Origin of the sequence: Massilia aurea, assembly GCF_014200505.1 — a bacterium.
In the GTDB taxonomy this organism is placed as follows: Bacteria; Pseudomonadota; Gammaproteobacteria; order Burkholderiales; family Burkholderiaceae_D; genus Telluria; species Telluria aurea_B.
This window is the reverse complement of record NZ_JACHBX010000002.1, coordinates 628,008-685,678: the sequence shown is the minus strand read 5'-3', so window position 1 is coordinate 685,678 and position 57,671 is coordinate 628,008. Positions and strand designations below refer to the sequence as shown.

The 57,671-nt window shown below is 63.3% G+C and carries 52 protein-coding genes and 1 tRNA gene (2 of these 53 cut by a window edge); 28 read left to right on the top strand and 25 right to left on the bottom strand.

The window, feature by feature from the left end:
• The 9 genes from HD842_RS12390 to HD842_RS12350 form a co-directional block, all read left to right on the top strand.
• Positions 1-1,028, top strand: partial view of an aminopeptidase P family protein gene (locus tag HD842_RS12390; RefSeq protein ID WP_183554815.1) — the 3' portion only. The gene continues 814 nt to the left of window position 1, outside the view; only the last 1,028 of its 1,842 coding nucleotides appear in the window; its start codon lies beyond the left edge, outside the window; it ends in the stop codon at positions 1,026-1,028.
• A gap of 1 nt (position 1,029) precedes the next feature.
• Positions 1,030-1,296, top strand: a complete 267-nt coding sequence (locus HD842_RS12385; RefSeq protein WP_183554813.1) for a hypothetical protein — start codon at positions 1,030-1,032, stop codon at positions 1,294-1,296.
• Positions 1,297-1,320: 24 nt separating this feature from the next.
• Positions 1,321-2,061, top strand: a complete 741-nt coding sequence (locus tag HD842_RS12380) for an MgtC/SapB family protein (protein WP_183554811.1) — start codon at positions 1,321-1,323, stop codon at positions 2,059-2,061.
• Positions 2,062-2,121: 60 nt separating this feature from the next.
• Positions 2,122-2,700, top strand: coding sequence for a DUF924 family protein (locus tag HD842_RS12375; RefSeq protein WP_183554809.1), 579 nt, complete (start codon positions 2,122-2,124; stop codon positions 2,698-2,700).
• Between the two features lie 10 nt (positions 2,701-2,710).
• Positions 2,711-3,544, top strand: a complete 834-nt coding sequence (locus HD842_RS12370; RefSeq protein ID WP_370660830.1) for a Rossmann-like and DUF2520 domain-containing protein — start codon at positions 2,711-2,713, stop codon at positions 3,542-3,544.
• Between the two features lie 40 nt (positions 3,545-3,584).
• Positions 3,585-3,962 carry an MAPEG family protein gene (locus HD842_RS12365; protein ID WP_183554807.1) on the top strand — a complete coding sequence of 126 codons (378 nt, stop codon included), beginning with the start codon at positions 3,585-3,587 and terminating at the stop codon, positions 3,960-3,962.
• Between the two features lie 122 nt (positions 3,963-4,084).
• Positions 4,085-4,447 (top strand): hypothetical protein, encoded by a 363-nt coding sequence (locus tag HD842_RS12360; protein WP_183554805.1) that lies wholly within the window; start codon positions 4,085-4,087, stop codon positions 4,445-4,447.
• A 53-nt stretch (positions 4,448-4,500) separates the two neighbouring features.
• Positions 4,501-5,097, top strand: coding sequence for an alpha-ketoglutarate-dependent dioxygenase AlkB family protein (locus tag HD842_RS12355; protein WP_183554803.1), 597 nt, complete (start codon positions 4,501-4,503; stop codon positions 5,095-5,097).
• A gap of 178 nt (positions 5,098-5,275) precedes the next feature.
• Positions 5,276-5,848, top strand: a complete 573-nt coding sequence (locus HD842_RS12350; RefSeq protein WP_183554801.1) for a porin family protein — start codon at positions 5,276-5,278, stop codon at positions 5,846-5,848.
• Between the two features lie 124 nt (positions 5,849-5,972).
• On the opposite strand, the gene HD842_RS12345 is transcribed toward HD842_RS12350, so the two are convergent.
• Positions 5,973-7,202 (bottom strand): hypothetical protein, encoded by a 1,230-nt coding sequence (locus HD842_RS12345; RefSeq protein WP_183554799.1) that lies wholly within the window; start codon positions 7,200-7,202, stop codon positions 5,973-5,975.
• Positions 7,203-7,496: 294 nt separating this feature from the next.
• Here HD842_RS12345 and HD842_RS12340 point away from each other — a divergent pair, with 294 nt between their 5' ends.
• Positions 7,497-8,432 (top strand): glycosyltransferase family 2 protein, encoded by a 936-nt coding sequence (locus tag HD842_RS12340; RefSeq protein ID WP_183554797.1) that lies wholly within the window; start codon positions 7,497-7,499, stop codon positions 8,430-8,432.
• Between the two features lie 151 nt (positions 8,433-8,583).
• Here HD842_RS12340 and ettA read toward each other — a convergent pair whose 3' ends face one another.
• A complete protein-coding gene (gene ettA, locus HD842_RS12335; protein ID WP_183554795.1) occupies positions 8,584-10,251 on the bottom strand; it encodes an energy-dependent translational throttle protein EttA in 1,668 nt (555 codons plus the stop codon).
• A gap of 105 nt (positions 10,252-10,356) precedes the next feature.
• The gene (gene rarD / locus HD842_RS12330) at positions 10,357-11,238 is read right to left on the bottom strand and encodes an EamA family transporter RarD (protein ID WP_183554793.1); all 882 of its coding nucleotides are present in this window, start codon (positions 11,236-11,238) and stop codon (positions 10,357-10,359) included.
• 167 nt (positions 11,239-11,405) lie between these two features.
• Between rarD and HD842_RS12325 the strand changes: the two genes are divergently transcribed.
• The 3 genes from HD842_RS12325 (at position 11,406) to HD842_RS12315 (ending at position 14,237) form a co-directional block, all read left to right on the top strand.
• Positions 11,406-13,283, top strand: coding sequence for a potassium transporter Kup (locus HD842_RS12325; protein WP_183554791.1), 1,878 nt, complete (start codon positions 11,406-11,408; stop codon positions 13,281-13,283).
• A 137-nt stretch (positions 13,284-13,420) separates the two neighbouring features.
• A complete protein-coding gene (locus HD842_RS12320) occupies positions 13,421-13,852 on the top strand; it encodes an FKBP-type peptidyl-prolyl cis-trans isomerase (protein ID WP_221290476.1) in 432 nt (143 codons plus the stop codon).
• A 181-nt stretch (positions 13,853-14,033) separates the two neighbouring features.
• Positions 14,034-14,237, top strand: coding sequence for a hypothetical protein (locus HD842_RS12315; RefSeq protein WP_183554789.1), 204 nt, complete (start codon positions 14,034-14,036; stop codon positions 14,235-14,237).
• Positions 14,238-14,252: 15 nt separating this feature from the next.
• Here HD842_RS12315 and HD842_RS12310 read toward each other — a convergent pair whose 3' ends face one another.
• The 9 genes from HD842_RS12310 to HD842_RS12270 all read right to left on the bottom strand — a co-directional run bounded on the left by HD842_RS12310 (position 14,253) and on the right by HD842_RS12270 (position 24,395).
• Positions 14,253-14,720: a GNAT family N-acetyltransferase gene (locus HD842_RS12310; protein ID WP_183554787.1), complete on the bottom strand. Its 468-nt coding sequence runs from the start codon at positions 14,718-14,720 to the stop codon at positions 14,253-14,255.
• 40 nt (positions 14,721-14,760) lie between these two features.
• Complete coding sequence (locus HD842_RS12305) at positions 14,761-15,807, bottom strand: histone deacetylase family protein (protein WP_183554785.1); 1,047 nt, start codon at positions 15,805-15,807, stop codon at positions 14,761-14,763.
• A gap of 43 nt (positions 15,808-15,850) precedes the next feature.
• Entirely contained in the window at positions 15,851-17,446 is a 1,596-nt protein-coding gene (gshA, locus tag HD842_RS12300) for a glutamate--cysteine ligase (RefSeq protein WP_183554783.1), read from the bottom strand.
• A gap of 78 nt (positions 17,447-17,524) precedes the next feature.
• Positions 17,525-19,570 carry a DUF885 domain-containing protein gene (locus HD842_RS12295; protein WP_229424735.1) on the bottom strand — a complete coding sequence of 682 codons (2,046 nt, stop codon included), beginning with the start codon at positions 19,568-19,570 and terminating at the stop codon, positions 17,525-17,527.
• Between the two features lie 31 nt (positions 19,571-19,601).
• On the bottom strand, positions 19,602-20,423 hold the full coding sequence (gene prmC / locus HD842_RS12290; protein WP_183554781.1) for a peptide chain release factor N(5)-glutamine methyltransferase: 822 nt from the start codon (positions 20,421-20,423) through the stop codon (positions 19,602-19,604).
• On the bottom strand, positions 20,420-20,905 hold the full coding sequence (locus HD842_RS12285; RefSeq protein WP_183554779.1) for a disulfide bond formation protein B: 486 nt from the start codon (positions 20,903-20,905) through the stop codon (positions 20,420-20,422). The genes prmC and HD842_RS12285 overlap by 4 nt, the downstream gene beginning before the upstream one ends.
• 269 nt (positions 20,906-21,174) lie before the next feature.
• Positions 21,175-22,251, bottom strand: a complete 1,077-nt coding sequence (gene prfA / locus HD842_RS12280) for a peptide chain release factor 1 (RefSeq protein ID WP_183554777.1) — start codon at positions 22,249-22,251, stop codon at positions 21,175-21,177.
• Between the two features lie 109 nt (positions 22,252-22,360).
• Positions 22,361-23,635, bottom strand: a complete 1,275-nt coding sequence (gene hemA, locus HD842_RS12275; RefSeq protein WP_183554775.1) for a glutamyl-tRNA reductase — start codon at positions 23,633-23,635, stop codon at positions 22,361-22,363.
• Between the two features lie 70 nt (positions 23,636-23,705).
• Positions 23,706-24,395 (bottom strand): response regulator transcription factor, encoded by a 690-nt coding sequence (locus HD842_RS12270; protein WP_183554773.1) that lies wholly within the window; start codon positions 24,393-24,395, stop codon positions 23,706-23,708.
• A gap of 208 nt (positions 24,396-24,603) precedes the next feature.
• On the opposite strand from HD842_RS12270, the gene HD842_RS12265 reads away from it, so the two are divergent.
• Positions 24,604-25,188 carry a hypothetical protein gene (locus tag HD842_RS12265; RefSeq protein WP_183554771.1) on the top strand — a complete coding sequence of 195 codons (585 nt, stop codon included), beginning with the start codon at positions 24,604-24,606 and terminating at the stop codon, positions 25,186-25,188.
• A 277-nt stretch (positions 25,189-25,465) separates the two neighbouring features.
• On the opposite strand, the gene minE is transcribed toward HD842_RS12265, so the two are convergent.
• From minE to minC, 3 genes are read right to left on the bottom strand one after another with little or no spacing between them, the layout of a single operon-like run.
• Complete coding sequence (gene minE, locus HD842_RS12260; protein WP_183554769.1) at positions 25,466-25,717, bottom strand: cell division topological specificity factor MinE; 252 nt, start codon at positions 25,715-25,717, stop codon at positions 25,466-25,468.
• Position 25,718: 1 nt separating this feature from the next.
• Positions 25,719-26,534 (bottom strand): septum site-determining protein MinD, encoded by an 816-nt coding sequence (minD, locus tag HD842_RS12255; protein ID WP_183554767.1) that lies wholly within the window; start codon positions 26,532-26,534, stop codon positions 25,719-25,721.
• Between the two features lie 37 nt (positions 26,535-26,571).
• Complete coding sequence (minC, locus tag HD842_RS12250) at positions 26,572-27,384, bottom strand: septum site-determining protein MinC (protein ID WP_183554765.1); 813 nt, start codon at positions 27,382-27,384, stop codon at positions 26,572-26,574.
• A gap of 363 nt (positions 27,385-27,747) precedes the next feature.
• Here minC and HD842_RS12245 point away from each other — a divergent pair, with 363 nt between their 5' ends.
• The 7 genes from HD842_RS12245 (at position 27,748) to HD842_RS12215 (ending at position 34,936) form a co-directional block, all read left to right on the top strand.
• The gene (locus HD842_RS12245) at positions 27,748-28,926 is read left to right on the top strand and encodes an acetyl-CoA C-acetyltransferase (RefSeq protein ID WP_183554764.1); all 1,179 of its coding nucleotides are present in this window, start codon (positions 27,748-27,750) and stop codon (positions 28,924-28,926) included.
• A gap of 102 nt (positions 28,927-29,028) precedes the next feature.
• The gene (gene phbB, locus HD842_RS12240; RefSeq protein WP_183554761.1) at positions 29,029-29,769 is read left to right on the top strand and encodes an acetoacetyl-CoA reductase; all 741 of its coding nucleotides are present in this window, start codon (positions 29,029-29,031) and stop codon (positions 29,767-29,769) included.
• Between the two features lie 58 nt (positions 29,770-29,827).
• Positions 29,828-30,790 (top strand): DUF429 domain-containing protein, encoded by a 963-nt coding sequence (locus HD842_RS12235; protein WP_221290475.1) that lies wholly within the window; start codon positions 29,828-29,830, stop codon positions 30,788-30,790.
• 76 nt (positions 30,791-30,866) lie between these two features.
• Positions 30,867-31,823 (top strand): prolyl aminopeptidase, encoded by a 957-nt coding sequence (pip, locus tag HD842_RS12230; protein ID WP_183554760.1) that lies wholly within the window; start codon positions 30,867-30,869, stop codon positions 31,821-31,823.
• A 53-nt stretch (positions 31,824-31,876) separates the two neighbouring features.
• The gene (locus HD842_RS12225) at positions 31,877-32,338 is read left to right on the top strand and encodes a DUF2721 domain-containing protein (RefSeq protein WP_183554758.1); all 462 of its coding nucleotides are present in this window, start codon (positions 31,877-31,879) and stop codon (positions 32,336-32,338) included.
• 25 nt (positions 32,339-32,363) lie between these two features.
• The gene (locus HD842_RS12220) at positions 32,364-32,819 is read left to right on the top strand and encodes a hypothetical protein (RefSeq protein WP_183554756.1); all 456 of its coding nucleotides are present in this window, start codon (positions 32,364-32,366) and stop codon (positions 32,817-32,819) included.
• Positions 32,820-32,875: 56 nt separating this feature from the next.
• A complete protein-coding gene (locus HD842_RS12215) occupies positions 32,876-34,936 on the top strand; it encodes an NADPH-dependent 2,4-dienoyl-CoA reductase (protein ID WP_183554754.1) in 2,061 nt (686 codons plus the stop codon).
• A gap of 164 nt (positions 34,937-35,100) precedes the next feature.
• Here HD842_RS12215 and HD842_RS12210 read toward each other — a convergent pair whose 3' ends face one another.
• The 3 genes from HD842_RS12210 to HD842_RS12200 all read right to left on the bottom strand — a co-directional run bounded on the left by HD842_RS12210 (position 35,101) and on the right by HD842_RS12200 (position 39,080).
• Complete coding sequence (locus HD842_RS12210; protein ID WP_183554753.1) at positions 35,101-36,222, bottom strand: beta-ketoacyl-ACP synthase III; 1,122 nt, start codon at positions 36,220-36,222, stop codon at positions 35,101-35,103.
• 124 nt (positions 36,223-36,346) lie between these two features.
• The gene (locus HD842_RS12205) at positions 36,347-37,771 is read right to left on the bottom strand and encodes a S41 family peptidase (protein ID WP_183554752.1); all 1,425 of its coding nucleotides are present in this window, start codon (positions 37,769-37,771) and stop codon (positions 36,347-36,349) included.
• Positions 37,772-38,111: 340 nt separating this feature from the next.
• Positions 38,112-39,080, bottom strand: a complete 969-nt coding sequence (locus HD842_RS12200) for an IS1595 family transposase (protein WP_183554751.1) — start codon at positions 39,078-39,080, stop codon at positions 38,112-38,114.
• Positions 39,081-39,374: 294 nt separating this feature from the next.
• Here HD842_RS12200 and HD842_RS12195 point away from each other — a divergent pair, with 294 nt between their 5' ends.
• Both HD842_RS12195 and HD842_RS12190 read left to right on the top strand, forming a co-directional pair.
• Positions 39,375-41,459, top strand: coding sequence for a M13 family metallopeptidase (locus tag HD842_RS12195; RefSeq protein ID WP_370660829.1), 2,085 nt, complete (start codon positions 39,375-39,377; stop codon positions 41,457-41,459).
• Positions 41,460-41,535: 76 nt separating this feature from the next.
• Positions 41,536-43,602, top strand: a complete 2,067-nt coding sequence (locus tag HD842_RS12190) for a M13 family metallopeptidase (RefSeq protein ID WP_183554750.1) — start codon at positions 41,536-41,538, stop codon at positions 43,600-43,602.
• Between the two features lie 78 nt (positions 43,603-43,680).
• Here HD842_RS12190 and HD842_RS24095 read toward each other — a convergent pair whose 3' ends face one another.
• Positions 43,681-45,330, bottom strand: a complete 1,650-nt coding sequence (locus HD842_RS24095; protein ID WP_229424734.1) for a right-handed parallel beta-helix repeat-containing protein — start codon at positions 45,328-45,330, stop codon at positions 43,681-43,683.
• Positions 45,331-45,616: 286 nt separating this feature from the next.
• Complete coding sequence (locus HD842_RS12180; RefSeq protein ID WP_183554749.1) at positions 45,617-46,546, bottom strand: c-type cytochrome; 930 nt, start codon at positions 46,544-46,546, stop codon at positions 45,617-45,619.
• A gap of 177 nt (positions 46,547-46,723) precedes the next feature.
• On the opposite strand from HD842_RS12180, the gene HD842_RS12175 reads away from it, so the two are divergent.
• From HD842_RS12175 to HD842_RS12155, 5 genes are all read left to right on the top strand, one after another.
• Positions 46,724-46,799: transfer RNA gene (locus tag HD842_RS12175), tRNA-Arg, on the top strand.
• A 693-nt stretch (positions 46,800-47,492) separates the two neighbouring features.
• On the top strand, positions 47,493-48,896 hold the full coding sequence (locus HD842_RS12170; protein ID WP_183554747.1) for a TIGR03013 family XrtA/PEP-CTERM system glycosyltransferase: 1,404 nt from the start codon (positions 47,493-47,495) through the stop codon (positions 48,894-48,896).
• A 97-nt stretch (positions 48,897-48,993) separates the two neighbouring features.
• A complete protein-coding gene (gene prsK / locus HD842_RS12165; protein ID WP_183554745.1) occupies positions 48,994-51,066 on the top strand; it encodes an XrtA/PEP-CTERM system histidine kinase PrsK in 2,073 nt (690 codons plus the stop codon).
• A gap of 13 nt (positions 51,067-51,079) precedes the next feature.
• Positions 51,080-52,444, top strand: coding sequence for a PEP-CTERM-box response regulator transcription factor (prsR, locus tag HD842_RS12160; protein ID WP_183554742.1), 1,365 nt, complete (start codon positions 51,080-51,082; stop codon positions 52,442-52,444).
• Positions 52,441-53,883, top strand: a complete 1,443-nt coding sequence (locus HD842_RS12155; protein WP_183554741.1) for a right-handed parallel beta-helix repeat-containing protein — start codon at positions 52,441-52,443, stop codon at positions 53,881-53,883. The genes prsR and HD842_RS12155 overlap by 4 nt, the downstream gene beginning before the upstream one ends.
• A gap of 7 nt (positions 53,884-53,890) precedes the next feature.
• On the opposite strand, the gene HD842_RS12150 is transcribed toward HD842_RS12155, so the two are convergent.
• The 5 genes in view from HD842_RS12150 to HD842_RS12130 are tightly spaced (at most 57 nt apart) and all read right to left on the bottom strand, a layout consistent with a single transcriptional unit that may run on beyond the window.
• Positions 53,891-54,784, bottom strand: a complete 894-nt coding sequence (locus HD842_RS12150) for a hydrolase 1, exosortase A system-associated (RefSeq protein ID WP_183554739.1) — start codon at positions 54,782-54,784, stop codon at positions 53,891-53,893.
• Positions 54,774-55,631 carry a hydrolase 2, exosortase A system-associated gene (locus HD842_RS12145; RefSeq protein WP_183554737.1) on the bottom strand — a complete coding sequence of 286 codons (858 nt, stop codon included), beginning with the start codon at positions 55,629-55,631 and terminating at the stop codon, positions 54,774-54,776. Before HD842_RS12145 ends, HD842_RS12150 begins: the two co-directional genes overlap by 11 nt.
• On the bottom strand, positions 55,628-55,876 hold the full coding sequence (locus HD842_RS12140) for a phosphopantetheine-binding protein (RefSeq protein ID WP_183554735.1): 249 nt from the start codon (positions 55,874-55,876) through the stop codon (positions 55,628-55,630). The genes HD842_RS12145 and HD842_RS12140 overlap by 4 nt, the downstream gene beginning before the upstream one ends.
• Positions 55,877-55,927: 51 nt before the next feature.
• Positions 55,928-57,388 carry an oligosaccharide flippase family protein gene (locus HD842_RS12135; protein ID WP_183554733.1) on the bottom strand — a complete coding sequence of 487 codons (1,461 nt, stop codon included), beginning with the start codon at positions 57,386-57,388 and terminating at the stop codon, positions 55,928-55,930.
• A gap of 57 nt (positions 57,389-57,445) precedes the next feature.
• On the bottom strand, positions 57,446-57,671 hold the 3' portion of the coding sequence (locus HD842_RS12130; protein ID WP_183554731.1) for a glycosyltransferase family 4 protein. 920 nt of this gene lie beyond the right edge of the window; the window shows 226 of its 1,146 coding nt (coding positions 921-1,146); its start codon lies beyond the right edge, outside the window; it ends in the stop codon at positions 57,446-57,448.

Sequence of the window (57,671 nt, the reverse complement as noted above, 5' to 3'; positions counted from 1 at the left end):
ATGCGCTCGAAGCGCTGCCGGAAGGCGCGACGCTGCTGCTCGATCCGCGCCGCGTCACGGCCGGCATGCGCGCGAGCGTGGCCAGTGGCGTGAACGTGGTCGAGGCGATCAACCCCACCACGTTCGCCAAGTCGCGCAAGCTCGATAGCGAGGCCGTCAACGTGCGCGCCACGATGGAGCAGGACGGCGCCGCGCTGTGCGAATTCTTCGCCGCGCTCGAGCCGCTGCTGGCGGACGCAAACCGTAGTGCAATCAACGAAGTCGACATCGACACGCGCATCACCGCTGCCCGCGCGCGCCGCCCGAACTTCGTCAGCGCGAGTTTCTCGACCATCGCGGGCTTCAACAGCAATGGCGCGATCATGCATTACCGCGCTGAAGCCGCCACCTGCGCCACGATCGAAGGCGACGGCCTGCTGCTGATCGACTCGGGAGGCCAGTACCTGGGCGGCACCACCGACATCACGCGCGTGATCCCGGTCGGCACGCCAAGCGCCGACCAGCGGCGCGACTACACGCTGGTGCTGAAAGGCCTGATCGCGCTGTCGAGCGCCCACTTCCCGCGCGGCACCCGCGCACCGCTGCTCGACGCGATCGCACGCGCCCCGATCTGGGCCGCCGGCATCGACTACGGCCACGGCACCGGCCATGGCGTCGGCTACTTCCTGAACGTGCACGAAGGTCCGCAGACGATTTCGCCGGCCGTGCCGCCGGACCAGCATACCGCGATGGAGCCGGGCATGATCACGTCGATCGAGCCAGGCATCTATCGCCCGGGCCGCTGGGGCATCCGTATCGAAAACCTGGTGCTCAATGTCGCCGCGAACAAGACCGAATTCGGCGAATACCTGGCCTTCGAGACGCTCACCCTGTGCCCGATCGACACCCGCTGCCTCGATCGTTCGCTGCTGCGCCCTGACGAAATCGTCTGGCTCAACGACTACCACGCCACCGTGCGTGCGCGCCTGACGCCCCACGTCGAAGGCGCCGCGTTCGAGTGGCTCATGCTGCGCACGGAGGCAATCTGACATGGCAAGTTCCCGTTCCACACGCGCCAGCAGCGCGGTCGACCGTCTCAAGCAGCGCACCGGTAATCCGCTGTACTCGATGGCGCGCACCGGCGATGGCCACTTCTACCTGTCCGAAGCGCCCGGCAGCCCGCCGCTGTGCGCACCGATGGAGCTCGACGACTTCGTCACCTTCGTCAAGGGCCTGGGGCCGCAGGAGCAACCGCGCATGAGCAAGAACGACATCGCGTTCGAAAAGCAGCTGGTGCGCAAGAAGCCGCCGGCCTGAGCGCGCCCACACGCTGACACGCGCATGACGGAACGCGACCTGCTCTCGGCCTACTGGTCCGGCCGGGAATTGTTCACCAATGGCCTGATCCTGCTGCATCTGCTCGGGGCCTTGCTGCTCGGGCTCCTGGTCGGCTACGAGCGCGCCTACCATGGGCGCGCGGCCGGGATGCGCACGTATGGCCTCGTGTGCATGGCGTCGGCAGCGCTGACGATCCTCGCGGGCTACCCCGAGATCTGGTACGGCGGCCATGCGGGCATGGTCGCCGTCGATCCGACCCGGATCATCCAGGGCGTGGTCACCGGCATCGGCTTTCTCGGCGCCGGCGTCATCATGCGCGAAGGCTTCAATATCAGCGGCCTGACGACGGCCGCGTCGATCTGGACCTCGTCGGTCATCGGCATCCTGGTCGGCATCGGCTTTTATCTGGCCGCGATGGGGCTGGCCTTTCTGGCGTCGATGATCATGATTTACCTGAACCGCCTGGAGACGCTGCTGCCGTCGCGCCACGCGGTGGCGGTGCGGATGCGTTTTCGGCCTGAGTTCCTGCCGCGCGAAGCGGCGATCCGCGAACTGGCGCTGTCGCGTGGCTATGAAATCGCCGGCAGTTCGCTCACCATCAGCAGTGACGATGGGCGCCAGGAATGGCGCTTCGTGGCGCTGGCGCTGTCACGCAAGACCGGCGCACCGTTGTCGGAACTGGCGCGCGAACTGGGCGCCACCGAGGGCGTCGAAGCGTTCCAGCTGTCGCACGCACGCAATTGATAACGCTGTAGTGCATAAAAATCTACTGCATCACCATAACAATACCAACGGGGTTTATTCATGGACGCACAAGAAGTTCTCGATTTCTGGTTCCTGCCAGCTTCCCATCCTGACCATGGCAAGGCGCGCGCCGAGTGGTACCGCAAGGATCCCGCGTTTGACGCCGTCATCCGCGAACGCTTCGGCACGACGATCACGCACGCGATTGCGGGCGGCTTGCGCGAGTGGGACGAGCAGGGTGCGCGCGGCGTGCTGGCGCGCATCCTGGTGCTCGACCAGTTCACACGCAATGTGTATCGCGGCGCGCCGGAATCGTTCGCCGGCGATGTGCTGGCATTGAGCGCAGCGCGCCAGATGGTCGACGCCGGCGAGCACATGGCGCTGGCACCCATCGAGCGCCAGTTCGTCTACATGCCGTTCGAGCATGCGGAAGACGCCGGCATGCAGCAGCTCGCCGTCGACCAGTTCACCGCGCTGGCCGCCGACCACGAGGGCTTCGACGAAGTGCTCGACTACGCGCACCGCCACCGCGGCGTGATTGCGCGCTTCGGCCGCTTCCCGCACCGTAATCCGATCCTGGGGCGCGCCTCGACACCCGAAGAACTCGACTACCTGAGCCAGCCCGGCGCCGGTTTCTGACGTGATATCGATGCTGACCCCGACGCTGAACCTGGTCGGCGCAGGCCATGTCGGCCGCGTGCTGGGGCGCCTGTTCGCCGCCAGCGGCGCGTTCGCGCTGCAGGATGTGCTGACCCGTTCGCCCGCCAGCGCGCAGGCGGCGGTGGCGTTCATCGGCGCTGGCCACGCCTGCACCGATGTTGCGCAGCTGCGCCCGGCGCAAGTCTGGTTGCTGGCGGTGAGCGACGATCAGATCGAGCCGGTCGCTGCGCAGCTGGCGCAGACGCACGACCTGACTGGCGCGGTGATGTTCCACTGCAGCGGCGCGAAAGCATCGACTGCGCTGCAGGCGGCGCGTGCAGGCGGCGCACTGGTGGCCAGCGTGCATCCGATCCGCAGCTTTGCCGATCCACAGCAGGTGGCGCGCGAATTCGCCGGCACCTTCTGCGGCATTGAGGGTGATGCAGCAGCGCTGGCGTTGCTCGGACCCGCATTCGAGACCATCGGCGCGCGCCTCGTGCCGATCGACGGGGCGGCCAAGACGGTCTATCACGCGGCGGCCGTGTTTGCGTCGAACTACCTGACCACGGTGCTCGACGCGGCGCTGCGCGCCTACCAGGCCGCCGGGATTCCCGAAGCGGTGGCGCGCGAACTGGCGCAACCGCTGGCTACCGAGACGCTGGCCAATGTGTTTCGCCTCGGGCCTGCCGCAGCGCTCAGCGGCCCCATTGCGCGTGGCGACCTTGCCACCGTGGCGCGGCAGGAACAGGCATTGCTGGACTGGGACGAGGCCACGGGCCGCCTGTACGGCGCGCTGGTGCCGCCCACGACCGACCTGGCGCGGCGCAAGCACGGCGCCACCTGATCACCACAACGTTTCACGACGCTCATCGCAAAGGAACACCATGATCTTCACCGCCTGGACCACGCTGGCCATTCTTGCTGTCTATTTCTGGACTTGGGGCAATGCTGCGCGCGCCCGCATCCAGTTCAAGGTGCCGGCCCCGTCAATGGATGGTCCCGAAGGCTTTTTGCGCGCCCATCGTGTCCAGATGAATACGCTCGAATTGCTGCCGTTGGTGCTCGTGCCCCTGTGGCTGTGCGCCATGTTCCTGGGTGACATGTGGGCGACTGCCGGGGGCCTGCTGTGGTGTGTGGGCCGGATTTTGTATGCGCTGAGTTACTACCGCGATCCGGCCAAGCGCGAAATCGGCTTCATCGTGAGCATGCTGGCCAGCGCCGCGTTGATTGGCGCCACAGTTTTCGGCCTGGTCATGCGGTAAACCGGATAAAGCGAAAACTTCGGTCGACAAAGTTCCCATATGGAAATATGCTGGCAGGCTGATTAACTGAAAAGCGATCCGCGAACTATCTCGCGGGTCACTAGCGCGCCAGGAGCACCGTGATGCTGTTTTTGAAAAGTACGACCGCCACCAAGGCGCCTGGGATCTACGAAGTGGATGTCGCGGCCAAGCCGCCGGGCAAGACCTTCGGTGTATTCCTGGCCACCGATCCGGACAATCCGCCACATACCGTGCTTGCCGGTCTGGCCGAGCTGGGTTTCCAGAACGTCCATCAGCAAAATTATATTCACCGCGACAGGGGCAAGGTGCTGGAGCTGCATTTCCAGAAAGATGGCACCGACCTGTTCAAGGGCTGGAAAACGGACGAGTGCAGCGCCAATCTGGCGGCGCTCGATGCCTTGTTCGGCAATGTCGGCATCAAGATCGAGCCACGCGTCATGAGCCTGGCGGAAGCCTACGCATAAGCCATGCGAGAATGACGCCATGGTGGCCTTCACCATGCCTGGCGTGATTGTCGATGGATTTATTTGCACCGCAAGCGGGCCTGCTCCCGCTGCCGCTCGAAGATGGTGAACTGGGCTGGATGGCCCAGTTGCCACTACCCTGGTCCAACGCCGAGATCTTCGCGCGCCTGTTGGCCGAAACCGACTGGCGCGAAGAAACCGTGGTCGTGTACGGCAAGCGGCACCTGCAACCCCGGCTGAGTGCATGGTACGGCGACAAAGCCTATGCTTATTCCGGCCTGCGCCTGCAGGCGACGCCATTCACACCGTTGCTCACGATGTTGCGCGATGCCGTCGAGGCCGCGACGGCGTGCACCTTCAACAGCGTCCTGCTGAACTATTACCGCAACGAGCGTGACAGCATGGGCATGCACAGCGACGATGAGGCCGAATTGGGACTGCAGCCCGCCATCGCGTCACTCAGTTTTGGCGCGGAACGCACGTTTATCCTGAAACATAAACACAATAAACAAACGGTCCGGGTACCGTTGACCGATGGCAGCCTGCTGCTGATGGCGGGCGACACGCAACAATATTGGTTGCATGGGATCAATAAGATGACAAAATCGTTACAAGCCAGAATTAATCTAACTTTCAGGAACATCGTCTAAGTTCTCAGTAATATCGCTTAAAGGATGGCAAATATTACTTACTGATGGGTCATTTAGTTACACTTTCTTACAGTTCTTACGGAATCGCGACGGACTTGATCTTTCGACAGTGTTATCTTGACCCTATCGCGATTCATTGTGAATCACGAACTAGATGAACAAAAAGAGGAATTTAGAGATGAAAAAGCTGATCGTCGCCCTGCTCGCCACCACCGCCGCTGTGTCGGCTGTCCAGGCCCAAGAATTCACCCCGCGCGCCTACGTCGGCGCCGGTGCAGTCGCTACCGACTATGAGTCGCGCGTTCCAGGCGCAAGCCGCGCTGATGTCGATACCATCAAGGCATCGGGCAAGATCTTCGGCGGCTACGAGTTCACCCCGAACTGGGCTGTTGAAGTCGGTCACACCGATTTCCGTAGCGCCGACGTGTACTACACGCTGGGCAATGTGAACGCCAGCGGCCAGGCCGACGGCCGTGCCAGCTACGTCGCTGCCAAGTTCAGCTCGCCGCTGACCGAAAAAGTTGTCGGCTACGCCAAGCTGGGCGCATCGCACAACGTCAATGAACTGAACGCGATCAACTCGCAGCTGAACCAGCGCGAAAGCAAGAACACCGCCTATGGCGCCCTGGGTCTGCAGTACAACATCAACCAGGACGTGTCGGTCATCGCTGAATACGAACGTTATGGCAAGAGCCGTGACTTCGGCGTCCAGCCAGATGCACTGACCATCGGTGCAAAATACTCGTTCTAAACAGACCGCGTAGCCAATAAAAAAGCCCTGCCGGGATTATTCCCGGCAGGGCTTTTTTTTGAAGCCGACTCGTATTCTGGTCGAACTCTATGGCCCGGTTGAACGTCAACCGAGCCATTTCTTTTCAAGACAGTGGCCGGTGCAATGGACGATCAGGTCTTGGTGATTGCTCACTGAACAAGCGAGTGAGAATGTCTTCCCACTGCGTCAGGACCTCAGCCGACAGTCTGCGGTGACTGGCGTTCTCGAGCGCGTTGGCCTTGATGGTCGAACGCATTGCCTCATTACGCAACATGAGATCCATCGCGCCATGCCAGCCGTCTGCCGTATTTTCACACAGCAATCCGGTAACGCCATGCAGCACGCTGTCAGCGTAGGGCCCTACGTTGCTATAGATCGCAGGAACCAGGCCAAAACCGTAATCAAGTGTCTTGATGTCTGACTTGGCGGAATTGAACTCGTTATCTCGCAACGGTGCGATCGCCATGGTCATATAGGAACACACGGCGCGGAACCAGCGGACGAACTCCGGATATTCTCCCTCGGGAGGCGCGATGTCACGCGCACCCGGCAGAAGGGCGCCACCGCCGATTTGGATAATTTCCAGGTCGGGATAGTCTTGACGCAAGCGTTCGACTGCCGGAAATATCAGTTGCAAGTCGTGCGAATGCGAGATGGTCCCCATATACAGAAGCTTGAGGTTGGGACTCATCAATCCATTGTCCTTGCCTATTTTTTCTACAAAGCTGGCAGGCAGTGGATCCGCCCAAATGGTCTCATCCAGGCCATTGGGCAGGATCGTCACGGTGCAGCCTATGGATTGCAGTATCTCTGCCAGGCGCCCGGTCGATACGGTAACCATGGCCGCTGCGCGGGCGAGTTGCTGCATCGAGCCTTTGTGCGCCTCCTTGATGCCATGATCGAGATGGTCCGCAGGAAGATTCCAGAGCCAGTCATCTATCTCATAAATCAGCGGGAGGTTCGCCGAACGCAGTGTATCGATGAGGGCATTGGTCATTTCTGGTGGCAGGGCATCGCGCTGTACCAACACGGCATCGACCTGAGCTGCTCCGCCATTCAACAGCCAGGCTGCCGTGACAGCGCGCGAGTCGACCGACATGCGCTGTCCAAGCATGCGAAAAGCGCGCAGTACCCGAATGTGCGCTGTGGCAGGGTGTGCATTCTTGCCCTTGATGACAAGCGCCACACGACGCACCGGCCTGGAACTGCCCCGCAATACCCCAGAGAATCCACGGGGCAGGAACACCGGCCCATGGTGACGCCATAGAAAATAGATGTTTCTACGTATCCGCTTTACAAGCAACGCAGCATGCGCCTGCATCTGGCCACTCATACGCAGCTTTCAGGAAAAACATCGGGTCGGTGTACAGGCATCGGATAAGTCAGAAAGGTAGTTAGTGCAGATAAAAAATCGATACTGCAGTACGATACCATTTTTAAAAGAAACTCTAGTTGTTAAATTTTCTATTGTGTAAAATGAAAGAATGTGTCTGTATGGGCACGTGGCATCCGCGCTACACCAGATGACACATCAATTTAGTTAACCTATCGCGTTCTCCAAGAACAGAACTGTCGGATCAGGTTCCAAGTAAAGTCGAAACGTCCAGAGTCATTTAAGGAAATCAAGATGAGCGCCAGGGTGTTCGTTGTAATCGTCACCTATAACGGAGCGAAGTGGGTCGAGCCGTGTTTTTCAAGTCTCCGCAAGTCGACTATCCCACTTGAAACGATTGTCATCGACAACGGTTCGACCGATGACACCCTGGCTCGAATCGAAGCAGGTTACCCCGAAGTGCAGATTGTCCGGACCGGGAAGAACCTGGGCTTTGGCAAGGCCAATAATGTGGGCATGGAGTTGGCTTATCAGCAGGGCGCCGACTATGTCTTCCTGCTGAACCACGATGCGTGGATCGAACCCGACGCGGTTGAACGACTGGTTACGGCACACCGCACCCATCCAGCCTACGGCGTCATCAGCCCGATGCACATGAACGGCGCTGGTGATGCGCTCGACTATGGCTTCTCGAACTACATCGCACCGAACAAATGCCATGGCCTGTATTCGGACATTTTCTTCGGCAAAGCTGGGGAGATCTACGACGTGTTGTTCGTGAATGCTGCTGCCTGGCTCATGTCACGCGAGTGCCTGGAAAAAGTGGGCGGTTTCAGTCCTTCTTTCTTCCATTATGGCGAGGACGACAACTACACCAATCGCTTGCAGTACCATCGCCTGAAACTCGGTGTCGCGCCGGGCGCGCGTATTTCTCATGACCGCGAGCAGCGTACCGTGAGCAAATTTTTTGAAGATGGCGAGGTGTACAGGCGTGAGTTGGTGCAGCGAAGTTCAGACCCGAACAAGGCCATTTCGTTTACGCGCGAAGCAGTCACGCTGTATGCCCACCTGGTACTCGGATTGCTCGGGCGCGACAGTAAGGCCGTCAAGCTGCAAATACGCAAGCTCAAGCTCTTCTCGGCAATGGACAAGAAGATGATCATCGCCAACCTCGAACGCAGCAAACAGGGCGATGCAGCTTTCCTGAACCTGCGCAACAGTGCGCCATAGCCGCTTCAGCGCCTGATCCTGTCGCGATCGCGTAGGCGTAGCAAAAAAAGGGCCGTTCAGAACGCAGTTGTCGCGAAAATTGGACACCCCGAACATGAAAAAGCCCGCCAAATGGCGGGCTTTTGCTAAGGGCGCATCGTCCCCGCGTCGATCAGGTCGTGAGCGGCTTGTAGCGAATCCGCTTCGGCTTGGCGCCTTCTTCACCCAGACGTTTCTTCTTGTCGGCTTCGTATTCCTGATAGTTACCGTCAAAGAAGGTCACTTGGGAATCACCCTCGAACGCCAGGATGTGGGTCGCGATGCGATCCAGGAACCAGCGATCGTGGGAAATGACCATCACGCTGCCAGCGAACTCAAGCAGGGCATCTTCCAGCGCGCGCAGGGTTTCGACGTCCAGATCGTTTGAAGGTTCATCGAGCAGCAGCACGTTGCCGCCTTGCAGCAGCGTCTTGGCCAGGTGCAGACGGCCGCGCTCACCACCGGACAGGTTGCCGACGATCTTTTGCTGGTCCGAGCCCTTGAAGTTGAAGCGGCCCAGGTAGGCGCGCGACGGCATTTCGAAACGGCCGACGCTGAGCATGTCGGCGCCGCCCGAGACGTCCTCGAACACGCTCTTGGCATTGGCCAGTTCGTCGCGGTGCTGGTCGACGATGGAGACGCGCGCGGTCTGGCCGATTTTGACCTCGCCGCTGTCCGGCTGCTCTTTGCCGGTGATCATTTTGAACAGCGTCGACTTACCGGCGCCGTTCGGGCCGATGATGCCGACGATCGCGCCTGGCGGCACGGTGAACGACAGGTTGTCGATCAAGAGACGGTCGCCAAAGGCTTTCGAGACGTTCTTGAATTCGATGACTTCATTGCCCAGGCGCTCGGCCACGGGAATGAAGATCTCCTGCGTCTCGTTGCGCTGCTGGTATTCGTACTCGGACAGTTCGTTGAAGCGCGCGAGGCGGGCTTTCGACTTGGCCTGGCGTGCCTTCGGATTCTGACGCGACCATTCGAGTTCTTTCGCCAGTGCTTTCTGACGGGCCGATTCGGTCGATTCTTCCTGCTTCAGGCGCGCCTGCTTCTGGTCCAGCCACGACGAGTAATTGCCCTTCCATGGAATGCCGCTGCCGCGGTCCAGTTCCAGGATCCATTCGGCAGCATTATCAAGGAAGTAGCGATCGTGGGTGATGCCGACCACGGTGCCCGGGAAGCGCAGCAGGAATTGCTCGAGCCACTCGACCGATTCTGCATCCAGGTGGTTGGTCGGTTCGTCGAGCAGCAGCATGTCGGGCTTCGAGAGCAGCAGCTTGCACAGCGCCACGCGGCGCTTTTCACCGCCCGACAGCACAGCGATCTTGGCATCCCACGGCGGCAGGCGCAGCGCGTCGGCGGCCATTTCCAGTTGCAGGTTCAGGTTGCCGCCGTCGGACGACGAGATGATCGCTTCCAGGCGTTCCTGCTCCTTGGCCAGCGCGTCGAAATCGGCGTCTTCTTCGGCGTACGCTGCATAGACAGCTTCGAGCTTGGCTTGCGCTTCGAACGCCTCGCCCAGGCCCGATTCCACCTCTTGGCGCACGGTTTTTTCAGGGTCGAGCTGTGGTTCCTGCGGCAGGTAGCCGATGTTCAGGCCCGGCATTGGACGGGCTTCGCCCTGGATGTCGGTGTCGATGCCGGCCATGATTTTCAGCAGGGTCGATTTGCCCGAGCCGTTCAGGCCCAGCACGCCGATTTTGGCGCCCGGGAAGAAGGACAGGGAAATGTCCTTCAGAATCTGGCGTTTCGGTGGGACGATTTTGCCCACGCGGTTCATGGTATAGACGTAATTGGCCATGCTTGTACTCTGGTGTTGTTCGAGGTGCACAGGATACGACAGAACCCGCAGCCAACACAGAATTTCTTGGCAAATCTGCCCCGCATGCGCCCCAGATACGCCCCTTCAAGCCTTGGCGGCAGCGGGCTGCCGGCGCAGCAATCCTTCCCCGGCGAACAGCGCCAGCGCGCTCCAGATCAGCACGAAGCCGACAAGGCGATCGGCGGAGAACGCTTCTTTGAACAACCACACGCCGAGCAGAAATTGCAGCGTCGGCGACAGGTATTGCAACAGGCCCAGGATCGACAGCGGGATCTTGCGCGCACCGGTGGCAAACAGCAGCAGCGGGATCGCCGTGAGCGGGCCGGCCATGATCAACAGCCAGCGCGTGGTGTCCGACGCCGTATTGATGAACACGTTCTGGCCGTGCACCGTCAGCCAGATCACGTAGCCGGCCGCCAGTGGAAACAGCACGATCGTCTCGAACGACAATCCCTCGAGCGGACCCAGCGCAGCCGTCTTGCGCAGCAAGCCGTAGCCGCCGAACGACAGCGCCAGGAACAGCGCGATCCATGGCACCGTGCCGGCCTGCCAGGTCAGCCAGGCCACGCCCAGCGCGGCCACGCCGATGGCAGCCCACTGCAGCGGGCGCATGCGTTCCTTCAGGATCAGGTAACCCAGCACGATATTGACCAGGGGATTGATGAAATAGCCGAGGCTCGCCTCGATCACATGGTGGTTCATCACCGACCAGATATACACGAGCCAATTGGCGCTGAGCAGCAGGGCAGACAGCACGAAACTGAAGAACACGCGCGGCTGGCGTACGACCTGCAGCCACTTCCAGTCGCGCCGCAGCAACAGCAAGACCAGCAGGAAAGCGAGTGACCACAGCATGCGGTGCGCCAGGATCTGCAACGGCGGCACCTCGCCCAGGGCATGGAAATAAATGGGGAACAGACCCCAGCAGAAGAAGGCCAGGGCCGCGTAAATAATGCCGGAACGCATGGGGAGGGGAGGCGAGGTTGCAGGGCCGACATTATCACTGAATACCTGGCACGCTGCTGGCGCGCCAGCGGTTTTACACAGGTGTATGATGCACAACCGAATCTTCTTGCAATTCCAACCACTTCATTTTTTGGTGCGCCGCACCAATACTACAGCGATGGTGACTCTTGACCTCAGATAACAAGAAAAGCAGCCTGGCGGCCCTTACCCTGGCAGCGGTCGGGATCGTCTATGGCGACATTGGCACGAGCCCCCTGTACACGCTGCGCGCGGTGTTCGACGAAGACCACGGCTTGCCGCTCAACACGCCGAATATCCTCGGCATCATCTCGCTGATTTTCTGGGCCCTGACGCTGATTGTCTCGCTCAAGTACGTGATCCTGGTGCTGCGCGCGCACAATCGCGGCGAGGGCGGCATCATGGCCCTGATGGCACTGGCCACCAGTTCGATACCGCGTACCTCCAAATGGAGCTTCCCCCTGCTGGCCATCGGCGTCATCGGCGCCACGATGTTCTATGGCGACAGCGTGATCACGCCGGCGATCTCGGTGCTGGGCGCCATCGAAGGGATCGAGGTTGCCGCGCCCGGCATGTCGCAATACGTCGTGCCGCTGGCGGTCGTGGTGCTGGTGGCGCTGTACAGCGTGCAGCGCCATGGCACGGCCGGCATCGGCCGCTTCTTCGGTCCTGTGATGGCGGTCTGGTTCCTGGTGCTGGCCGCGATGGGCATCGTCAATATCATCGAAGCACCGGTGATCCTGAATGCGCTCAATCCGTGGCATGCACTGAGCTTCATGCTGGAAAATAAAATGCTGGCATTCATCGCGCTGGGCGCGGTGGTGCTGGCCATCACCGGCGCCGAGGCACTGTATGCCGACATGGGTCACTTCGGCGCCAAGCCGATCCGCTGGGCCTGGTTCCTGATCGCGTATCCGGCGCTGACCCTGAACTACCTGGGCCAGGGCGGCCTGTTGATCATGCAGCCGGCCGCGGTGGAAAACCCGTTCTATTACCAGCTCGGCGCGTGGAGCGTGATTCCGCTGGTGATCCTGTCGACGATGGCCGCCGTGATCGCTTCGCAGGCAACGATCTCGGGCACCTATTCGATGACCAAGCAAGCCATTGCGCTGGGTCTGTTGCCGCGTATGCGCATCATGCACACGTCGGAAAGCGAGATCGGTCAGATCTATATTCCGGCCGTCAACTGGCTGCAACTGGTGGTCGTGCTGATCGCCGTGATCGGCTTCGGCTCATCCGACGAACTGGCCGGCGCCTACGGCATTGCCGTCACCGCCACCATGATGGCCACGACGATCCTGACGTTCTTCGTCACGCGCTACCGCTGGCACTTGCCGCTGTGGATGTGCTTGATGGCGACCGGCTTCTTCCTGACGATCGATATCATGTTGTTCGCCGCCACCACGACCAAACTGTTCCACGGCGGCTGGTTCCCGCTGCTGATGGGCGCCGTGCTGCTGACCCTGATGCTGACGTGGAAACGGGGCCGCGAGCTGGTGTTCGCGAACCTGCAGAAGCACGCGATCCCGCTGGAAGCGTTCATGGAATCGCTGTTCGTGGCGCCGCCGACGCGCGTGCCCGGCACGGCCATCTTCCTGCGCGGCGAGAGCGATGGCGTGCCGCACGCGATGCTGCACAACCTGTCGCACAACAAGGTGCTGCACGAGCGCGTCGTGTTCCTGACGGTGCACATGCGCGAAGAGCCGTGGGTGCCGGCGGACGAACAGATCGTCATCAATGACCTGGGCCACAACTGCTACCAGCTCAACATCCATTACGGCTTCAAGGACGAGGCCGATATTCCGGACATCCTGCAGCGCAGCGCCGCACTGGGCCTGGAATTCGAAATGATGGAAACGTCGTTCTTCATCGCGCGCCAGACCGTGATCTCGGCCCCGGGCGGCGGCATGGCGCCATGGCGCGAGCACCTGTACGTGGCAATGTCGCGCAACGCCCGCAGCGCGGCCGACTACTATCAGATCCGGACCAACCGCGTGATCGAGCTGGGCACGCAAATCGAAATTTGATGCGCGAAAATTTGCTTAACTACAATTTTCAGACAAAGTCGGGACAGTTTCATGTGGCTGATTCGATAAGGTACGAGGTTTCGTAATACCCGGTTCTTCGTACCTATTTCGTGTAATTTTTCAGTCAAGGATGTCCCATGATGAAGCTCCCCCTGATCGCCGCCTTTGCCGCCATGCTCGCCCTGAGCGCCTGCGGCGGTGGCAACGATGATTCGCCCGCCCAGCCGGCCGTGAGCAGCCCTGCTGCCCTGACCAAGACCGACAACGTCGTTGGCACCGGCGCCGAAGCCGTGGCCGGCAAGCGCGCCACCGTTGCCTATACGCTGTGGTTGTACAGCGCGACCGCGAGCGACTTCAAGGGCACGCGCCAGGAAGCCAGCGAATTTGCGTTCACCGTGGGCAGCCGCGATACGATTACCGGCTTCGACCAGGGCGTAACGGGCATGAAGGTCGGCGGCAAGCGCACGCTCCTGATCCCGGCGGCACTGGCCTATGGCGCAGCCGGCCGCGGACCGATCCCGTCGAATGCGGGCCTGGTGTTTGAAGTGACGCTGAACAAGGTCGAGTAAGCCACACATGTTGAACGCGTGGACGGCAAACCCGTCCACCCTACCTGGTTTGTTGGCTGGCCGTGCCCTGGTCGTCGTCTGTGTGGCATCCACACCAGCGGCGGCGCGCACGGCTGATCGGGCGCACGGGGCGGCGTTTGCCCATCGGCGATGCTCGGGACTTTGCCGCCACGAGCCCGCCATGCCGCCTTTCCTGCCAATCCTCGGCGCGTTACCATTCCTTGTTCTGCCCTCATCTGGCGCCGCCATGCCCGCACCGGCCCTTGTGGCGTCTGCCTGCGTGGTTGCCACCACCAAGCCCATTGGACACCACGAACCGCCGGCCTGGCTGCTGCTGGCCGGCGCGGTCATCCTGCTTGGCGCCGGCCGGGTGGCGGCATCCTGACACGTATAAAAGCGCCTAGCGCAGCATGTCGATGTGCATGATCCCGTCTTCGTCGTACGGCGCCGACACCGTCTGGAAGCCGAAGCTTGCGTAGAAGCGCTCCAGGTATTGCTGGGCGCCGATGCGGATGCGGTGGCCCGGGTGCAGCGCTTCGGCATGGGCGATGCCCTGGTCGAGCAGCGCGCGGCCGGCGCCGCTGCCACGCGCGGCCGGCGTGGTGACGACGCGGCCAAGCGACATCTCGTCGTACTTCGCGCCCGGCGCCAGCACGCGCAGGTAGGCGGCCAGCTGGCGCTTGCCGTCCACGTCGCGCCAGCCGAGCAGGTGGTGCGCCTCGAGGTCGTAACCGTCGATGTCCGGGTACAGGCATGTCTGCTCCAGGATGAAGACGTTCTGGCGCGCGGCCAGCACGTCATACAGGTCGAACGGTGTCAGGTCGGCGAAGCGGGAGAAGTGCCAGTCGATGGTGCTGGGGGAGGTCATGGGCAGATACGGGTGAATGAAAAAATGGGACAGGCGTGTGCTATTCAGCGGCGGTCTCGAAGCCTTCGAGCACGTTGACGGTATGGATGCCCAGCTCCGGGCTGACGGCGCCGCCTTCGAAAATGAACACGGTCGGTAAACCCAGATGCGCGATGCGCTCGCCGATGCGCAGGAAGTCGCCGCCCTGCAGATTGAAGCGCGGGTCGTTGCCATGGGCGAAGGTGTCGACGCCCAGCGAGACCACGAGCGCCTGCGGGCGCGTCATCGCGATTTTCACGCACGCCGTTTCGAGCGCTGCGAACCAGGTGGAACTGCTGCTGCCCGGTGCGAGCGGCAGGTTCATCGTGTAGCCGACACCTGCGCCGCTGCCGGTTTCGTCGGCGTGGCCCAGGTAGAACGGGTACGCGACGCGCGGATCGGCGTGGATCGAGATGAACAGCACGTCGCTGCGGCCATAAAAAATGCTCTGGGTGCCGTTGCCGTGGTGGTAATCAAGGTCGAGGATCGCGACGCGGTCGCGCCCGTCGTCCAGCAGATGCTGGGCCGCCAGCGCCGCGTTATTCAGAAAGCACGAACCGCCAAAGAAATCGCTGCCGGCGTGGTGACCGGGCGGGCGCGTCAGCGCAAAGGTACCGCGCTCGCCGCGCTGCAATGCATGGGCGGCATTGACGGCGCAGTCGGCGCCGGTTTTGGCTGCGATCCAGGTGCCGCCGGTGAGCGGCGTGCCGCAATCCATCGAGTACAGGCCCAAGCGGGCGCAGAAGTTCTCGGGTTCGATGTCGCTGCGCAGCGTGCGCACCGGCCACACGGCCGGCAAGGCATCCTTGCCAGCGTTGGCCGGATCGAGCGCGAGCCACTCGCTCCAGGCCGTGCGCAAAAAGTGCAGGTAGCGCGGGCTGTGCACGCGCTCGAGCGTCATCAGGGGCACGCCGTGCGGCGTGACGATGGCGCCCAGGCCGCGCCGCTCGCATTCCGCGAGCACCAGGCTCACGCGCTCCGGTTTTTCGGAACACGGCGCCAGCTCGCCGCGCCCGATTGCGGCGCGGCCATCATGCTGGGCGTGGTGTTCGTTATAAAACGTGAGCAAGTGGTCCTCGTGCGTCGGAGCAGGTGAGGCAGGCGCTGCAGCCTCAGTTATTGCCGCACAGTGTACTGCTGTTGTACGCCGCGACGAAGGCGTCGAAGTTGCCGGTATCGGTTTGCTCGATGATCATCTGGTCGGCGATCGAGACGGCAGCCATTTCATCGAACAGCATTTCTTCAGCGGGCATCAACGGGCTCTCGCGGAACGACGCCGCGTGCAGCGTGCTTTGCTGCACGCCGAATGCCGTGGCCGAGCCGAGCGCGCGGATTTCTTCGAGCACGCGTGCCGATGGCGTCTGCGCAGGATCTTCGATCTTGGCTTTCTGACGGCTCAGTGAGGCAGTGTGCACGTCGCCCTCGTTGTGCCCGTCGTCCAGCAATGCCGCCACGGGCCGGATGCGCTCGATCAACTCGAGCGCCCAGGTCGCCAGCGGCACTTCCAGGCCGTCGCGCGTGAGCGTCAGGCCGGGCCGGCGGCCTTCCTTGACCGTGCGCGCGAAATTGCGGGCGTGCATGGCGCTGTCATGGTCGCTGATCAGGGGGCTTTCCTCGAGGGCGCAGAACAGCAGGAACGCGTCCAGGAAGCGGCCCGTCTCGAGCGAGATGCCGACCGGCTCGTACGGATCGACGTCCATGCAGCGCACCTCGATGTACTGCACGCCGCGGTTGCACAGGGCCTGCACCGGACGCTCGCCGGTGCGGATCACGCGCTTCGGGCGAATCGTCGAGTAGTACTCGTTCTCGATCTGCAGCACGTTGGTCGACAGCTGGATCCACTCGCCATCTTTCTTGGTGCCCAGTTCCTGATACGGCGGATATGGGCGATTGACCGCATCCATCAGGCTGGTGACGTAGCTTTCCAGGCTGTTTTCGTGCGGACGCAGGCCCGACTGCGCATCGTTCTGGTAACCGAGGTCGCTCATGCGCAGGCTGGTCGCGTACGGCAGGTACAGCGTGTCATCGGACAGCGTCTCGAGCGCGTGCGGACGGCCGCGCAGGAAGCTCGTGGTCAAGGCCGGCGTGGCGCCGAACAGGTACATCAGCAGCCACGAATAGCGGCGGAAGTTGCGCACCATCGCGATATAGCTCTCGGACTGGAAATCGCGCAGCGCATGACGGCGTTCTTCGACGATGCCTTCGTCTTGGGCAAACAACTGCCACAGCTTTTCCGGCAGCGAGTAGTTGTAGTGAATGCCTGCGATGCACTGCATCGCCTTGCCATAGCGCAGCGCCAGGCCGCGCCGGTACACGTGCTTCAGTTGGCCGATATTCGAGGTGCCGTAGTAGGCAATCTCGATCTCTTCTTCGGGCGGCAGTTCGCCCGGCATCGACACGCCCCACAGCATGTCGTCGCCCAGCTTGGTGTACGCATGGCGGTGGATCGCATCGAGGCGGTGCAGCGCCAGCGAGATATCGTGCTCGACCGGGGTGATGAATTCCATCAGTGCTTCGGCGTAGTCGGTGGTGATGCTGGGGTGCGTCAGTGCCGAACCGAGGGCAGGCGGATGCGGGGTGCGCGCGAGCTGGCCGGCAGCATCCACGCGCAGCGTTTCGCGCTCGATGCCGCGCAGGCCCTGGCCCAGCAAGGCGCGGTGTTCGTCGTCGCCCAGCAGGGCCAGACGGCGGTTGAATTGGTTCGACACGGTGTTTCCTTTCTTATACTGCCTGTTTCGGCTGGTGCAGAGATTAACCGAAAATCGGACTCCACGTTCGGGCGCTCATCATTCGCGCCAGGGCGGCGCCCGGTACGACGGCGCGGCGGGCGGTGGTGCGGGTCTGGCAGGCGGTATGAAATCAGGCGCCGGGCCGGGTTCGAGCCCGGGCGCGACTTCGCCGTCGAACGTGAAGTCGAATTCGAACACCGGTTCAAGCACCGGGACAACGGATTCGAATTCGGCATTGAACGCGTCGTCCGGCGCGGTTTCCAACGTGGGCGCCGAGACTGGCGTGTCCGGGGCCGCGATCCAGCGCTCGACCTGGCGTTCCAGTTCGCTCAGGGGCAGCGCGCCGTTGCCCAGCACCGCATCATGGAAACGCCGCGCGTCGAACCTGGCGCCCAGCGCCGCGCGCGCCTTGTTGCGCAGCGCCAGGATGCGCAGCTGGCCGATCTTGTAGCTCAGTGCCTGCGCCGGACGGGCAATATAGCGATCGACCTCGGCCTCGTTGTCCGCCGGCGGATTGGCCGTGTTCGCGGTCAGGTAATCGATCGCCTGCTGGCGCGACCAGCCCAGCGTGTGGATGCCGGTATCGACCACCAGGCGCGCAGCGCGGAACATCTCTTCGTTCAGGTGCCCGAACAGCGAGAACGGGTCCTTGAACAGGCCCAGCTCCGGGCCCAGGCCTTCAGCGTAGGTGGCCCAGCCTTCGCCGAACGCGTCGTACCAGCCGTAACGGCGAAACGCCGGCAGCGCCAGTTCCTGCGCGCGCGCCACCTGCAGATGGTGGCCAGGCACCGCTTCGTGCAGTGCGATGGTGTCGACCTGCCACATCGGCCGCGCATCGAGTCGCACGTTGTCGACCACCAGTGCTGCGCTGCGCTGTGCGCTGCCGGCCTCGTAATAGGCAGCCGGCTGGCCGCTGCTGTTTGCGCCCATCGGTTTGACGACGATGCCGGCCGCGGGCACGCTGCTGACCACACGGCCCAGGCGTGCCTGGGTCAGCGCCAGCGTGCGCCGGTAGCGGTCGAGCAGGGCGTTCGGATCGGTGAAGTACAGGCGCCGGTCGCCCCGCGCGAACACGATGAATTCCGCAAAGCCGCCGCGAAAACCGGTGCGCGGGATCACGGCCTCGATCGCGGCGCGCAGGCGCGCGACTTCCTGCCGGCCCAGCGCATGCACCTGGGCCGGCGTGAGCGCCGTACTGGTGCTGGTGCGTACCAGCTGGGCGTACCAATCGGCGCCACCCGCTTGCTGGCTCGCGCCGATCGTCGCGCGCGCGCCCGGCAGATAATCCTCGCGCAGGAATGTTTCGAGCGTGCGCAGGCTGGGCGCCACTGTATTGGCCAGCGCGGCCGCGCCAGCGGCGCGCAACGCGTCGCGGCTCTCGGGGGCGATCGATGCGGGGATGCGCTTGAACGGCGCGCCCAGCGGGCCATCCTGCAAGCCTTCGCGCAGTGCGCGCAAGGCGTCCGGCACCGGCGCCAGCGCCGCCTTTGGCGTGGTCCAGCCGGCCTGGCGACCGGCGCGCAGCTGCTCGATCAGGCCATCGACGTGGGCCGGCAGCGCTTGCAGGCGCGCCAGATACGTTTGGTAGTCGGCGTCACTCGTGAACGGCATCTGCGCCACAAGGCGCGGCAGTTGCACGTGCAGGCCGTCGTAGGCGGTGAGCGGTTGCGGATCGAACGGCATCAAGGCAGCGCTGGCCAGCGCGCGCTGCTTGTCGGCGCTGAACAGGTCGAGCGACAGCCCGTCCTGGCCCGACAGTGCGCTGCGATCGATCGCGCGCGCCGCGGCCAGCATGGCGCGCTCGTGCTCGATCGCCTGCGCGCGCGCAGCCAGCGAGGTGTCGGTGAGATAAGCGTTGTAGCGGTGCTCGCCCAGGGCCGTGGCGCGTTCGGGCGCGCGGCGCAGTTGCCACTGCCAGTCGCGCTCGAACAACTGGGCCGCCTGCGTTGCCGGTGTCTCGGTCGGGGTGACTGCCTGCATGGCGACGGGAACAGCGAAGGGAGGAACAGCAGGCGCGGCCGCGGCGGCGCAGACCGGCGGCACCAGCAAAGCAAGTGAGGCAAACAGGATGCGCATGCGCTCTCCGTTGACGGGACTGGTCATTTTAACAAGTCCATCCACGGGCGGGCGCGCCTTACGCGTCGCGCCGGCCACCACTGACGCGCTCGATGCCGGCCAGGTCGCGCCAGCTTTGCACGTCGCTGTAGCCGCGCGCCGTCAGCAGTGCGCGCACGGCGCCGGCCTGATCGTAGCCGTGTTCGAGCAGCAGCCAGCCGCCGGTGGCCAGATGCGCGCCGGCGCCATCGACGATCGTGCGCAGGTCGGACAGGCCATCAGCGTGGTCGGTCAGCGCATCCACCGGTTCGAAGCGCAGATCGCCTTCGCTCAGGTGCGCGTCGCCGGCCACGATGTACGGGGGATTCGAGGCGATCAGGTCGAAACGGTCGTCGCCCAACCCGGCAAACCAGTCGCTGCGCACGAAGTGCACGCGCGCGCCGTTGGCGGCGGCGTTCGTGCGTGCAATGGCCAGGGCGTCGTCGCTGACGTCAAGGGCGGTGACGGCCAGGTCGGGCCGGGTGTGGGCGGCCGCGACGGCAATGGCGCCGCTGCCGGTGCCCATGTCGAGCAGGCGCTGCTGCGGCGCCAGGCGCTCGAGGGCGAGTTCGACCAGCAATTCGGTGTCGGGCCGCGGAATCAGCACGGCCGGCGTGACTTTGAACGGCAACCCGAAGAATTCGCGTTCACCGACAATGTAGGCGATTGGTTCGCCAGCCAGGCGGCGCTCGACGAGGCCATTGAGCCGCACTGCTTCTTCAAGGGTCAGCTCGCGCTCGGATTGCGTGATCAGCGCCACGCGCGGCAGGCGCAATGCATGGCACAGCAGGATGCGGTTTTCCAGCGCATCGAGCGGCAGCGCCAGGCGCGCCTGGGCCAGGGTGACGCCGGCCTGAATCATGCGTTGGCGCGGCGCAGCTGGCGCATCAGCACCCAGCCCAGCAGCACGGTGAGGATCACGAACCAGACGGCCGACCATTGCGGGATCGCCAGCCCCAGCACCTTGTCGGTCGCGCCTTCGCACAGACCGTCGGCGCGGAACAGCCACGGCAGGTATTCGGCCGTCGGAATCTTGTTGAGCATGGTTTCCATCGGATCGATGCCGCACGAGAAACCGGGGTTGGCGATCACATACAGGTGCTTGCCGACCGTGATCAGGCCACCGACGGCAGCCACCAGCGCGACCACGACGCTCCCGCTGATCTTGCCGCTAAAAGCGCCGACGAGGGCGGCCAGGCCGATGCCCAGGAAGAAATATCGCTGGATCACGCACAGCGGGCAAGGCCGCATTTCCAGGCTGTGTTGCAAATAGAGGGCAAAGCCGACCAGCGCAAAACTGATGAAGGAGATGATGAACAGGGCCTGGCGGTTGGTAGGTTGCATGATGGATGGTTTTCTCGGCGTGGGAGCACGGTTGCCGCCATTATTCTGTCAGCCGATGAACGTCGTTCCCGCGCAGGCGGGAACCCAAGTATGCGTGCCTGGCCACTGCGTTTGTTCCCAGTGGCGGCTCAACCGACTTGGGTTCCCGCCTTCGCGGGAACGACGTGCCGGGGCTGACATTGAAATGGCGTGGGCACGGTAGCGGCCATTTTCTCACAAACCTTATGGCCGGCCTCCAGCCATTTTCAATCAGGCAACTTAGCCCGTCCTTAGTCCCCCAGCGCCGCCAGTTGCTCGGCTTGGTGCTCCGACGCCAGTGCATTGGTCAGGTCGCTCAGGTCGCCATCCATGATGAAGTCGAGCTTGTACAGCGTCAGGTTGATGCGGTGGTCGGTCAGCCGGCCCTGCGGGAAGTTATAGGTGCGGATGCGTTCGCTGCGGTCGCCCGAACCGATCAGGCTCTTGCGCGTGGCCGCTTCCTTCGATTGCTGCTCGCGCAGCTGGGCGTCCTTCAGGCGCGCGGCCAGCACCTTCATGGCCTGCGCCTTGTTCTTGTGCTGGCTGCGGTCGTCCTGGCATTCGACCACCAAACCGGTCGGCAGGTGGGTGATGCGCACGGCCGAATCGGTCTTGTTGATGTGCTGTCCGCCGGCGCCCGAGGCGCGGTAGGTGTCGATGCGCAGGTCGGCCGGGTTGATGTCGATGTCTTCGACTTCATCGGCCTCGGGCATCACCGCCACCGTGCAGGCCGACGTGTGGATGCGGCCCTGCGTCTCGGTGGCCGGCACGCGCTGCACGCGGTGGCCGCCCGACTCGAACTTCAGCTTGGAGTAGGCGCCGTTGCCGACGATGCGCACGATCACCTCGCGGTAGCCGCCCAGGTCCGAGGTCGATTCGGACACCATCTCGACCTGCCAACGATTGCGCTCTGCAAAGCGCGTGTACATGCGCAGCAGGTCGCCCGCGAACAGCGCCGATTCGTCACCACCCGTGCCGGCGCGGATCTCGAGGAAGATATTGCGCTCGTCGTTGGCATCCTTCGGCAGCAGCATCTTTTGCAGTTCCTGCTCCAGATCGGCCATGCGCACCTTGGCCGCTTCGATTTCTTCCTGCGCGAATTCCTTCATTTCCGGGTCCTGCAGCATTTCCTGCGCTTCGGCGGTATTGGCCAGCGCGCTTTCGTACTGGCGATACACGGCCACCAGTGGCGAGAGCTCGGCGTGCTCGCGCGTCATCTTGCGGTAGTTGTCCATATTGGCGGTGACGCCTTCGGTCATCAACAGTTCGTCCAGCTCGACCAGGCGGTTGGCAAGTTGGTCCAGCTTGGAAAGCATGGAAGGTTTCATGGGCGGTATCAGGGATGTAAGGAATCGGGCAGGCCGCGGATTGCGACCGGGTTGCAGCAGGAGACGCCAGGCACGGCGCGGGCGGGCAGGCCGCCAGAGAACTGGAGCGCTAACGGCGACCGCGGAACAGCTGCGGCAGCAGGCTGGCCAGGCGCGCGCGTTCGTCGCCCTGGGCATGGTGCAGGGCCTGTTGCGGGCCGTGCAGGAACTTGGCGGTCAGGCCCCGGGACAAGGCTTCGAGCACGGCATCGGCATCGTCGCCGCGCGCCAGCATGCGCCGCGCGCGTTCGAGTTCGGCCAGGCGCAGCACCTCGCTCGATTCGTGCAGGTCACGGATCACCGGCACCACGGCGCGGTCGCCCACCCAGTGCATGAACGATTCGACGCGCGTTTCGATGATGGCTTCGGCCTGGCGCACGGCGGCCTGGCGGCTTTCCATGCCGGTCTGCACTACCTGGGCCAGGTCGTCGACCGTGTACAGGAACACGTCGTCCAGACGCGCGACTTCGGGTTCGATATCGCGCGGCACGGCCAGGTCGACCATGAACATCGGGCGATGGCGGCGCGCCTTGACGGCCCGCTCGACCATGCCCAGGCCGATTAGCGGCAGCGTCGAGGCAGTGCACGAGATCACGATGTCAAACTGGTGCAGGCAGTCGGGCAGCTCAGCCAGGCCGATCGCGCGGCCGTTGTAGCGGCTGGCGAGCAGCGCGCCGCGCTCCATGCTGCGGTTGGCGATGGTGACCGATTTCGGGTTCTGCGCCGAGAAGTGCGCCGCGCACAGTTCGATCATTTCGCCGGCGCCGATGAACAGCACGTGCTGGTCGGCGATGCGGTCGAAGATGCGGTGCGCCAGGCGCACGGCGGCGGCGGCCATCGACACGCTGTGCGCGCCGATCTCGGTACTCGAACGCACTTCCTTGGCCACGGCGAAGGTGCGCTGGAACATCTGGTGCAGATACGTGCCCAGGCCGCCGGCTTCGTCGGCGGTGCGCACGGCGTCCTTCATCTGGCCCAGGATCTGCGGCTCGCCCAGCACCATCGAATCGAGCCCCGAGGCGACGCGAAACGCGTGGCGCACGGCGTCGTCCTGCGGCAGCAGGTACAGGTGGGGGCGCAGCTCGGCGTAGTTCAGCGCGTGGTAATGGGCCAGAAACTGCGCCGACGCGTCGAGCGGGTCGGGCAGGCTGGTGGCCGCATACAGTTCGCTGCGGTTGCAGGTCGACAGGATCGCCGCTTCTTCATTGCCCGTAGAACCATTGCGCGCGAACCAGCCGCGCGCCGACTGCACCGCCGTGCCGATCTGATCGGGGGCGAGCGCCAGCTGCTCGCGCAGCGAGACCGGTGCGGTCGTGTGGTTCAAGCCAACGGCGAGGAGTTGCATTCTGGGGAGGGTAGAGGGTGAATGACTGCGGTCATTATACCCTCATGGGGGAACGGCTTCAGAAGCCGGGTCAGGCGCCCAGTTTTTCCAGGCGGTAACCATAGCTGTAGACGGGCACCAGCCGAAAGCCATTCTCAGGGCGCAGATGCAATTTATTGCGCACCCGTGACACGTGCGTGTCCATCGTGCGCGACGGCACGTCATTCTCGCGGACCCAGACCGACTCGTGGATGTAGGCACGCGACAGCGGCCGGCCGATGTTACGGAAGAACAGCAGCGCCAGCGAAAATTCCTTCTGCGTCACGTCGATGACGGAGCCATCCTTGAGCAGGCGGCCCGGGCGCGTTTCGAAGGTGTACGGGCCGAACTGCAGCTGCTCGGCGCTGTTTTGCGACGGGTAGGCGCGGCGCAGCAGGGCCGAGACGCGCGAGACCAGTTCGCCGCGGCGCAGCGGCTTGATCAGGTAATCGTCGGCGCCGGCGTTGACGCCGGCAATGATGTCGTCTTCTGCGTTGTTGCCGACCAAGAACATCGTCGGCGCCTGCGACGCCAGCTTTTCCTTGGCGCGGCGCAGTACTTCAGCGCCATCCATATCTGGAACGTTCCAGTCCATCACGAGCATATCGGCGCTATCCTTGCGCAGTTGCGCGAGCAGATCGCGGGCGCTGTCAAACGATTGGCAGTTGTGGCCGGCAGCACTGAGGACCTGGCAAATCAGGTCGGCTTGCGGGCGGTCTTGCTCCAGAACAGCGATCTTCATGATGGGACAATGTGAAAGTTTGCACTGTAGGAAGACTCCTACAAAGTTAAAAACGAATATATCAGACTTTGACAAAATAGTGCTAAAGGTAAATATCGTTTTTTCGCTTCTTGTTGCAACTGTTGTGTTAAAGGGACCACGTACAGCGTCATGTCATGGGGGTACACTGGATTTCAGATGAAATCTGAATAACGAAAAGGGTGAGATTATGTTGTTTCGACGCAAAGATGTGACTGTTCCTGAAGACCGCGTGCCCGTCAGTGGCCCGGAAGTCGAGGCCACGCGCCTGCGTTGCCTGGCATTGGTCAAGAAGCGCGCCGCGATGTCGGCGGCGGTGGCGGCCGTGCCAATTCCCGGCCTGGATCTTTTGGCCGATATTACCGGTTTTGCGTCCCTGGTCGATGAAGTCAACGCCGAGTTTGGCCTGACGCAGAAGCAGATCGAGCGCCTGAACCCGCGCCTGCGCATCATTGCCTATAAGGCTGCGGCGTCGGTCGGTGGCATGTTGGTCGGCAAGCTGGTCACGCGTGGCGTGGTGCTGCGCCTGTTCCAGCGCGTGGCGGGCCGGATGGCCGTCAAGTCGAGCGCGAAGATGGTGCCGATCGCCGGCCAGATTGCGTCGGCCGCCATCGGCTACACGCTGTTCAAGCGCATGGGTACGCAGCACGTGGAAGCGTGCGTGGCCGTAGCACGCGAGCTCGAAAACGCCGGAATCGACCACAACGTGGCCGAGGATGACGATGCCGTGGGCGCGACGAGTGGCACGGCGAAGGCGCCGCTGCTGGTGATGTGATGCTGGCCGGGCGTTCGAGTTAACGATTTTGTGGCGCATTGGCGTTCGTTGAACGCGTGGACGGGAAACCCGTCCACCCTACTGCTGTGGCGCATTTGGGTTCGTTGAGCGCGTGGAAGGGGAACCCTTCCACCCTACGGCCCTGGAACAATCGTCTGCTCGTAGGGTGGGCGGCTATGCCGCCCACGCGTTCAACGAACCTGTCCTCACCACGAAAGATGAGCGCCCAAAACAAAGCCCGCGCGAAGCGGGCTTTGTCGGTCACGGGTGCGCACGTTCAATTATCCGGCAGCACCACGTTCACATCCAACACTTCCAGGTTGCCCTGGCGGTCGAGCGACACCTTGATGTCGTCCGGATTGACCTTGACGTACTTCGAGATCACCGCGATCAGCTCCTGGTGCAGGGCCGGCAGGAAGTCCGGACCGGCACGGTTGGTGCGTTCGCGCGCGATGATGATCTGCAGGCGTTCCTTGGCAGCTGTCGCGCTCTTCTTTTTTTCGGGGAAGAGAAAGGATAGCAGTGCCATCTCACTTGGCTCCGAAGATACGCTGGAACAACCCTGGCTTTTCGTAGCTGGTAAAGCGCAGCGGGCGTTCTTCGCCCAGGAAGCGCGCGACCACGTCTTCATAGGCTTCGGCCACGTCGGTTCCCTTGAAGTGAATCGCCGGGTTGCCCTGGTTCGATGCGTGCAGCACGGATTCGGATTCAGGGATGATGCCGATCAGCGGGATGCGCAGGATTTCCTGGACGTCCTGGTACGACAGCATTTCGTCGGCGTCGACGCGCTTTGGCGAATAGCGGGTGATGAGCAGGTGTTCCTTGACCGGCTCCGAGCCGCTCTGGGCACGGCGCGATTTGGCCTGCAGGATGCCCAGGATGCGGTCCGAGTCGCGCACCGACGAGACTTCGGGGTTCGTCACGACGATGGCTTCGTCGGCGAAGGTCAGCGCCATCAGCGCGCCGTGCTCGATGCCGGCCGGCGAATCGCAGATGATGAATTCGAATTCCATCTTGACGAGGTCGTTGATCACGCGCTCGACGCCTTCTTCGGACAGGGCGTCCTTGTCGCGCGTCTGCGAGGCCGGCAGGATGAACAGGTTGTCGCAGTGCTTGTCCTTGATCAGCGCCTGGTTCAGGGTCGCTTCGCCATTGACGACGTTGATCAGGTCATACACCACACGGCGCTCGCAACCCATGATCAGGTCGAGGTTGCGCAGGCCGACGTCGAAGTCGATGACGGCGGTCTTGTGGCCACGCATGGCCAGCCCGGAAGCGAAGCTGGCGCTCGAGGTCGTCTTGCCAACACCGCCCTTGCCGGACGTCACAACAATAATTCGTGCCACAAATAAGTCCTTTACAGTATCTGTTCAATTCGAACGGTCAGGCGCGCGACGGCGCCGCGAGCGACTGGATATCGATCCGGTCGCCGACGAGCCGGATCTGCGTCGGCTGACGCGCCAGGTCGGTCGGGAAGCCTTCGTCGAACGTGCGGTAGACGCCGGCGATCGAGACCAGTTCGGGCTGCATCGACAGCGCGAAGATCCGCGCGTCGGCATTGCCCGAGGCGCCGGCCAGCGCGCGGCCATTGAGCGGCGCGTACACATGGATGCTGCCATCGGCGATCAGTTCGGCGCCGTTGTTGACCACGGCGGTCACGATCAGGTCGGTACCGCGTGCATAGATGCGCTGGCCGGCGCGCACCGGGGTGTCGATCACCAGCGGCGCCAGGGCGGGCGCGCCCGGCTGGCTGGCGGCCGGGGTCGGTTCTGGTGCAGGCGCAGGTGCGGCTGGCGCCGGGGCTGGCTCGGGTGCAGGCGCGGCTGCCGCGTGCACGACGAGCGGGGGCGGCGTGGCGTGGCCGCCGGCGTGCACGCCGCCCGAGCCATCGTCCAGCGCCAGGCCCTGGGCCCGGATCGCGTCGATCATCAACGGGCTGGCGCCGCGTACGGCCACAGCGTTGAGGCGGTATTTCTTGAGCAGCGCCACGATGGCGGCCCAGTCGATCGTCCAGGCGCTCGAGGTGAAGGCGCTCACGTCGATCACCGCAAACTCATCCTCGAAAAAGTCCGACACGCCGCCCGTCATCGAGGCCAGTGCGGAATCGATCGCCTCGAGGTCTGCCGAGTGCAGGATCGTCGAAATGGCGACGACCGTGGAAATCTTGATCTCGATGGGAAGCGTGGTCTTGGGCATAAAACAGAGTGGTTGGCATTGCGCTTGTGCATTCTACTGTGAAAATTGTAGAAAAGGACAGAAGCGCACGCATCATTCCTAATGGCAATTGAACATGCATCGAGTTGGAAATTAAGTTCTGTTCTACATCAAACCCTGGCGCTTGCGACCTTGTTTTCGATGAATAAACTGCTAAGATTGCCAGTGCTTAAAGATCAGCATGGGTTCCTCAACCCCCGATCACCGCTGCTATTTTTTATGGCAGTCGGGTGGTCGGGGCTTCACCATTCCCATGCGCATGGGCACCGCACCCGACAAAGCTGCGCCCCGTCCCAGGGAAGTCCTGAATAATGCCGGCCCCAGGCCGGTTGAACGGAGAATGAAATGGAAGACGTCGTCATCGTGGCCGCTGGCCGCACCGCAGTTGGTAAATTCGGCGGCACGCTCGCCAAGATCCCCGCCGCCGAACTCGGCGCACAAGTCATCAAGCACCTGCTGGACAAGACCGGCATCGATCCTGCCGCTGTCAGCGAAGTCATCATGGGGCAGGTGCTCACCGCCGGTGTCGGCCAGAATCCGGCGCGCCAGGCTCTCATCAAGGCTGGCCTGCCCGAGATGGTCCCCGGCTACACGATCAACAAGGTCTGCGGCAGCGGCCTCAAGGCCACCCACCTGGCCGCGCAGGCGATCCGCTGCGGCGACGCCGACATCGTCATCGCCGGCGGGCAAGAAAACATGAGCGCCTCGCCGCACGTGCTGTCCGGTTCGCGCGACGGCTTCCGCATGGGCGACGCCAAGCTGGTCGACACCATGATCAATGATGGCCTGTGGGATTCGTTCAACGGGTATCACATGGGCGTGACGGCGGAAAACGTCGCCCGCAAGTACGAAATTTCGCGCGCCGAGCAGGATGAATTCGCGCTGCAGTCGCAGCTCAAGGCCGAGGCAGCCCAGAAAGAAGGCCGCTTCAAGGACGAAATCATCCCGATCGAGATCGTCTCCAAAAAAGGCACCACTGTCTTCGACACCGACGAGTATCCAAAACAGGGCAGCACGATCGAAGCGCTGGCCAGCCTGCGGCCCGCCTTCAATAAAGAAGGCAGCGTCACCGCCGGCAATGCGTCGGGCCTGAACGACGGCGCCGCCGCCGTGATCATGATGAGCGCATCCAAAGCACGCGAGCTGGGCCTGACCCCGCTGGCGCGCATCAAGGCCTACTCGTCGTCCGGGCTCGATCCGGCGATCATGGGCATGGGCCCGGTGTCGGCCTCCAAGCTGTGCCTCAAAAAGGCCGGCTGGACCCATGAAGACCTCGACCTCATGGAAATCAACGAAGCCTTCGCCGCCCAGGCCGTTGCCGTGAACAAGGAAATGGGCTGGGACACATCCAAGATCAACGTCAACGGCGGCGCCATTGCGCTGGGCCACCCGATCGGCGCCTCTGGTGCGCGCGTCCTGGTTACGTTGCTGCACGAAATGATTCGCCGTGACGCCAAGAAGGGTCTGGCCAGCCTCTGCATCGGCGGCGGCATGGGCGTGGCGCTGGCGATCGAGCGCGACTGACGCTTTCAGTATCCAACACGGTGATGTGCGATGGCGGCCAGGACGGGCGCCGGCGCCGTCACCGGTTTCGAGTAGCAACCAACAATAAAACTGGAGAAGACAATGGCTAGAGTAGCGTTAGTAACCGGCGGCATGGGCGGCCTGGGCGAAGCGGTGTGCATCAAGCTGGCCGCGCTGGGGTACCAGGTCGTCACCACTTTTTCGCCGGGTAATACGAAGGTCGAAGGCTGGCTCGGCGCCATGCGCGATCAGGGCTTCGATTTCAAGGCCTATGCCTGCGACGTGGCCGATTACGATTCGGCCCAGGAATGCGTGCGCCAGGTGATCGCCGACGTCGGCCCGGTCGATGTGCTGGTCAATAACGCCGGCATCACGCGCGACATGACGTTCAAGAAAATGGACAAGGTCAACTGGGACGCCGTGATCAGGACCAACCTCGACTCCGTCTTCAATATGACCAAGCCGGTCTGCGACGGCATGGTCGAACGGGGCTGGGGCCGGATCATCAATATCTCGTCGGTCAACGGCCAGAAGGGTGCGTTCGGCCAGACCAACTACTCGGCAGCCAAGGCCGGCATGCACGGCTTCACCAAGGCGCTGGCGCTCGAAGTCGCGCGCAAGGGCGTGACCGTCAACACCATTTCGCCAGGCTATATCGGCACCAAGATGGTGATGGACATCCCGAGCGAAGTGCTGGAAACCAAGATCATCCCGCAAATCCCGATGGGCCGCCTGGGCAAGCCCGAAGAAGTCGCCGGCCTGGTCGCGTACCTGTCGTCGGATGAAGCGGCGTTCGTCACGGGCGCGAATATCGCGATCAATGGCGGCCAGCACATGTCTTGATCACGCTTGATAGCTTTATAAAGCCGTGGCGACACGGCTTTTTTCTTTTGGGGACCATGTGACAAGCTCCTTACCGCGCGTGATTGCGCACTGCGACTGGAGCATCCACCCCGGCAAGCGCTGGATGGCGGTGGCGCTGCAAGATGGCACTGGCACTGGCACTGACGTCGGCGCCGGCTGGCAGATCGGCCTGCCCGAGCCGGTCGGCGTGACCGCCACGTTCCTGGATCGGCTGGCGGCGCGTTCAAAGGCGTCCGGCCCGGTGCTCGTGGGCGTCGACTTTCCCATTGGCGTGCCGGCGGCGTATGGCGCGGCGACGGGGCTGGCGAATTTTGCCGAGCTGCTGGCCACTGTCGGCAGCGGTGCCTGGGACCGCTGGTTCGAGGTCTGCGATGACCGCGCCGATATCGGCATCCACCGGCCGTTCTATCCGGTCCGGCCCGGTGGTCGCCGGCGCGAGCATTTGCTGACGGGCCTGGGCCAAGCCGATGCCGCCGACCTGCTGCGCGCCTGCGAACGCAAGACCGACCAGCGTCCCGCCGCGTGCAGCCTGTTCTGGACACTGGGCGGCAACCAGGTCGGCAAGGCGGCGCTGGCCGGCTGGCGCGAAGTGCTGCAACCGCAGGGCGCGCGCATCGCGCTGTGGCCGTTCGACGGCGCGCTGCACGACCTGCTCGGTGGCGAGCGCACGATCGTGGCCGAGACCTACCCGGGCGACACCTATCACCGGCTCGGCATTGGCCGCCGGCCCGTGTGGAGCAAGCGCAGCCAGGCCGGGCGCGCATCCGTTGCGCCCCCATTGCTCGACTGGCTGGCGCAGCGGGGGCATGCGCAGGCCGCCGGCCTTGAGGCCGCCATCCGCGACGGCTTTGGCGCGCACGCCAGCGGCGAAGACCAGTTCGACGCGCTGATCGGCCTGTGCGGCATGCTCGACGTGGTCGACGGCCACCGCGCCGAAGGCCCGCCGCTTGACGCGCAGGTGGGGCGCTGGGAAGGCTGGGTGCTCGGCCAGGCGGCGTGACCGTGCCGTCTCCTTCTGCATCGCATGCCCGTACGTTACAATCGATTTTCCCATTCACTGACCGTCAAAGCTCCCAATGCCAGCTACGCCGCCGTCGCTGTTCCCGCCGCTCCAGCCGCTTCGCAGCGGGATGCTGGCGGTCGACGAACTGCACACGATCTACTGGGAAGAAGTCGGTAACCCGGATGGCATTCCCGTGCTGTTTCTGCACGGCGGCCCCGGTGCCGGGCTGTCGCCGCAGCACCGCCGCTTTTTCGATCCCGCGGCCTACCGCGTGATCCTGTTCGACCAGCGCGGCGCCGGCAAATCCACGCCACTGGGCGAGTGGCGCAACAACACGACGCAACTCCTGATCGACGACATCGAGCGCCTGCGCGCGCTGTTCGGCATCAAGGCGTGGCTCGTGTTCGGCGGCTCGTGGGGCTCGACGCTGGCGCTGGCCTATGGACAGGCGCATCCCGAGCGCTGCCTGGGCTTCGTGCTGCGCGGGATCTTCCTGTGCACGCGCGCCGAAGTCGACTGGTTCATCAACGACATGCGCTGGTTCTATCCGGAGCTGTACGACGAATTCGTCGCGCCGATCCCTTTGGCAGAACGCGATGATTTGCTGGGCGCCTACGCGCGCCGCCTGCTGTGCCACGACCCCGATGTGTTCTGGCCGGCCGCGCGCGCATGGAGCCGCTTCGAAGGCCGCCGCGTCTTTCTGCTGCCGCAGCCCGAAGAAGCCGCGAGCGATACGCTCGACCTGGGCGTGGGCCGCCTCGAGGCGCACTACATGGTCAACGGCGCGTTTCTGGACGAAGACCAGCTGGTGCGCGACGTCGGGCGCATCGCGCATCTGCCGGCCGTGATCGTGCAGGGCCGCTATGACGTGATCTGCCCGCCGCTGTCGGCCTGGCGCCTGCACCGGGCCTGGCCGCGTTCGACCTTGCAGATGATTCCCGACGCCGGCCACGGCGCACTCGAAACAGGCATCGCACGCGCACTGGTCACGGCCACCGAACAGTTCAAGCGCCACCGGCGCTTCGAATGAGCGGCGGCTGTTAAACTACGCCAGACACACTACATCAAGACCAACGCGTTCTCATGAATATCCAGATCAGCGATATCGGCCACGTCATCCAGCTGGCCATCGCACCCGTTTTTTTACTCACCGGCGTGGCCACCAAGCTGACCGTGCTGACCAACCGGCTGGCCCGCATCATCGACCGCACGCGTGTGCTCGAAGACCGGCTCAAGGTCAGCCCCAACACCGAATTTTCCAGCGAGCTCGAACTGCTGTACCAGCGTTCGCACCTGATCAACTTCGCGATTGCTTCCAGCACCGCCTGCGGCCTGCTGGTGTGCGTCGTCATCGCGATGCTGTTCGCGGGCGACACCACCGGCATCCCGCTCGACCAGTACATCGCCGCGAGCTTCGTGCTGGCGATGCTGGCCCTGATCAGCAGCTTCGTGTATTTTTTGCGCGAGATTTTCATCTCGTCGCGTTTCATGCGCATGCAGCACCAGCAAATCATGATGCAGCAACCGCCGGCACCGCTGCCGTAAGGCGGGTGCGGCCAGAAAGAATCCCATGCACGACTACCAACGCCCCCCGACCCTGCACCGCTACGCACTGCGCACCGAACTTGAAAATTCGCTGCGCCTTGGCCAGTTCCGCCTTGAGCCCAGCGGCGGCTTTCTGAACCTGTCGTTTTCCACCGCCTGGGACAAGGCCCTGTTCGACATCATCACGCCGAGCGACGCGTGCCTGGTGATCCACAATAGCGAAGAATTCGGCGAGCGCCTGCACCGTGCCGTGCAGCGCATGCTGCCCAACTGGGCCGGCATCGACGGCGCCATCGAATACGGCAGCCGTTCGCCGCTGGGCGCCGCGTTCACCAAGAGCGCGGGCCAGGCGCGCGAGAAAGAATGGCAGTTCGCATGGCGCTCGATGTCCCCGGGCGCGAGCCTGAATCCGATCGTCGTCAAGATCGGCAGCATCGAGAGCTTCGCCGAACTGCGCGACCGCGACAGCCACCTCGCGTAACACCCGCCAGCCGTGTTTAGACGCACGGCTCGACAAAATCGCGGTGTAATGCCGCGATGACTATCTCTTCTGCCTACGCGCACCTGCTTGCGCCGCTCGACCTGGGTTTCACCACGTTGAAGAACCGCGTGATCATGGGCTCGATGCATACGGGGCTCGAAGACCGCTTCTACAATTACGGCAAGCTCGCCGCGTTCTACCGCGAACGCGCGCGCGGCGGCGTCGGCCTGATCGTCACTGGCGGCATTTCGCCCAACCGTCAGGGCTGGCTGCTGCCGTTTGGCGGCACGCTCAATTTTCTTGGCGACGTGCCGAACCACCGGCGCGTCACGCGCGCCGTGCACGAAGAAGGCGGCAAGATCGTGCTGCAGATCCTGCACGCGGGGCGCTACGGCTACCAGCCGTTCGTCGTGTCGGCGTCGAACCTGAAGTCGCCGATCTCGCGCTTCAAGCCCAAGGCCCTTTCTGAATCCGGCATCGAGTCGACGATTGCCGCCTACGTGCGCTGCGCGCGGCTGGCGCAGAAGGCCGGCTACGACGGCGTGGAAATCATGGGCAGTGAAGGCTACCTGCTCAACCAGTTCCTGTGCGCGCGCGCCAACCGCCGTACGGACGGGTGGGGCGGGCCGATCGAGCACCGCATGCGCCTGGCCGTCGAGATCGTGCGCCGCATCCGCGCCGCGGTCGGGCCGGACTTCATCCTGATGTACCGCCATTCGGTGCTCGACCTGGTCGACGGCGGCAACACGTGGGACGAGGTGGTGCTGGTGGCGAAAGCCCTGGAGGCTGCCGGCGTGACGATTTTGAATACTGGCTACGGCTGGCACGAGGCGCGCATTCCGACCATCGTCACGTCGGTGCCGCGCGCCGCGTTCGCGCAGGTGGCGGGCCGTTTGCGGGCGGCGGTGGGCATCCCGGTGGTGGCCTCGAACCGCATCAATATGCCGCACGAGGCCGAGGCCCTGCTGGCGCGCGGCGATGCCGACCTGGTATCGATGGCGCGGCCGTTTTTGGCCGATCCCGAATTCGTGAACAAGGCGGCGGCCGGCCGCGCGGACGAGATCAACACCTGCATCGCCTGCAACCAGGCCTGCCTGGACCACACCTTCTCGAACAAGCGCGCCACGTGCCTCGTCAATCCGCGCGCCTGCTACGAGACCGAACTGGTGATTCGACCGGCCGCGCAGGCGCGCCGGATCGCCGTGGTGGGCGCCGGCCCCGCCGGTTTGTCGGCGGCGACGGTGGCGGCCGAACGGGGACACCGCGTGACGCTGTTCGATGGACTGGACCGCATCGGCGGCCAGTTCAATGTCGCGATGCGCGTGCCGGGCAAGGAAGAATTTGCCGAAACGATCCGTTATTTCGGGCGCCGCCTGGCGTTACTGGGCGTCGACGTGCGCCTGAATACGGTCGTCACGCGCGAGGCCTTGCTGGCCGAAGGCTTTGACGAGGTCGTCGTCGCCACCGGCATCCGCACCCGCAAGCCGGCCATTCCCGGCATCGACCATCCGATGGTGCTCAGTTATCTGGACGTGCTGCGCGATGGCCGCCCGGTCGGCGCGCGCGTGGCAATCATCGGCGCCGGCGGCATCGGGTTCGACATGGGCGAATTCCTCGTGCACGACCCGCAGGTGGCGCTGCCAATGACGCCCGCGCACTGGATGGGCGAATGGGGCGTCGATCCAATGGTGGCCACGGCCGGTGGTTTGACGGCGCCCGTGGCGCCGCATCCGCCGCGCCATGTCTGGCTGTTGCAGCGCAAGAGCACGCGCCCGGGTGCGGGGCTGGGTAAGACGTCAGGCTGGGTGCACCGCGCAACGCTGGTGCGCAACGGCGTGACGATGCTGGCGGGTGTGCAGTACGACCGCATCGATGACGCGGGGCTGCACATCACGGTCGGTGGGCAGGCGCGCATGCTGGCGGTGGATAACGTGGTGGTCTGCGCGGGGCAGGAGAGCCTGGCCGAGCTGATGCCGGCCGAGGCAACTGGCAGCACTAGCAGCAGTAGCAGCAGCAGCGGGCCGGGCTTCCACAAGATCGGCGGCGCCGCGCTGGCGGCCGAGCTCGACGCCAAGCGCGCGATCCGCGAAGGGTTCGAGCTGGCCGCGCGGCTTTGATGGTTCGTGGTGGTGGGCGGCTGACTTGGGTTCCCGCCGACGCGGGAACGACGTGCAACTAGTGGCGGCTAAATCGATACATTTGTCTCTGCACCAGCCTGAAACAACGTCATTCCCGCGCAGGCGGGAACCCAAGTGCTTGCCGGGCACACCACCACGGCTGATTACAGCTTGCGCACGACCACGCAGCCGATCGAGTAGCCGGCGCCGAACGAGCAGATCACGCCATTGGTGCCGGCCGCCAGATCATCCTGGTACTTGTGGAACGCAATGATCGAGCCGGCCGACGACGTGTTGGCGTAGCTGTCCAGGATCACCGGCGCCTCGCCCGGTTCGGCGTCGCGACCCAGCAGCATGCGCACGATCAGCAGGTTCATGTTCAGGTTCGCCTGGTGCAGCCAGTAGCGCGCGACATCGTCGGTGCCCAGGCCGGCGGCAGCCAAGGTGTCCTTGATCGTCTCGGCCGCCATCGGGCAGACTTCCTTGAACACCTTGCGGCCCTGCTGGCGGAACAGCTTATCGGGCAGGCCAACACCGGCTTCGTCGAAGCGGTTCATGAAGCCGAAGTTGTTGCGGATATTGTTCGAGAAGCTGGTCTTGAGGCGGCTGTCGAGGATTTCCCACTGGTGCGCGCCGGTGGCCGTGGCTTGCGCTTCGATGATGATCGCGGTGCAGGCGTCGCCAAAGATGAAGTGGCTGTCGCGGTCGCGGAAATTCAGGTGGCCGCTGGTGATTTCAGGGTTCAGCACCAGCACTGCGCGGGCGCGCCCGCCGCGTACCGCATCCACGGCGGTGGCGATGCCGAACGTGGCCGACGAACAGGCCACGTTCATGTCGAAGCCAAAGCCGCCGATGCCGAGCGCTTCCTGCACTTCAACGGCCATCGCCGGGTAGGCGCGCTGCATATTGCTGCAGGCGACCAGCACCATGTCGATGTCGTGCGCCTGCTTGCCGGCGCGCTCCAGCGCCTCGCGCGCGGCAGCCACGCACATCTCGGCCTGCAGCGAAATCTGGTCATCCGGGCGGTCGGCGATACGCGCCGTCATGTGGGCCGGGTCGAGGATGCCGCTCTTTTCCATCACGTAGCGCGACTGGATGCCGGACGCTTTTTCGATGAAGCCGCTGCTCGACGGCTCGAGCGCCGTCACCTCGCCGGCGGCGATGGCAGTCGCGTGTTCGGCGTTGTGCAGGTCGACGTAGGCGTTGAAGGCGGTCACCAGCTCGTCGTTCGAGATGGAATGCGGCGGCGTAAACAGGCCGGTGCCGCTGATGACGACAGGTATCATGTTCGGGAAACTTTCAAGGAAAATAAGGCCGCTTGGCCGCAAGATGCGCCGATTCTACACGCTCGGCGCGAGCGTGGGAATCGGGTAGAAAGCCGGGTAGAAAGCCGGCTGCGGTACGCTGGCGTCAACGCCCCTGGCGCGCCAGCGTCGTGCCCTTGGCGCGGCCAGACAGCACCACCGGCTGGCCCTTCAAGTGGCGCAGCGCCTGGGCCAGCTGGAAGTCGTCGGCGCTGCCGTAATCGAGCGGTTTGCGCTGGCGCGCTGCGTTCAGGAGCCGCATCTGCTCTTCGATGTCGTCCTCGCGCGTGGCGACTTCGGCCCCGCCGCCATTGGTCAGGTGGTGCTGCAGGTCGGCTTCGCGCATGCGCAGGGCGTTCAGGCCATCGCCGTCGGGATATTCATCGACCGGGACATCGGGCAGGATGCCGCGCGCCTGGATCGAGCGCCCGGCCGGCGTGTAGTAGCGGGCCGTGGTCAGCTTGACGGCGGCATTGCCGCCGATCGGGCGAATCGTCTGCACCGAGCCCTTGCCGAAGGTCTGGCTGCCGAGGATGGCGGCGCGCTTGTAGTCCTGCAGTGCGCCGGCGACGATCTCGGAAGCCGAGGCTGAACCGGTATTGACCAGCACGACCATCGGCAGCTTCTTGAATGCCGGTGGCAGGCTTGCCAGCGGATCGGCACCGCTGCGCAGCATGTAGAACTCGGGCCGGCCATAGAAGCGCTGGCGCGAGTCGGCCAGCTGGCCGTTGGTCGAGACGATTTCGGCGTTATTCGGCAAGAACGCAGCGGCCACGCCGATCGCGCCCTGCAGCAGACCGCCGGGATCGTTACGCAGGTCGAGCACTAAACCTTTGAGGTCGGGGTCTTCGCGGTACAGCGCCTGCAGCTTGGCGGCCATGTCGTCCACGGTCGGCTCCTGGAACTGCGCCACGCGCAGCCAGGCATAACCCGGTTCGACCATTTTGGCCTTGACGCTTTTCTGGACGATCTCGCGCCGCTCGACGGTGATGGTGAGCGGCGCTGGCGCCGACTTGCGCACGACCGTCAGCGTCACGTGCGTGCCCGGCTCGCCGCGCATGCGCTTGATGGCGTCGTCGATCGGCGTGCCCTGCACCGGGTGGCCGTCGATGCGGGTGATCAGGTCGCCTTCCTTGATGCCGGCGTGGTAGGCCGGTGAATCTTCCATCGGGCTGATGATCTCGATGTAGCCGTCTTCGCTGACGCTGATCTCGATGCCCAGACCGACGAAGCGGCCTTCGGTGCCTTCGCGCAGTTCGCGAAATGCGCGCGCGTCGAGGTAGGCCGAGTGCGGGTCGAGCGAGGCCACCATGCCGGTGATCGCCTGCGACAGCAGGGCCTTGTCCTGGACCGGTTCGACGTAACTGGTCTTGATGATGCCGACGACGTCGGCCAGTTCGCGCAACTCGGCCACCGGCATGCTCGATTCGAGCGACGGTTTGAAGGAGAGGGCGGAAAACTGCATCGTCAGGCCAACGCCGGCAACGATGCCCAGGCCGATCAGGCAGCCATTCTTGAAGGTGGAACCCATGTGATCCATTGTGGCAGCGCGCGCCGGTCGTGGAACCCGAGGCGCTGTGATCGGCCTGAGGTTGCGCAAGCGGAGTATAAACCGGTTCGCAGGCTGTTGCTGGCAGTCCCCTGGCCCCGACCATATCGCCTGACGTTGTCGAAATACCGGACATCGAATGAGTTGGCTCGAATAGCGATTTGTTACATGCCGTTAGCGAGGGTAAGCAAATGTAAGAGTGGCGCCTCGTGCAACAGTGCCCCCCTATAGTCGTGACTAGTTTTTCTCTCTCTCCACTCTTGAAGTGGTCTTGTCCCGCGGCTTTACTGCCGCGGGATTTTTTTTTGTGGTGCAGTCAGCATTATCTGTTGATGACTCCGATTGCGAGGCAGAACAATTGTGCTGCGGAACTGACCCGTTCGCCATCCAGCGCCCAGCGCCATCCCAGGTAATTGGGCAGATAGCGTGACGCCACGCCGCGAAAGCCCATCAACCAGGCCTTGAAGCGCTGGTGGTAGGCGTTCACGTTCTGCACGTGGATGGCGTGGCTGCCCAGGCGCCTGACGCGTACACCGGCACGCAGGTTCACCGCCTCGTGCGCAATGCGATGCTTGCGTGCAAATGCCCGATAAGCAGCATGGCTGTCGGTGACCAATAGCGCCTGCGGATCAAGCCTGGGGAGCAAGCTGCGCTCAAGTTGCGCAGCCGTCAGTGCGCCCCGGCCAGTGACGGCATCGATGGTCTGGCCGTTGCGGTCTCGCGCCACCAGAATGCAATCCAGATGCCGGGAAATGCCACGCATGGGCGCGTGCCCGCCACGGCGACGCGCTGGACGATCGAGCGTGCGCGAGCCTTTTTGTGATTCGAGCAGGAACATCTCGTCAGCTTCGACGATGCCATTCAGGGATGCCGGTCGGTCAAGCTTGACCCAAGCCAGAAAGCGGTGGCGCCACCGGAAGGTGGTATTGCGGTGCACGCCAACCCGGTCTGCACCTTTGCGCACGGACAGTGAATCGAGCAGCACCTGTGAATACGCGAGCCATTTGGCCTTGTGCCGGAGGCGCGCCAGCGGCGTGCCGCTGAGGTCGTTGAAGGTGCGCCCACAGGCGCAGCAGCGAAAGCGCTGCAGGTCGTTGGCGAATCCATGCCGATGGCAGCGTCCGCCACCACAGCGGGGACAGCAGCGCCCTGGTTCTCGGGCTTGCGAGATCAGTGCGACCACTTGGTCGAGCCCGGCTGCGGGATGTAGCGCGTCGAGCACTTGCCGGCGCTGCGGCTGATTCAGCGATGACAACGTTGCGAACCATTTCCTGAAACGCGGCGCTTTCATGAGCGGCTCCTGATGCTGGGGACAGGCGTTGGACTACCTAGCTGCTCATCAGTTCAAAGCTTTCCTCTATTTAACGCTGACTGCGCCTTTTTTGCTTATGTCATCCTGTTGTCACCTTCCAACACATGCATACGCGAGATTCCCCCGCCTGCGTGTATCGAAAAGTAAAAAAATCACCACGGCCAGCGCCGTTGCAAGTCCACCCGCTAGAATGTTCTTTTGCCGGCACGCAGCAGGCGCGACCGGTCAGACGCTGTTTATTCCTGCGAACACTTAGCAACCAAGGACTTACCCGTGAAGCGACTTCTCCTGAGTACCCTGACCCTGTCCCTGGCGGCAGCCTTTGCCGCACCGGCCATGGCCGCCGACGCCGCTCCTGCGGCCGCCGCAGCGCCGGCCACCGCGGCAGCGCCAGCCGGCGTCATCTCCGGTATCGACACCCAGTACATCGACAACAGCGTGCGTCCGCAGGACGATTTCTTCACGCACCTGAACGGCAAGTGGCTGAAAGAGACCGAGATCCCGGGTGACCGCTCGAGCTGGGGCACCTTCATGAAGCTGCGCGAAGACACCACGCCGCAACTGCTGGCGATCATCGAGGCAGCGCAGAAGGACACCGGCGCCAAGGCAGGTACCGAAGCGAAGAAGATCGGCGACCTGTATGCCAGCTTCATGGATGACGCGCGCCGCGAAGCGCTCGGCTACAAGCCGCTGACGGGCGAGCTGTCGCGCATCCGCGCACTCAAGGACAAGAAGGGCATTCCGGCGCTGGCCGCTCACCTGGGCAAGATCGGCGTGGCCAGCCCGTACGGCATCTATGTCGGCCAGGACATGCGCGAGTCGACCCGCCACGCGACCTACCTCAGCCAGAGCGGCCTGGGCATGCCCGACCGCGACTACTACCTGAAGGCGGATGACGCCAAGCTGGCCGAGATCCGCGCCAAGTACCAGGTGCACGTCGAGAAGATGCTGACGCTGGCCGGTGAAAAGAACGCTGCCGCGCAGGCCAAGGCGATCGTCGACTTCGAGACCGATCTGGCCAAGGTCCAGTGGACCAAGGTCGAGAACCGTGACCCGGTCAAGCGCTACAACAAGATGACGGTCGCCGAGCTCGCCAAGCTGGCGCCGGGCTATGACTGGAAAGGCGCGCTGGCCGCCGCCGGTGTGGGCAACAAGATCGACACGATCATCGTCAACCAGCCAAGCTACTTCACGGGCTTCGATGCGCTGCTGGCCAAGACCGACCTGGCCACGCTCAAGTCGTACTTCGAATGGCAGCTGCTGCGCGAATACGCGCCGTACCTGTCGAAGGCGTTCGTCGACGAGAACTTCGCGTTCTACGGCACCGCGCTGACCGGCGTGGCCGAGCAGCGTCCGAGCTGGAAGCGTGGCGTCTCGACCGTTGAAGGCACGCTGGGCGAGGCACTGGGCAAGCTGTACGTGGCCGAGCATTTCCCGGCCGAGCGCAAGGCGCGCATGGAACAGCTGGTGAAGAACCTGATCATCGCCTACGGCCAGTCGATCGACAACCTGGAGTGGATGAGCCCTGCGACCAAGAAGGAGGCCCGCGCCAAGCTGGCCAAGTTCACGCCGAAGATCGGCTATCCGGACAAGTGGCGCGATTACTCGCGCCTGACGATCAAGCGCGATGATTTGGTGGGCAATGCGATGCGTGCATCGACCTTCGCCTACAACTACAACATCGAAAAACTCGGCAAGCCTATCGACCATACCGAGTGGGGCATGACGCCGCAGACGGTCAACGCCTACTACCGCAGCACGATGAACGAAATCGTGTTCCCGGCCGCGATCCTGCAGCCGCCGTTCTTCGACATGCGCGCCGATGACGCGGTCAACTACGGCGCGATCGGCGCCGTGATCGGCCACGAAATCGGCCACGGTTTCGACGACAAGGGCAGCCAGTCCGATGGTGACGGCAATTTGCGCGACTGGTGGACGGCCGAAGACCGCGCCGCCTTCAAGGCCCGCACCGACAAGCTGGTCAAGCAGTTCAACGGCTACGCGCCGCTGCCGGGCTACAACGTGAACGGCGAACTGACGCTGGGCGAGAACATCGGCGACAACGCCGGCCTGTCGATCGGCTACAAGGCCTATAAATTGTCGCTGGCCGGCAAGCCGGCGCCGGTGATCGACGGCTTGACGGGCGACCAGCGCTTCTTCATGGGCTTTGGCCAGGTGTGGCGCTCGAAGATGCGTGAAGCCCAGCAGATCAACCAGGTGAAGACCGATCCGCACTCGCCGGGCCAGTTCCGCGCCAACGGCACCGTGTCGAACATGCCCGAGTTCTACGAGGCGTTCAACGTGAAACCAGGCGACAAGATGTACCTGCCGCCTGAAGACCGCGTCATCATCTGGTAAGGTTCCATGACAAGGGGCCGGCGTCACGAGCGCCGGCCTTTTGCATTGCACTCACAAACTAACAAAGAGAGATAACATGCAACGAAAACTGATCAGTGCAGCAGCGCTGGTGTTGACCACGTCGTTCATCGCGCCAATGGCGCTGGCCCAGGCCACCGCCGTCACGGCCACCGCGCCGGCCGGTGCATCGTCCGGCATTGCGACGCAATACATCGAACCGTCCGTGCGCGCGCAGGACGACTTCTTCGAACACCTCAACGGCAAGTGGCTCAAGAGCGTCGAGATCCCGGCCGACAAGTCGACCTGGGGCGCGTTCCACCAGCTGCGCGACGACACGCTGCCGCAGCTGCGCGCGATCATCGAGCGCACGGCCGCCGACAAGAACGCCGCCGCCGGCAGCGAAGCGCGCAAGATCGGCGACTTCTACGCCAGCTACATGGACGAAGCGCGCCTCGAGCAGCTGGGCGCCACGCCACTCAAGGGCGAGATGAGCAAGATCGCCGCGCTCAAGAGCAAGGCCGAACTGCCGGCGCTGTTTGCCAACCTGAACCGCGCCGGCGTGACCGTGCCGTTCACGTTCTTCATCCACCAGGATGCCAAGGATTCGACCAAGTATGTCGCCGACCTGTACCAGTCAGGCCTGGGCATGCCCGACCGCGACTATTACCTGAAGCAGGACGACGCCAAGCTGGCGGACGTGCGGGCCAAGTACCAGGTGCACATCGAGAAGATGCTGGCGCTGGCTGGCAGCAAGACCGCCGCCGCTGACGCGAAAGCCATCCTCGACCTGGAAACCCGACTGGCCAAGGTGCAGTGGACCAAGGTCGAGAACCGCGATCCGATCAAGACCTATAACAAGGTCGAGTTCAGCAAGCTGGCCGCGATGGCGCCGGGCTACGACTGGAACACCTGGCTGAAAGCCTCGGGCCTGCAGGGCAAGGCAACGTATCTGATCGTCAGCCAGCCGACCTACCTGAAAGGTTTTACCGACGTCCTGAACAGCGTGCCGCTGGCGACCTGGAAAGCGTATCTGCAATTCCAGACCGTCAACAGCTATGCGAACTACCTGTCGAAAGCCTTCGTCGACCAGCGATTCTCGTTCAACGGCACCACGCTGGCCGGCATTCCTGAACTCGAACCACGCTGGAAACGCGGCGTCTCGACGCTCGAAGGCAGCCTGGGTGATGCGGTGGGCAAGCTGTACGTGAAAGACCATTTCCCGGCCGAGCGCAAGGCGCGCATGGAAGTGCTGGTCAATAACCTGCTGGCGGCCTACAAGGATTCGATCGACACGCTCGACTGGATGAGCCCGGCGACCAAGAAGGAAGCGCAGACCAAGCTGGCCAAGTTCACGCCGAAGATCGGTTACCCGAACAAGTGGAAACAATACTCGGCGCTGACCGTCAAGCGCGATGACCTGGTGGGCAACGTGATGCGCTCGCGCGACGTCGAATACAACCGCGAACTGAACAAACTGGGCAAACCAATCGACCGCGACGAGTGGGGCATGACGCCGCAGACCGTCAACGCGTACTACAACCCGGAACTGAACGAAATCGTGTTCCCGGCCGCGATCCTGCAGCCGCCGTTCTTCGATGCGAAGGCCGACGACGCAGTCAACTACGGCGGCATTGGCGCCGTGATCGGCCACGAAATCAGCCACGGCTTCGACGACCAGGGTTCGCAGTACGACGGCGACGGCAATATGCGCAACTGGTGGACCGAAGAAGACGGCAAGCGTTTCGGCGAAAAGACCAAGGCCCTGATCGCCCAGTATGCCGCGTTCAGCCCGCTTGAAGGCTATAACGTGAATGGCGAACTGACGCTCGGCGAAAACATCGGCGACAACTCGGGCCTGGCGATTGCCTACAAGGCCTACAAGATCTCGCTCAAGGGCAAAACAGCGCCCGTGATCGATGGCCTGACTGGCGACCAGCGCTTCTATATGGGCTGGGGCCAGGTGTGGCGCACGAAGATGCGCGAACCGGCGCAGATCGCGCAGATCAAGACCGACCCGCACTCGCCGGCGCAATACCGCGCCAATGGCACGCTGAAGAACCAGCCAGGTTTCTACGAGGCGTTCAAGGTCAAGGCCGGCGACAAGATGTACCTGGCACCAAAAGATCGCGTGATCATCTGGTAAGCCTGCAGCGCAGGACACTGCGCGCATAAAACAAGGGCCGCTTTCGCGGCCCTTGTTGTTTCCGTTACCCTGCTGCGATCAGCGCGCCTGGCTCGAATAGCTGCACGACTTGACCGTGCCTGCGATCGGATCGCCGAACACCGCATTGGTGCAGGCGGTGCGCGTCGTGAACGTCTTGGTGGCGTAGGCGCCGGGCACGCCGTAGCGCACATCACGGGTGCCGGTGAACGAGCAGGTACCCTTTTCGGCAGCACATGCGGTCCAGGTCACGGGCGTGGTCGGCGTCGGGGTTGGTGCGCTCGACGCGGTACCCGCATAGCTGCAGGTCTTGACCGTACCTGTGATCGGATCACCGAACACGGCGTTCGAGCACTGGACATTGTTGGTAAACACCTTGACGACCCAGGAATTGCCCGCGCCATAACGCACTTCACGCGTACCGCTGAAACCACACGTGGCGTTCTCGTTGGCGCAGTTGGTCCAGGTGGACGGCGTTGGTGTTGGCGTCGGCGTCGGGGTCGGCGCCGGTGTCGGGGTGGGGGTGCCGCCCGAGGTCAGCGCTGCATAGGCGCCGATATCGCGCGCGCTTGCAGCAGCGCGGGTCTCGCCCGATGCCAAGTGCTTGTACTGCGCCACTGGCGTCAGGGACACACCAGATGCCGACACGCCCGGCGTCGAACCGGCGTTAATCACCAGCACGTTCGCGATTGGATGCAGATCGAACAGCAGGCGATTGATGAAGCCGGGCACGAGCGAACGGAAGTTGGTCCGGTCGATGGCATTGCTCTGATTGGTCACAGCGCCAGTACCGCCGAAGATATTGTTTTGCAGCAGAACCGGCGTGGTCACACTACCGCCGACCAACACGAAGGTGCCGCGTCCGCTGTCGTCGTTCAGGAACGTGTTGTTGACCACATACAGATCCTTGCCAGGATTGCTCGCGCCTTCACTGCCATAGGCCAGCAAACCCGGATTATTGTGACTGGCCGGTTGATGGATCACGTTGCCGATGACATACGAGGTACCGGCATTTGGCAGGTCGATCTCGTAGCTCGGTTTGCCGGTGCTGCTCGAGAAGCGGTTGTAATTGATCGTGTTGACGTTGGCGCGCGACTTGAGGTTATGACCGCCATTGGCATCGTGCGAGTAGTTGTAGCGGAACGTCAGGCTGCCGACATGACCAATATAAACATTGTGGCTGTAACCGTCGCCCCGGCCGTTGGAACCGAACTCGGTGTTCTCGATCACGATACTGCTGTTGGCATTGGCACCGGTCAGGATGCCGTTTTCGTTATCGTGCAAGTACGACGAACGCAGCGTGAAGTTGGTGCCTTCAATACGCAGTGCAGCGCCGTTGCGGTCCGGAACCGCCGCTCCGGCCATCTCGACGTTTTCTACTGTGATGTTGCTGCCCTGGATAACCCATATGCCCTTGCCTTGGGCATTTTTGCCTTGGGCATTAATGGTTGGACGACCATTAATGCCGCGAATGGTCAGATTGCTGGCGCCGATCGCGCAAACGTCCCCGTTGTAGGATTTACCGCCATCGATCTGGATGATGTCGCCGGACTGTGCACGGGCAAAGGCAGCGCACGGCGCAGCGTAGGTTTTTCCTGGCCCCACTGAGAGGGTGGCAGCGGATGCAACGCCTGCAGCGGCGAGCGACATCAGGAAAATTGCTGACAGACGGCACGAGGCGGGCACGATGGATTGGGAGCGGAGGGACATGGTGTACTAATCCTGTAAAGATTCCATTAGGAATTAATTTCGACTGGAAGTTCTGCAGGATAAGGTATTTACCTAGCGCAATTTGTAAGCAATTGTTACTTTACTTTTCAATCAACATGTCACATATGATAAATATGGTGGTATGAAAGTAACGCAATTAGTTGTTCAATTAATATGCGTAGAGGGTCATGCTCTGCACGTCCTCAGGCTGAGCTGGAGATAAAAATGACATGCAAAAAAAAGCGCCGATGCCGGCGCTTTGTTGTCTTGCCGTTCCCGGCAACGGTTATTTGACTGCAGCAGCCATGTAGTCGACGGCAGCCTTGACGTCGGCATCAGGGAGCGTGGAGCCACCTTTCGGCGGCATATAACCGGCCTTTCCCTGGAACCCCTTGATGGCGTGGTCGTACAAGACCGAGGCGCCCTGGCCGATACGTGTGCTCCACGCCGCCTTGTCGCCAAACTTGGGCGCGCCTGCAATACCGGCGCCGTGGCACGCGATACACGCTGTTTCGTACGCCTTTTTGCCGGTATCGGCACTTGCCACGGCTGGACCTGCAACTGGCGCCGCTGCTGTCGCCGCTGCTGCCGCAGGACCTGCTGGCGCAGGCACCGCTGCCGCCGTGGCGGCTGGCACTGCAGCGACCGGCGCACCAGCTGTCGCCGTGGCAGCATCACCGGCAACCGGTGTGGCTGCAGCAGCGGGTGCGGGCGCAACCGGTTCCTTGAAGCTGGCGCCACTCTTGTTGGTCATGAAGACGACGGCGCGCGCCACTTCGAGATCATCCAGATCAGGATTGCCGCCTTTGGCCGGCATGGCGCGGATCCCGTTGATCGCGTGCGTGACCAGCGTATCGTAACCCTGCGCCAGGCGGGTAGCCCAGGCAGCTGTGTCACCCGTCTTGGGAGACCCGGCCATGCCGCTGTCGTGGCACGCTGCGCAGGTAGCGATGTACACGGCGCCACCTGCCAGCAGGACACGTGGCGTATTGGCATCGCGCAATGTGAAACCTGCATCGGCAACCGGACGGATGCGCGCCGCGATCGCTTTGGCGCTTGTAGCGTCGCTGCCGGCGCCTTCCGTCGAGGCACTAGTGACGAAGGTCACCAACAGGATGATGCCGAGGACAACGACTAGGAAAAATCCCGCGACAGCAACCACGAGCTGTTTGGGCGTACGAATGAGGGATTCGTGGTCGTGCTGTGCGTCGCTCATGATTTCCTTAATTCAATTAAAAAAACCGGCCACTGAGGCGCTGCGATCTAGTGGCTTTTTTGCAAGTGCCGTCGAGCATCTTATTATAGTGTAAACCTGTATTGATGCCAGGGTTTTTCGGGCGCTGCCCATGGACGTACTCGACGAAAGACTGTATCCTTCGCTACGCTTGCCAGTGCGGCTGTAGCTCAGTGGATAGAGTATTGGCCTCCGAAGCCAAGGGTCGCTGGTTCGATTCCAGCCAGCCGCACCAATTTGGCATCTTGCCATCCCGCCCTCCCAGCATCTGGCGTTGTTTCACAACGCTTGCTCTGCAGCCCTGTACCTCCTTGTCACCACCACGTCAGTCCGGTCCTGCTGTGTCTTATTGACCACTCTGTGGCTGCAAGTCTCTGTTGTTCATCAATTATTCTGAAATCTATAGCGCACGATTACAACCTTTGCGTGGCTTTATGCATGGTCAGTGCTAAAATCCCTCGACTTTATTGCATGGTGGAACTAATGTTGTCTTTTGATGCAACTGTACTGACGAACTTACAGGGTTCAAACAGTCAATGTTGCAACAAGCTGACGGGGCAGCAGCCTGTCATTGAGTGACCAGGTGTTTCCATGCTATATTGAATGTTAAAAATATGTCAAAACAATAACTTAAAAATGATGTTGATCTTGCAAGAAATTTGTTGCGATGTCAGATCATGGAATAATTTCCCAGATTGACCTCGTCTCCATGACGCTGCCAGGTCACCGCCTCCATGCCGGTGCCCTGAAAAGCGCATGCGCGTATTTCAACGTGTAACGTTACGTGTGGTTGCCGTTGTATTGGTTGACAATTAATCGAAGAAGTTAGTAGCTGCCAACACAGGCAACGGTGGTGTAGCGGATGCGCGGCGCGTGCATTCGGCATCTCGGCATGCAGTAAGCGTAATCATCAATTCTGGGGAATAACATGTTTCGGATCTCTAACCACTACGTGTCGAAGATCGTTTTCGTCCTGCTATTCGTGGAAATATTGATCCTGTTGGGCGCCGCCTATGCAGGCGCAGCCATGCGTTTTCTCGACATCGGCGCACCGCTCACGACCGACCAGTTCGATCACTTCCTGGCCTCGGCCGTCGCGTTTGCCGTGGCGGTCAGCTTCAGCATGAGCGCCATGGGGATGTACCAGCTCGATTTCGACGAAGGCTTGCGCCATCCGTTTTTCATGAAGCTGATGCCCGCGTTCCTGATGGGTTTCCTGATCCTGACGCTGGTGTTCTATGTGGCGCCCGACTTGTACTTCGGTCGTGGCATCCTGTTGCTGGGCTTTGGCCTTGCCGCGGCCGGCATTTTCATTGCACGCATCATCTTCTTCAAGACATCGGAACTGCGCCTGATGCAGTCGCGCATCCTGTTCCTGGGCAACGGTGCGCTGGCCAAGGAGTGCAGCGAACTGGCCGTCAACAAGAACAGCTACCACCGCTACAAGGTCGTCGGCTTCATTCCAGTGGGCAGCGACGACATGTGCGTGCCAGCCGCTGACGTGCTCAAGGTGCGCGAAGGCGACTCGCTCGTCAAATTGGCGACCCAGTACGGCGCGCAGGAGATCGTCGTGTCGGTGCAGAACCGGCGCGGCAGTTTCCCGATCAAGGAACTTCTCGACTGCAAACTGCAAGGCGTGAAGGTCACCGATGCCGCTACCTTCTTCGAGCGCGAAACCTGCCAGATCCGGGTCGATTCGCTGCAGCCGAGCTGGCTGGTGTTCGGCGGTGGCTTCGACCAGAGCTTCATCCGTATCTTCATGAAGCGCGGCTTTGACCTGATCTGCAGCACGCTGATCATGGCGGTCACGTTCCCGATCATGCTCGGCGCAGCACTGGCCGTGTGGCTGGAAGACCGCAACCCCGTGTTCTATTCGCAGGAGCGGGTCGGCAAGGATGGCAAAATTTTCCGTGTCCACAAGTTCCGCAGCATGCGCGCCGATGCCGAAAAAGGTGGCACGCCACAGTGGGCGGCGCAGAACGATCCGCGCGTGACGCGTGTCGGCAACTTCATGCGCAAGACCCGGATCGACGAGCTGCCGCAAATCCTGAACGTGTTCAAGGGCGACATGTCGTTCGTGGGCCCACGGCCCGAGCGTGCCTACTTCGTCCAGCAGCTGATCGAAGTGGTTCCATATTACAATGTCCGTCATAGCATCAAGCCGGGTATTACCGGTTGGGCCCAGGTGCGTTATGGCTATGGTTCGTCGGCCGAGGACGCGTTGCAGAAATTGCAGTACGATCTCTACTACGTCAAGAACAACAGCCTGTTCCTGGATGTACTCATCCTGATCAATACGCTCAAGGTCGTGCTGTTCCGTAGCGGACGCTGATCGTCCCGGATCGGCTTGCGGTGTGTGCACTGCAGGCCGCTGGCATTAACGTTTCTGTCCCGAATTTTTCAATGGTCGTTTTCATGGATGGCATACGTTGACCACCATTGCCGTCTATAGCTATAGCGTCGCCGCCATCGGTTTCTTGCTGCTGATCGGCCTGCTGTTCACCATCTGGCGCGGCCGCACCCAGGTTGCCGCCATTGCTCTGGCATGCGGATTCACCGCACTCTGGTCCGCCGCCCTGGCCGGGCAGGCCGCCACCGGCCACGAACTGTGGTCGGTCTGGACCGACACCCTCGAAATCCTGCGCAGCGCCGCCTGGTGCGTCGTGCTGCTGCTTTTGCTGGGCAACTCGCGCGATCCCGCCAGCCGCTGGCCGTTCAGCCTGCGCACGCCCATCTTCATCGGCGCCGTTTGCTATGGGATCCTGCTGCTGGTGACAGTATTCGTGCGTACCGACCTGATGCTCAATCTGGACGGTGGCCTGGTGCCCAACGTCACGGCGCGCGTGTGCCAGGCAGTGCTCGGCATGCTGCTGGTCGAGCAGGTCTACCGCAACAAGACGATCCAGGAGCGCTGGGCCATCAAGTTCGCCTGTCTGGGCATCGGCGCGATGTTCGCCTACGACTTCTACATGTACAGCCAGGCGATGCTGTTCCATGACATGCACCCGGACACCTGGGCTGCGCGTGGCATCGTCAATGCACTGGCCATGCCGCTGATCGGCACTGCCGTCAAGCGCAGCACGTCGCGCTCGACCGCGCTGGTGCTGTCGCGCCGCGTGATGTTCCACTCGACCGCGCTGTTCGGCTCGGCGATCTATCTGCTGGCGATGGGCTTCGCCGGCTACTACCTGCGTTATTTCGGTGGTAGCTGGGGCGGCGTGATGCAGGTCGCGTTTCTCTGCGGCGCCTTGCTGCTGCTGACCGGAACCCTGTTTTCGGGTACCTTCCGCGCCTGGCTCAAGGTCTTCATCAGCAAGCATTTCTACAGTTACGGCTACGACTACCGCGAGGAATGGATGCGCTTCACGCGCACCCTGTCGTCCGACAGCACGCACATCGGCGAGCGCGCGATCGAAGCGGTCGGCGCGCTGGTGGAAAGCCCGGGCGGCGTGCTGTGGCAGCGCCGCGACGGCGACGGCGGTCACTATCAGCCGGTGGCGGGATGGCAAGCCACCAGCACTGCGACCGAACCGGCCGACTCGAATTTCTGTCACTTCCTGGAATCGACCCAGTGGGTGATCGACCTGCGCGAATACGCGGCCCTGCCTGAAAAATACGGTGATCTGGTCTTGCCGTCGTGGCTCGTCGCGTTTCCGCGCGGCTGGCTGGTGGTGCCCCTGATCCTGCACGGCAAGCTGTTCGGCTTCGTCGTGCTGCAGGATGCGCGCAGCGCCGTGTCCCTGAACTGGGAAGTGTTCGACCTGCTCGAGATCGCCGGCAGCCAGGCTGCCAGTTACCTGGCGCAGCAGGATGCCGCCAACGAGCTGATGGTGGCGCGCCAGTTCGAGTCATTCAATCGCATGTCGACCTTTGTCGTGCACGACCTGAAAAACCTGGTGGCCCAGCTGTCGCTGATGAACGCCAACGCCGAGAAGCACCGCGACAATCCCGAGTTCCAGCGCGATATGCTCGATACCGTGACACACTCGGTCGACAAGATGAAAATGATGCTGCAAAAGCTCAGCCGCAACGATGCACCGGAACGGCCGTTGCCGCTGCGCGTCGAGAACGTCGTGCGCCAGGCGATTGCGCTCAAGAGCGCGTTCGAGCCGCATCCGGTGCTGGACGTGGTCGATGCGGGCCTTCTGGTGCTGGCCGATGGCGAGCGCCTCGAGCGCGTGCTGGGCCACCTGATCCAGAACGCGATCGAAGCCACGCCGCGCAGCGGCCGCGTCAGCGTCTCGATTGCCCGCGCGGGCGGGGAGGTCGCCGTGACCGTGGCCGATACCGGCGCCGGCATGAGCGAAGAATTCATCCGCGAGCGGCTGTTCAAGCCATTCGAATCGACCAAGCCGGCCGGCATGGGCATCGGCGTGTTCGAAAGCCGGGAATACATCCACGAATTGGGCGGGGCACTGGCATTGACCAGCGTGCCCGCGCAGGGAAGCACATTTACCGTCACGTTGCCGCTGTACCGCGAGGCCAACGAGCGCGCTGCGTGATGAAAGGACAACCGTGAGCCAAAACAAACCGAAACTGCTGATCATCGAAGACGACCCGGGCCTGCAAAAGCAGCTGCGCTGGAGTTTCGACGCGTATGACGTGGTGGTCGCCGACGACCGCGAAAGCGCACTGGCGCAGATCCGCCGCCACGAGCCGGCCGTGGTCACGATGGACCTGGGCTTGCCGCCCGACCCGGACGGTTCGACCGAAGGCCTGGCCACGCTCCAGCAGATCCTGGCGCTGGCGCCGGAAACGCGCGTGATCGTCCTGACCGGCAACCAGGACCGCGCCAATGCCGTCAAGGCGATCGCCATGGGCGCCTACGATTTCCACCAGAAGCCGCCCGAGCCCGAAGTGCTCAACCTGGTCATCCAGCGCGCATTCTTTTTGCACAATCTGCAGGAAGAAAACCGCCGCATGCAGAACGGCCAGGCCGATTCGCCGATGGCCGGCGTGATCAGCCGCGACCCCGGCATGCTCAAGCTGTGCCGCAGTATCGAGAAGGTCGCCCCGACCTCGGCCTCGGTCATGCTGCTGGGCGAATCGGGCACCGGCAAGGAAGTGCTGGCGCGCGCGGTACACGCGATCTCGCCACGCGCCAAGGAGCGCTTCGTGGCGATCAACTGCGCCGCGATTCCCGAGAACCTGCTCGAGAGCGAATTGTTCGGCTACGAAAAAGGCGCCTTCACCGGGGCTGCCAAGCAGACCAAGGGCAAGGTCGAACTGGCCCACGGCGGCACGTTCTTCCTCGATGAAGTGGGCGACCTGCCGATGGCGCTGCAGGCCAAGCTGCTGCGCTTTTTGCAGGAGCGCGTGATCGAGCGCATCGGCGGGCACGAAGAAATCCCCGTCGACGTGCGCATCGTCTGCGCCACGCACCAGAAGCTCAAGGAATTGTGCAGCACCGGGCGCTTCCGCGAAGACTTGTATTACCGCCTGTCCGAGATCGTCGTGACGATTCCGCCGCTGCGCAACCGCCAGGGCGACGCAGCCCTGCTGGCGCATCACTTCAAGAACAAGTTCTGCGCCCAGGAGTCGCGTCCGACGCTGCACTTCTCGCCGGATGCGATCGCAGCGATCGAAGGCTATGCCTGGCCGGGCAATGTGCGCGAGATGGAAAACTGCGTCAAGCGCGCCGTGATCATGGCCGATGGCCCGACCATCGTGGCCGACGACCTGGGCCTGCCCGAAGGCGACACGCCGGTCGAGGAACCGCTGAACCTGCGCCAGGTGCGCGACGAAGCCGAGCAGGGCGCCATCGTGAAGGCGCTGGCGCGCGCGGACGGCAATATCGTCAAGGCGTCGGAAATGCTGGGCATCAGCCGCCCGACGATGTATGACCTGATGAACCGCCACGGCATCAAGAGCGGGACATGAGGCCCGTCGCCCGCCTGGCGCTGGGCGCGGCACTGCTCGGCGCATGCGGGGTAGTGTCGGCACTTTTTGTGGTCGAACGCATGGGCGTGGCGCCGCGCGCGCTGGCGCCATATGTCGAAAAACGCAGCAGCGGCCATAATCCCGCCATCGTCGGCGCCGGTCAGTACGCCAGCCGCATGCTGCTGGCGCTGGACCGTGGCGAGGTGCGTCCGGTGCTGCAGGCCGAGTTGCATGCTTTGGCAATCGGCGCCCAGCAGGTGGCTGTCGGGGGCAGCGGCGGCGAGGCCGCGCAGCGCGTGGACGTGATCGACGTCGACGGGCTGCGCGCAGCCATGAAAGAGGCAGCGGCAGGCACGATCATTACGCTCGCACCGGGCACCTACAGCATCGGCGGGCGGGCACTCGAGGCCAACCGCGGCGGCAGCGCAGAAGCGCCGATCGTGGTGCGCGCCGCGCAGCCGGGCAGCGTTACATTGGTCTCGAGCGTGCTCATGGCCGTCAAGGTCAGCGCCCCCTACTGGCGTTTCGAAAATCTCACGATTGACGGTGCGTGCCAGCGCGACGACGATTGCGAACACGCGTTTCAGGTCGTGGGCGCGGCGAGCCACTTCGCGGCGGTGAACAATACCATCGGCGGGTTCAACGCCCACTTCAAGATCAATGGCAGCGATGGCCGCTTTCCGGATCACGGCCTGATCGAAGCCAATACCCTGTTCAATCCGGCGCCACGCGCCACGCGCCAGCCTGTCACACCAATCGACCTGGTTGCGGCCAGTCACTGGACCATCCGCAGCAATATCGTTCGCGACTTCGTCAAGATGCATGGCAATCAGATCAGTTATGGCGCGTTCGCCAAGGGCGGCGGCAGCGGCAATGTCTTCGAGCGCAACCTGATCTGGTGCGAACGCGAGCTGACCGGCCAGCCGGGCCAGCGGATCGGCGTGTCGCTGGGTGGCGGCGGCACCGGCAAATCATCTTGCCGCGATGGCCGCTGCATTACCGAACAGGATGGGAGCGTGCTGCGCGCGAACCTGATCGTCGGCTGTTCCGATGCCGGCATCTATCTCAATAGTGCGGCGGGCAGCCGGATCGAGGACAACACCGTGCTCGACACCGGCGGCATCGATGTGCGTTACCCGACCAGCAGCGCCCAGCTCGATGGCAACCTGGTCGACGGCCCGATCCGCGCGCGCGACGGTGCATTGCTGCGCCTGGGCGACAATCGCGATACGGGGCTGTGGAGATCGTTCGTGGGCCACCATCCGGTGCGTGCGCTGTTCGCCGCGCCCACCCGGGGCGACTTCGGCTGGGCCGGCGATGCGCCGCTGCGGGCCGGTGGGCCGGCGCCGGAATCTCGCGAAGACTTATGCGGTGCGGCACGCGGCGCCACGCGGATCTATGGCGCGTTTGAAGACTTTACCGCCTGCCGGCGGCCTTAGGCCGCACCTACCAGGATCGCAGCCAGTCGGCCGTCCAGCGCGCGACCTGGTCACGCCATTCGCGGCGCGAGAACGTGTGGTCGGCGCCGTCGATCTGGTAACGCCGCACGCGCGGCGGCGCCAGCGTGCGGCGCCAGTGTGCATCGGCATCGGCCAGGTCGGAAAACTCGCGGGCAGTCAGGTCGGAGCCTGACAGCACCAGAAGGATCGGGCCGCCAAAGTCGCGCAGGCCGGCATGCATCCGGTCCGGCAGCGAGCACGCTGGCCCCGTGGACTGCGCCGGCGCGGGCTGGCGCGCAGCCTGGCGCGTCAGCGCCACCAGTGACGACAGGGATTTACGCCACGAGAACTGGCCACTGAGCACACGCCGCCAGAAGGCGCCGTTGCGCAGCTGGGCGCGGTAGTAATGGCGCAGCGTGGCGCGTGCCAGTCCCTCGTCGGTACGCACCCATGGATTGAGCAGCACCAGGCCGGCCACACGGGCATCGCGCGCGGCATACATGCCGATCGCCGACGCCGCGTCGCACAGCCCCCACAACACCACTTCGCGCAGCGCGGGCACGGCGGCCATCATGGTGTCGATCGCCGCGCGCAGGTCGTCTTCGACGTCGTCGAAGGCCCGCACCATGCCGCTGCTGTCGCCCATGCCGCGGTAGTCGAAGCGAAACGCGGCGATGCCTTCCTGCGCCAGGCTGCGCGCCAGCAGAGTGAACTGACGGTGGCTGCCGGCCCGGTACTGCGGCCCGCCGACCACGATCAGCACGCCACGCGCGCTGGGCGCCGGGGGCAAGGTCAGGATGCCATACAGCCGCTCGCCGCCGCCGTCAAACGCCAGGGCGCGTTCATCGACCGCACCACCATGGGCAGGTACCGGCAAGGTCTGCACGTCGTCAAGTTCCATCGCCGCGCGCCTCCAGCGCCAGTACTGTGGCCTCGACCCAGGCGGCGTTTTCGGTGATTTCGCTGGTCGACCAGAACGGCGCGCATGCGACCGGATGCAGGCGCAGGTCAACCCCCTTGCCCTGCCAGGCAGCTGCAGCCCGCGCGGCGCCCGGCGCCGGGCCCTGATTGCTGCCCGTGATGGCCTCGATCCAGTCGACCGGACAGGCCGGCGCAGCCGCGTCGAGTGGCTCGAGCGCATCGAGCGCCGCAGCCAGTTGCGGATGGAGGTCATAGCCGGCAATTTCGAGTACTTCACCCTCATGCAAGGCGTTGCGCAGGGCTTGCGTGCTGCCCGGCGCGCTGGCACTGGGCTCGCCTTCGGCCAGCATGGCGCCGGCCAGTCGCAGGCGCAGGAACTGGGTCAGGTGGTTCGAGCCGGTGAGCACCGGCTGCCATAGCAGCAGGCCGTCGACCGGATGGCGCGCTTCGCGTGCGTAATCGAGTGCGAGCAGTGCGCCAAGGCGCAGGCCCCACAGCCGCAATGGGCCGTCGAAGCGCTCGAGCAGCCAGCGCGCGCCGGCGGCCAGATCAGCCTTCCACAGTGCCCAGCGGGCGTCGCCAAAGTCGCCACTGCTGTCACCGCAGCCGGTCAGGTCGATCTGGAGCACGGCATGGCCGGATGCCGCCAGCGCGCGCGCGCCGAGCGCGGCCATGCGCCGGGTACGGTTCATTTCTTCGGCAAACGGGTGCACGTACAGGACCGCGCCACGGCAGCGGCCGGCAGGCGGGTGATACAGGCAAAAGCGCTGCCCGTCTTCCATTTTCAGGAAAAACGGTTCGGCAGGCCGCGCCACGGCGACAGTCATGGGGCGCGCTTGTCGGCCACGAATGCCGCCAGGCTCCCCAGGGTGGCGAAGGTGCTGGCGCTGATGTCGTCATCGTCGATCGCGATGTCGAAGTGCTCTTCCAGCGCGGCAATGAGGCTGATCACCGCCATCGAATCGAGTTCCGGCAGCGCGCCCAGCAGGGCTGAGTCGGCATGGAGGTGACGACCGTTCTCACCCAGGCTGAGGACATCGGTCAGGATGGTCTTGATTTCTTCGAGATACATGCGAATTCCATTCCAGTGGGCGCCGCAGGTCGCCGGCGCACTCGGTTACGTTTATGGATTGGGGCGAAGCAGCGCCAGCCGGGCCTTGATCGGCGCTGCCAGCCGGTGCACCTCGTCCACCAGTTCATGGCGCGTCAGGCGCAGCAGCAGATACCAAACCGCTGCCAGCGGCAACGCCATGATCAGCAGGCGCAGCAAAGGCGCAAGTGTCGCCGGCACTACTGCCTGCAGCAGCAAGGCGGCAGCCCCGGTACCCAGTGCCACGACCGCGCTTGGCGCCAGCGCGCGCAGCAGATGCTGCAGCCCGAGGCTAAAATAGCGGTCCTGCATGTACAGCACCAGTGGCATGGTAACAATTGTCGCCGCACACAGTGCCCAGGCAAACCGCTCCAGCGAGCCATCATACATCAGCACGCCGAAAGCGATGCGAGCTGCCAGCGAGCCCAGTGTCGGCAGTGCGCTCAGGTAGGGCCGGCCGATCGCCAGCACCGCCGGGGGAATGTAGTGGGACATCATGGCCACCGCCGCCGCCAGCGCCAGCGGCAGGATGGCCGGTACTGCCGTGACCCAGGTAGGACCATACAGGGCCGTGACAATGTCCTCCCCGAGCACGGCGGTCAGGACCAGCGCAGCCCACCCGATGCCAGTCAGTAGCACGGTAGCACGGGTCAGCATCGGCACCAGCGACTCGCCACGGTGGAAAATCTGGGCCAGGTAAGAGATTGCGCCGTAATTCACCGTCGAGCCGGCGACAAGAAGGAAGATCTGCACGGTCGAGTTGGCGCGGCTGAGCAGGCCAACCTGGGCGGCCGAACCGAGCTTGCCGAGCAGGATGTCGGGGATGGAGTTGTTGATCGCCCCCGCCATGTTCGCCAGCAGCGAGCCGGCGCCGAAATGGACCACGCTGCGCCAGTGCGCGATCGACGGCAGCCATGGCAGCTTGGCCGGGCGTAACGGGATGTAGGCGATCACGCAGGCCGCAATATTGATGAGGTTAGCCCAGGCCAGGCTCATGCTGCCAAAACCGAGTTTGGCCAGCAGCAGGCAGCTGACGCAGAAGCTGATGGTGCCGACCGCATTGACGATGGCCTGCTTTTCGGCGGCGAACTCGCGCACCAGCAGCGCCGAGGTGATCGAGCCAAACGGGATCAGCACAAAGCCGAGCGCCAGCACGCGCATCACCGGCACGATCTCGGGTTCTGCAAACCATTTGCCAAGGGCGTCGCTGGCCAGGAACAGGCCGAGGGCGATCAGCCACGAGGTCGTATACACCACGCCGGTGGCCGAGCGAATCTTGTCGGGGGTTAATTCGGCTTCGCGCTGCAGGTACTGGGTGACGCCGAAATCGCGGAATACGTGGGCAAAATTGACGAATACCAGCGTCATCGAGTAGACGCCGATTTCGCTTGGGCTGAGCATGCGCGCCAGGATGACGCTGACCGCGAATTTCAGTACGGTCGAGCCGGACGTTGAGAAAAAATTAATGATCAGCGAGCGACGTAGGTTCGCCATAGGGGGAGCAGAAATCGATATTGAGGGGAGGGGGCGCCGCACCGGGCGGCGCAGCGATTAAAGAAATCGCACTATGTGCTGGGCAAATTCCTTGCTGTAACGCACGACATTATATTCTTTATCCACATGCGCACGTGCATTTGCCCCGTGTTTTTTCGTGAGCGCGGGATCGTCGACATAGCGCAGCACGGCCTGCCGGAAAGCGTCGAAATCGTGCAACGGGATCACCGCGCCGGTCTCGCCATCGAGGATGGTTTCGCCCGGGCCCATGGCCGCGCTGGCC

Bases quoted from the DNA above. Each gene is read 5' to 3' on its own strand.
- prfA (WP_183554777.1), bottom strand. From the start codon at position 22,251: ATGAAACCTTCCATGCTTTCCAAGCTGGACCAACTTGCCAACCGCCTG.
- HD842_RS12150 (WP_183554739.1), bottom strand. From the start codon at position 54,784: ATGGAACTTGACGACGTGCAGACCTTGCCGGTACCTGCCCATGGTGGT.
- HD842_RS12140 (WP_183554735.1), bottom strand. From the start codon at position 55,876: ATGTATCTCGAAGAAATCAAGACCATCCTGACCGATGTCCTCAGCCTG.
- HD842_RS12170 (WP_183554747.1), top strand. From the start codon at position 47,493: ATGTTTCGGATCTCTAACCACTACGTGTCGAAGATCGTTTTCGTCCTG.
- HD842_RS12385 (WP_183554813.1), top strand. From the start codon at position 1,030: ATGGCAAGTTCCCGTTCCACACGCGCCAGCAGCGCGGTCGACCGTCTC.
- HD842_RS12225 (WP_183554758.1), top strand. From the start codon at position 31,877: ATGAATATCCAGATCAGCGATATCGGCCACGTCATCCAGCTGGCCATC.
- prmC (WP_183554781.1), bottom strand. From the start codon at position 20,423: ATGATTCAGGCCGGCGTCACCCTGGCCCAGGCGCGCCTGGCGCTGCCG.
- minC (WP_183554765.1), bottom strand. From the start codon at position 27,384: ATGCCCAAGACCACGCTTCCCATCGAGATCAAGATTTCCACGGTCGTC.
- HD842_RS12360 (WP_183554805.1), top strand. From the start codon at position 4,085: ATGCTGTTTTTGAAAAGTACGACCGCCACCAAGGCGCCTGGGATCTAC.
- HD842_RS24095 (WP_229424734.1), bottom strand. From the start codon at position 45,330: ATGTCCCTCCGCTCCCAATCCATCGTGCCCGCCTCGTGCCGTCTGTCA.
- HD842_RS12320 (WP_221290476.1), top strand. From the start codon at position 13,421: ATGATGAAGCTCCCCCTGATCGCCGCCTTTGCCGCCATGCTCGCCCTG.
- HD842_RS12295 (WP_229424735.1), bottom strand. From the start codon at position 19,570: ATGACCAGTCCCGTCAACGGAGAGCGCATGCGCATCCTGTTTGCCTCA.
- HD842_RS12220 (WP_183554756.1), top strand. From the start codon at position 32,364: ATGCACGACTACCAACGCCCCCCGACCCTGCACCGCTACGCACTGCGC.
- HD842_RS12370 (WP_370660830.1), top strand. From the start codon at position 2,711: ATGCTGACCCCGACGCTGAACCTGGTCGGCGCAGGCCATGTCGGCCGC.
- HD842_RS12265 (WP_183554771.1), top strand. From the start codon at position 24,604: ATGTTGTTTCGACGCAAAGATGTGACTGTTCCTGAAGACCGCGTGCCC.
- phbB (WP_183554761.1), top strand. From the start codon at position 29,029: ATGGCTAGAGTAGCGTTAGTAACCGGCGGCATGGGCGGCCTGGGCGAA.
- HD842_RS12375 (WP_183554809.1), top strand. From the start codon at position 2,122: ATGGACGCACAAGAAGTTCTCGATTTCTGGTTCCTGCCAGCTTCCCAT.
- HD842_RS12210 (WP_183554753.1), bottom strand. From the start codon at position 36,222: ATGATACCTGTCGTCATCAGCGGCACCGGCCTGTTTACGCCGCCGCAT.
- hemA (WP_183554775.1), bottom strand. From the start codon at position 23,635: ATGCAACTCCTCGCCGTTGGCTTGAACCACACGACCGCACCGGTCTCG.
- minE (WP_183554769.1), bottom strand. From the start codon at position 25,717: ATGGCACTGCTATCCTTTCTCTTCCCCGAAAAAAAGAAGAGCGCGACA.
- HD842_RS12355 (WP_183554803.1), top strand. From the start codon at position 4,501: ATGGATTTATTTGCACCGCAAGCGGGCCTGCTCCCGCTGCCGCTCGAA.
- ettA (WP_183554795.1), bottom strand. From the start codon at position 10,251: ATGGCCAATTACGTCTATACCATGAACCGCGTGGGCAAAATCGTCCCA.
- HD842_RS12200 (WP_183554751.1), bottom strand. From the start codon at position 39,080: ATGAAAGCGCCGCGTTTCAGGAAATGGTTCGCAACGTTGTCATCGCTG.
- HD842_RS12340 (WP_183554797.1), top strand. From the start codon at position 7,497: ATGAGCGCCAGGGTGTTCGTTGTAATCGTCACCTATAACGGAGCGAAG.
- HD842_RS12135 (WP_183554733.1), bottom strand. From the start codon at position 57,388: ATGGCGAACCTACGTCGCTCGCTGATCATTAATTTTTTCTCAACGTCC.
- HD842_RS12215 (WP_183554754.1), top strand. From the start codon at position 32,876: ATGACTATCTCTTCTGCCTACGCGCACCTGCTTGCGCCGCTCGACCTG.
- HD842_RS12245 (WP_183554764.1), top strand. From the start codon at position 27,748: ATGGAAGACGTCGTCATCGTGGCCGCTGGCCGCACCGCAGTTGGTAAA.
- HD842_RS12270 (WP_183554773.1), bottom strand. From the start codon at position 24,395: ATGAAGATCGCTGTTCTGGAGCAAGACCGCCCGCAAGCCGACCTGATT.
- HD842_RS12345 (WP_183554799.1), bottom strand. From the start codon at position 7,202: ATGAGTGGCCAGATGCAGGCGCATGCTGCGTTGCTTGTAAAGCGGATA.
- HD842_RS12180 (WP_183554749.1), bottom strand. From the start codon at position 46,546: ATGAGCGACGCACAGCACGACCACGAATCCCTCATTCGTACGCCCAAA.
- HD842_RS12285 (WP_183554779.1), bottom strand. From the start codon at position 20,905: ATGCAACCTACCAACCGCCAGGCCCTGTTCATCATCTCCTTCATCAGT.
- HD842_RS12190 (WP_183554750.1), top strand. From the start codon at position 41,536: ATGCAACGAAAACTGATCAGTGCAGCAGCGCTGGTGTTGACCACGTCG.
- HD842_RS12365 (WP_183554807.1), top strand. From the start codon at position 3,585: ATGATCTTCACCGCCTGGACCACGCTGGCCATTCTTGCTGTCTATTTC.
- HD842_RS12315 (WP_183554789.1), top strand. From the start codon at position 14,034: ATGCCGCCTTTCCTGCCAATCCTCGGCGCGTTACCATTCCTTGTTCTG.
- HD842_RS12310 (WP_183554787.1), bottom strand. From the start codon at position 14,720: ATGACCTCCCCCAGCACCATCGACTGGCACTTCTCCCGCTTCGCCGAC.
- HD842_RS12350 (WP_183554801.1), top strand. From the start codon at position 5,276: ATGAAAAAGCTGATCGTCGCCCTGCTCGCCACCACCGCCGCTGTGTCG.
- HD842_RS12380 (WP_183554811.1), top strand. From the start codon at position 1,321: ATGACGGAACGCGACCTGCTCTCGGCCTACTGGTCCGGCCGGGAATTG.
- HD842_RS12155 (WP_183554741.1), top strand. From the start codon at position 52,441: ATGAGGCCCGTCGCCCGCCTGGCGCTGGGCGCGGCACTGCTCGGCGCA.
- rarD (WP_183554793.1), bottom strand. From the start codon at position 11,238: ATGCGTTCCGGCATTATTTACGCGGCCCTGGCCTTCTTCTGCTGGGGT.
- HD842_RS12145 (WP_183554737.1), bottom strand. From the start codon at position 55,631: ATGACTGTCGCCGTGGCGCGGCCTGCCGAACCGTTTTTCCTGAAAATG.
- pip (WP_183554760.1), top strand. From the start codon at position 30,867: ATGCCAGCTACGCCGCCGTCGCTGTTCCCGCCGCTCCAGCCGCTTCGC.
- HD842_RS12205 (WP_183554752.1), bottom strand. From the start codon at position 37,771: ATGGGTTCCACCTTCAAGAATGGCTGCCTGATCGGCCTGGGCATCGTT.